At 70.0% G+C, this 46,131-nt stretch carries 39 protein-coding genes, 1 tRNA gene and 1 rRNA gene; 28 read left to right on the top strand and 13 right to left on the bottom strand.

The window, feature by feature from the left end; all coding sequences use genetic code 11:
- Nucleotides 1-88: ribosomal RNA gene (locus IEY33_RS17625) — 16S ribosomal RNA — on the bottom strand; the annotation flags it as partial.
- A gap of 515 nt (nucleotides 89-603) precedes the next feature.
- Here IEY33_RS17625 and IEY33_RS17620 point away from each other — a divergent pair.
- The 5 genes from IEY33_RS17620 to IEY33_RS17600 all read left to right on the top strand — a co-directional run bounded on the left by IEY33_RS17620 (nucleotide 604) and on the right by IEY33_RS17600 (nucleotide 6,763).
- Nucleotides 604-3,222 (top strand): DEAD/DEAH box helicase, encoded by a 2,619-nt coding sequence (locus IEY33_RS17620; RefSeq protein WP_188964609.1) that lies wholly within the window; start codon nucleotides 604-606, stop codon nucleotides 3,220-3,222.
- Between the two features lie 250 nt (nucleotides 3,223-3,472).
- A complete protein-coding gene (dnaB, locus tag IEY33_RS17615; protein ID WP_188964608.1) occupies nucleotides 3,473-4,822 on the top strand; it encodes a replicative DNA helicase in 1,350 nt (449 codons plus the stop codon).
- Nucleotides 4,823-4,844: 22 nt separating this feature from the next.
- Nucleotides 4,845-5,558 carry an NUDIX hydrolase gene (locus IEY33_RS17610; RefSeq protein ID WP_188964607.1) on the top strand — a complete coding sequence of 238 codons (714 nt, stop codon included), beginning with the start codon at nucleotides 4,845-4,847 and terminating at the stop codon, nucleotides 5,556-5,558.
- Between the two features lie 151 nt (nucleotides 5,559-5,709).
- Nucleotides 5,710-5,925, top strand: coding sequence for a hypothetical protein (locus IEY33_RS17605; RefSeq protein WP_188964606.1), 216 nt, complete (start codon nucleotides 5,710-5,712; stop codon nucleotides 5,923-5,925).
- A gap of 64 nt (nucleotides 5,926-5,989) precedes the next feature.
- On the top strand, nucleotides 5,990-6,763 hold the full coding sequence (locus tag IEY33_RS17600; protein WP_188964605.1) for an N-formylglutamate amidohydrolase: 774 nt from the start codon (nucleotides 5,990-5,992) through the stop codon (nucleotides 6,761-6,763).
- Nucleotides 6,764-6,857: 94 nt separating this feature from the next.
- Here the strand turns inward: IEY33_RS17600 and IEY33_RS17595 are convergent, their stop codons facing one another.
- The gene (locus IEY33_RS17595) at nucleotides 6,858-7,814 is read right to left on the bottom strand and encodes a dienelactone hydrolase family protein (protein WP_188964604.1); all 957 of its coding nucleotides are present in this window, start codon (nucleotides 7,812-7,814) and stop codon (nucleotides 6,858-6,860) included.
- 196 nt (nucleotides 7,815-8,010) lie between these two features.
- Between IEY33_RS17595 and lepA the strand changes: the two genes are divergently transcribed.
- The 4 genes from lepA (at nucleotide 8,011) to IEY33_RS17575 (ending at nucleotide 13,898) form a co-directional block, all read left to right on the top strand.
- On the top strand, nucleotides 8,011-9,816 hold the full coding sequence (lepA, locus tag IEY33_RS17590; protein ID WP_188964603.1) for a translation elongation factor 4: 1,806 nt from the start codon (nucleotides 8,011-8,013) through the stop codon (nucleotides 9,814-9,816).
- A gap of 150 nt (nucleotides 9,817-9,966) precedes the next feature.
- On the top strand, nucleotides 9,967-12,021 hold the full coding sequence (locus IEY33_RS17585) for a molybdopterin oxidoreductase family protein (RefSeq protein ID WP_188964602.1): 2,055 nt from the start codon (nucleotides 9,967-9,969) through the stop codon (nucleotides 12,019-12,021).
- A gap of 33 nt (nucleotides 12,022-12,054) precedes the next feature.
- Nucleotides 12,055-12,651: a putative pterin-binding protein gene (locus tag IEY33_RS17580; protein ID WP_188964601.1), complete on the top strand. Its 597-nt coding sequence runs from the start codon at nucleotides 12,055-12,057 to the stop codon at nucleotides 12,649-12,651.
- A 131-nt stretch (nucleotides 12,652-12,782) separates the two neighbouring features.
- Nucleotides 12,783-13,898 (top strand): sensor histidine kinase, encoded by a 1,116-nt coding sequence (locus IEY33_RS17575; protein ID WP_188964600.1) that lies wholly within the window; start codon nucleotides 12,783-12,785, stop codon nucleotides 13,896-13,898.
- Nucleotides 13,899-13,948: 50 nt separating this feature from the next.
- On the opposite strand, the gene IEY33_RS17570 is transcribed toward IEY33_RS17575, so the two are convergent.
- Nucleotides 13,949-14,977, bottom strand: a complete 1,029-nt coding sequence (locus tag IEY33_RS17570; RefSeq protein WP_188964599.1) for a LacI family DNA-binding transcriptional regulator — start codon at nucleotides 14,975-14,977, stop codon at nucleotides 13,949-13,951.
- Nucleotides 14,978-15,363: 386 nt separating this feature from the next.
- Between IEY33_RS17570 and IEY33_RS17565 the strand changes: the two genes are divergently transcribed.
- The 7 genes from IEY33_RS17565 (at nucleotide 15,364) to IEY33_RS17535 (ending at nucleotide 23,108) form a co-directional block, all read left to right on the top strand.
- Nucleotides 15,364-16,710 carry an ABC transporter substrate-binding protein gene (locus tag IEY33_RS17565; RefSeq protein ID WP_188964598.1) on the top strand — a complete coding sequence of 449 codons (1,347 nt, stop codon included), beginning with the start codon at nucleotides 15,364-15,366 and terminating at the stop codon, nucleotides 16,708-16,710.
- A gap of 198 nt (nucleotides 16,711-16,908) precedes the next feature.
- Entirely contained in the window at nucleotides 16,909-17,832 is a 924-nt protein-coding gene (locus IEY33_RS17560) for a carbohydrate ABC transporter permease (RefSeq protein WP_188964597.1), read from the top strand.
- Entirely contained in the window at nucleotides 17,829-18,689 is an 861-nt protein-coding gene (locus tag IEY33_RS17555; RefSeq protein ID WP_188964596.1) for a carbohydrate ABC transporter permease, read from the top strand. The genes IEY33_RS17560 and IEY33_RS17555 overlap by 4 nt, the downstream gene beginning before the upstream one ends.
- A complete protein-coding gene (locus tag IEY33_RS17550) occupies nucleotides 18,686-19,726 on the top strand; it encodes a zinc-dependent alcohol dehydrogenase family protein (RefSeq protein WP_229671129.1) in 1,041 nt (346 codons plus the stop codon). The genes IEY33_RS17555 and IEY33_RS17550 overlap by 4 nt, the downstream gene beginning before the upstream one ends.
- A 91-nt stretch (nucleotides 19,727-19,817) precedes the next feature.
- A complete protein-coding gene (locus tag IEY33_RS17545; RefSeq protein ID WP_188964595.1) occupies nucleotides 19,818-20,564 on the top strand; it encodes an SDR family NAD(P)-dependent oxidoreductase in 747 nt (248 codons plus the stop codon).
- Nucleotides 20,558-21,625, top strand: a complete 1,068-nt coding sequence (locus IEY33_RS17540) for an NAD(P)-dependent alcohol dehydrogenase (RefSeq protein WP_188964594.1) — start codon at nucleotides 20,558-20,560, stop codon at nucleotides 21,623-21,625. The genes IEY33_RS17545 and IEY33_RS17540 overlap by 7 nt, the downstream gene beginning before the upstream one ends.
- Nucleotides 21,615-23,108 carry an FGGY-family carbohydrate kinase gene (locus IEY33_RS17535; protein WP_188964593.1) on the top strand — a complete coding sequence of 498 codons (1,494 nt, stop codon included), beginning with the start codon at nucleotides 21,615-21,617 and terminating at the stop codon, nucleotides 23,106-23,108. The genes IEY33_RS17540 and IEY33_RS17535 overlap by 11 nt, the downstream gene beginning before the upstream one ends.
- Nucleotides 23,109-23,403: 295 nt before the next feature.
- Here the strand turns inward: IEY33_RS17535 and IEY33_RS17530 are convergent, their stop codons facing one another.
- Nucleotides 23,404-23,718, bottom strand: coding sequence for a hypothetical protein (locus IEY33_RS17530; RefSeq protein ID WP_188964592.1), 315 nt, complete (start codon nucleotides 23,716-23,718; stop codon nucleotides 23,404-23,406).
- A gap of 67 nt (nucleotides 23,719-23,785) precedes the next feature.
- Between IEY33_RS17530 and IEY33_RS17525 the strand changes: the two genes are divergently transcribed.
- From IEY33_RS17525 to IEY33_RS17510, 4 genes are all read left to right on the top strand, one after another.
- Nucleotides 23,786-24,103 carry a hypothetical protein gene (locus IEY33_RS17525; RefSeq protein WP_229671128.1) on the top strand — a complete coding sequence of 106 codons (318 nt, stop codon included), beginning with the start codon at nucleotides 23,786-23,788 and terminating at the stop codon, nucleotides 24,101-24,103.
- 30 nt (nucleotides 24,104-24,133) lie between these two features.
- Entirely contained in the window at nucleotides 24,134-24,916 is a 783-nt protein-coding gene (locus tag IEY33_RS17520) for a nitroreductase family protein (RefSeq protein WP_188964591.1), read from the top strand.
- Nucleotides 24,917-24,984: 68 nt separating this feature from the next.
- Nucleotides 24,985-25,134, top strand: coding sequence for a hypothetical protein (locus tag IEY33_RS17515; RefSeq protein WP_188964590.1), 150 nt, complete (start codon nucleotides 24,985-24,987; stop codon nucleotides 25,132-25,134).
- Nucleotides 25,125-27,215, top strand: coding sequence for a S9 family peptidase (locus tag IEY33_RS17510; protein WP_188964589.1), 2,091 nt, complete (start codon nucleotides 25,125-25,127; stop codon nucleotides 27,213-27,215). The genes IEY33_RS17515 and IEY33_RS17510 overlap by 10 nt, the downstream gene beginning before the upstream one ends.
- 310 nt (nucleotides 27,216-27,525) lie before the next feature.
- Here the strand turns inward: IEY33_RS17510 and IEY33_RS17505 are convergent, their stop codons facing one another.
- Nucleotides 27,526-27,810, bottom strand: a complete 285-nt coding sequence (locus IEY33_RS17505) for a hypothetical protein (RefSeq protein ID WP_188964588.1) — start codon at nucleotides 27,808-27,810, stop codon at nucleotides 27,526-27,528.
- 229 nt (nucleotides 27,811-28,039) lie between these two features.
- Here IEY33_RS17505 and IEY33_RS17500 point away from each other — a divergent pair, with 229 nt between their 5' ends.
- The 3 genes from IEY33_RS17500 to IEY33_RS17490 all read left to right on the top strand — a co-directional run bounded on the left by IEY33_RS17500 (nucleotide 28,040) and on the right by IEY33_RS17490 (nucleotide 30,741).
- On the top strand, nucleotides 28,040-28,924 hold the full coding sequence (locus tag IEY33_RS17500) for an aldo/keto reductase (RefSeq protein ID WP_188964587.1): 885 nt from the start codon (nucleotides 28,040-28,042) through the stop codon (nucleotides 28,922-28,924).
- A gap of 147 nt (nucleotides 28,925-29,071) precedes the next feature.
- Complete coding sequence (locus IEY33_RS17495; protein WP_188964586.1) at nucleotides 29,072-30,133, top strand: type III polyketide synthase; 1,062 nt, start codon at nucleotides 29,072-29,074, stop codon at nucleotides 30,131-30,133.
- Nucleotides 30,130-30,741: an isoprenylcysteine carboxyl methyltransferase family protein gene (locus IEY33_RS17490; protein ID WP_188964585.1), complete on the top strand. Its 612-nt coding sequence runs from the start codon at nucleotides 30,130-30,132 to the stop codon at nucleotides 30,739-30,741. Before IEY33_RS17495 ends, IEY33_RS17490 begins: the two co-directional genes overlap by 4 nt.
- Here IEY33_RS17490 and IEY33_RS17485 read toward each other — a convergent pair.
- A complete protein-coding gene (locus tag IEY33_RS17485; protein WP_188964584.1) occupies nucleotides 30,701-31,291 on the bottom strand; it encodes a hypothetical protein in 591 nt (196 codons plus the stop codon). The two genes, IEY33_RS17490 and IEY33_RS17485, sit on opposite strands and share 41 nt — an antisense overlap.
- An 82-nt stretch (nucleotides 31,292-31,373) precedes the next feature.
- Between IEY33_RS17485 and surE the strand changes: the two genes are divergently transcribed.
- Both surE and IEY33_RS17475 read left to right on the top strand, forming a co-directional pair.
- Nucleotides 31,374-32,195: a 5'/3'-nucleotidase SurE gene (gene surE, locus IEY33_RS17480; RefSeq protein WP_188964583.1), complete on the top strand. Its 822-nt coding sequence runs from the start codon at nucleotides 31,374-31,376 to the stop codon at nucleotides 32,193-32,195.
- A gap of 129 nt (nucleotides 32,196-32,324) precedes the next feature.
- On the top strand, nucleotides 32,325-32,753 hold the full coding sequence (locus tag IEY33_RS17475; RefSeq protein WP_188964582.1) for a hypothetical protein: 429 nt from the start codon (nucleotides 32,325-32,327) through the stop codon (nucleotides 32,751-32,753).
- A 255-nt stretch (nucleotides 32,754-33,008) separates the two neighbouring features.
- On the opposite strand, the gene aceF is transcribed toward IEY33_RS17475, so the two are convergent.
- The gene (gene aceF, locus IEY33_RS17470) at nucleotides 33,009-34,796 is read right to left on the bottom strand and encodes a dihydrolipoyllysine-residue acetyltransferase (RefSeq protein ID WP_188964581.1); all 1,788 of its coding nucleotides are present in this window, start codon (nucleotides 34,794-34,796) and stop codon (nucleotides 33,009-33,011) included.
- A gap of 69 nt (nucleotides 34,797-34,865) precedes the next feature.
- Complete coding sequence (gene aceE / locus IEY33_RS17465) at nucleotides 34,866-37,661, bottom strand: pyruvate dehydrogenase (acetyl-transferring), homodimeric type (protein ID WP_188964580.1); 2,796 nt, start codon at nucleotides 37,659-37,661, stop codon at nucleotides 34,866-34,868.
- A gap of 353 nt (nucleotides 37,662-38,014) precedes the next feature.
- Here aceE and IEY33_RS17460 point away from each other — a divergent pair, with 353 nt between their 5' ends.
- Complete coding sequence (locus tag IEY33_RS17460) at nucleotides 38,015-38,920, top strand: LysR family transcriptional regulator (protein WP_188964579.1); 906 nt, start codon at nucleotides 38,015-38,017, stop codon at nucleotides 38,918-38,920.
- A gap of 164 nt (nucleotides 38,921-39,084) precedes the next feature.
- Here the strand turns inward: IEY33_RS17460 and IEY33_RS17455 are convergent.
- Both IEY33_RS17455 and IEY33_RS17450 read right to left on the bottom strand, forming a co-directional pair.
- Nucleotides 39,085-39,169, bottom strand: a tRNA-Leu gene (locus tag IEY33_RS17455).
- Between the two features lie 119 nt (nucleotides 39,170-39,288).
- Nucleotides 39,289-40,122 carry an enoyl-CoA hydratase-related protein gene (locus IEY33_RS17450; protein ID WP_188964578.1) on the bottom strand — a complete coding sequence of 278 codons (834 nt, stop codon included), beginning with the start codon at nucleotides 40,120-40,122 and terminating at the stop codon, nucleotides 39,289-39,291.
- Between the two features lie 388 nt (nucleotides 40,123-40,510).
- Between IEY33_RS17450 and IEY33_RS17445 the strand changes: the two genes are divergently transcribed.
- Complete coding sequence (locus IEY33_RS17445) at nucleotides 40,511-40,963, top strand: hypothetical protein (protein WP_188964577.1); 453 nt, start codon at nucleotides 40,511-40,513, stop codon at nucleotides 40,961-40,963.
- Between the two features lie 99 nt (nucleotides 40,964-41,062).
- Nucleotides 41,063-41,347, top strand: a complete 285-nt coding sequence (locus IEY33_RS17440) for a cupin domain-containing protein (RefSeq protein ID WP_188964576.1) — start codon at nucleotides 41,063-41,065, stop codon at nucleotides 41,345-41,347.
- A gap of 63 nt (nucleotides 41,348-41,410) precedes the next feature.
- Here IEY33_RS17440 and gcvP read toward each other — a convergent pair whose 3' ends face one another.
- The 3 genes from gcvP to gcvT form a co-directional block, all read right to left on the bottom strand.
- A complete protein-coding gene (gcvP, locus tag IEY33_RS17435; protein ID WP_188964575.1) occupies nucleotides 41,411-44,290 on the bottom strand; it encodes an aminomethyl-transferring glycine dehydrogenase in 2,880 nt (959 codons plus the stop codon).
- Between the two features lie 111 nt (nucleotides 44,291-44,401).
- A complete protein-coding gene (gene gcvH, locus IEY33_RS17430) occupies nucleotides 44,402-44,773 on the bottom strand; it encodes a glycine cleavage system protein GcvH (RefSeq protein WP_188964574.1) in 372 nt (123 codons plus the stop codon).
- Between the two features lie 53 nt (nucleotides 44,774-44,826).
- Complete coding sequence (gene gcvT, locus IEY33_RS17425) at nucleotides 44,827-45,900, bottom strand: glycine cleavage system aminomethyltransferase GcvT (protein WP_188964573.1); 1,074 nt, start codon at nucleotides 45,898-45,900, stop codon at nucleotides 44,827-44,829.
- Between the last annotated feature and the right edge of the window lie 231 nt (nucleotides 45,901-46,131).

The following is a 46,131-nucleotide window of genomic DNA, read 5'->3' as shown; positions in this document are numbered from 1 at the left end:
CACTAGAGAGCAAGCTCTCTCGTTCGACTTGCATGTCTTAAGCACGCCGCCAGCGTTCACCCTGAGCCAGGATCAAACTCTCCATAAAATGGTTCAACACAGTCAGAAGACCGGTATTGATAGGTTTGTCCATGCCTTGCATGGTGTTGAACTCCGAAGAGTTCGTGGTCCCGGTGGGACCGTGGTCCGTGAGGACCAGTGTTCGACCCGGTGGCTAAGACCGGATCTGTTCAGCAATCTGGAGATCACTCGGGGGAGTGACCCGCTGCTCACCCCTGTCGGAGTGTCCTGCTCTCACACATCCTCGACTGTCATTCAACCCGCCGTTGACTTCGCCTCTCGGCGCTTTCGCTGGCCTGCCTCGCTCGGAGGCTCAGAAAAGATACAGGACACCCCGCCAACTGTCAAGCACCCCTCCTGAATGGAGCATTGAGGCAAGAGAAGGGCAGAATGCCGAGGGCAGGAAAATCGCCTCCAGAACGTCGTTTCAGTCAAGCTGCCGCCCTGCTCTGCCCACCACCTCTCCCCCGCCCCGGCGGCATGAGCGGCGCAGTGTGACGTGCTGAGCCGTGCGCGGCGCGGCCCCGCTCTACACTTCCCGTGATGCCCAAGTCCGCCGCCCACCTGGACGCCTTCCTGCGGGACGTGCTGGGCGGGGGGGCCGCCACGCTGCACGAGGAGGAGCCGGGCGAGCCGCAACTGGTGCAGGCCGCGTCTCTCGGCTGGTCGGACGCGGTGCGGCGCGGTTTCGGGTTCCCGCAGGTGTACAGCCACCAGGCGGAAACGTACCGGCGCATGCGGTCGGGCGAGCACGTGATCGTGACCACGCCCACCGCGAGCGGCAAGACCGGCGCGTTCTTCCCGGCGGTCTTCGAACGGCTGGAGCAGGACCCGGAGGCGACGGCACTGTTCCTGTACCCGCTCGTGGCGCTCGGGCAGGACCAGCGCGCGAAGCTCGGCGCGTTCCGGGACGCGGGCGGCTTCGACTGGGAGATCGGGGAATTTCACGGGAACGCGCAGGCGGGCGACGTGTTCCGGCCCGGCGTGCGCATGGTGACGGCCACGCCCGACAAGCTGCACTGGGCCCTGACGCAGCCGGGCGTGCAGCGCTTCCTGAGTCGCCTGTCGGTGGTGGTGCTGGACGAGGCGCACACGTACCGGGGCGGGTTCGGCAGCGAGGTGGCGGGCATGCTGCGCCGCCTGCTGGACCTGAGCGCCGCGCTGCTCGCCCGGGACGGACGGCCCGCCCCGCAGGTGCTGCTGAGCACCGCCACCATCGGCAACCCGGCGCAGTTCGCTCGGGAACTGGCGGGCGTGGACGTGCAGGAGGTCAGCGAGTCCGGCGCGGGACGGCACGGGAAACGCTACGTGCTGGCCGACCACGGCGGGCAGCCGCGCCGCTTCTGGGACGGCGTGATGCAGGCCAGCGTGCGCCGCGACCTGAAGGTCCTCGCGTTCTTCCGGGGGCGGTCGCGGGCCGCGCGGCTGTACGGCACGTACCGGGCGAGCGCGCAGTACGCCGGGCACGCGCACCTGTACATGTCCGGCACCAGCGACCGCGAGGGCCGCCTGAACGAGTTCCGGCGGGCGGGCAGCGGCGTGATGTTCGCCACGAACGCCCTGGAGGCCGGCGTGGACATCGGGGACCTGGAGGTCGTGATCCTGGACGGGTATCCCGGCACGCGCATGGCGTTCCGGCAGATGGCGGGCCGCGCGGGCCGCGTGTCGCCCGGCCTGGTGCTGTACCTGCCTGCCCTCGACGACCGGGGCCTGCCGCACCCGGTGGACGCCTTTTACAGCAACGCCGGGAACTTCCGGGAACTGCTGACCGGCCCGACCGAACGGGCCGTGGTGGAAGCCGCGAACCCCTTCCTGGCCCCACGGCACGCCGAACGCGCGGCCTTCGAACGGATGGTGGCAGGCCTGGAAGGGCCGGGGCACGCCTCGCCCCGCCACTGGAACCTGCGCGGCGAGGGCAGCGCCAAATACCACGTGGTGGAGGAAGACGCGTGGCAGAAGTACGGCGCAGCGAGCTTCCACGCGCCGCTGGAAAGCCCCGCGCAGCACTACGCGCTCACCGAGAAGCACGTGGACGCCATGTTCGAGCAGGAAGGACAGGGGTACCGCGTGACGCGCTGGGTGCCGCACCGGGACGGGACCGCGATCCTGGTCGAGAAGACGCAGGCGTCGGGCGTCACCACGCGCGGCCTGTACGGCGCGAGCATCCAGACGCAGCAGATGGGCGAGTGGCAGCACCGCGGACCGCTCGTGTTCCGGCACGGCGAGGTCACGGTACAGCGCCGCTACACCGGGTACACGCTGCTGAAGACGGTGTTCGAACGCGTGTGCACCGGCTGCGACCGCGAACCGACCCTGCACGAACGGCAGTGCCGCGCCTGCGGGGGCCGCATTCAGGACCGCATGCAGGACCACAAGCTGTCCGAGCACCTGTTCGACACGCCGACCGAACTGGAGCCGCTGCACACGCGCGCACTGGAGGTCGGCGTGGACGCGCGCGCCAGCAGCATGCCGGACGCCGTCGCGCACACCCTGAAGCACCTGCTGCAGAAACTCATCCCCGAACGCGTCGCCTGCGACGGGAACGACCTGGCGGGCGCGTTCCGGGACGGGAAACCCACGTACTTCTTCCTGTACGACGACTGGAAGGGCGGGCTGGGCGTCACGCGCCGCGCGTACGAGCAGATGGACGAACTGCTGCGCCGCGCGCTGGACCTGTGCCAGAAGACCTGCTGTCAGGACGGCTGTTACGCGTGCACGTCCGTGAGCCGCTGCGCGTCGCCCTTCTACCCGAGCGGCGAGCGGCGACCGACCAGCAAGGCTGCCACCCGCCAGTACCTGCAGGACCTGCTGGGCCTCACGCCCGCCCCAGGAGAAGACACGCCGGACGCGCCGCCCCCGCCGCCCGTCCCGGACAGCGACTGGCCGCTGCAGGCGCGCGAGTGGCTGGACCTGTACGGCCTGTCCCTGCCGGAAGTGAGCGCGCGGCTGGGCATCCCGAGCCGCGAGATCCAGCGGGCCGTGAGCAGCCTCGGACCGATGCGGCTGCACCACCCGAGCTTCGGGGAGGGGCACTGGGTGGGCGGCAGCGGCAGCGGCGACGCGCGCACCGCCCTGGTGTACTTCCGGGGCGCGGGCCAGAAGAAGCTGCTCGTGAAGGTCGCGGGCCTGCGCGTGCTGCAGGAGCGCACGCAGCCCACCTGACGCCGCCCGCACGGCCGGGCGCGGCGAGGCGGTCCCTCCCCCCTGCTATCATGCCCACAGGTCAGGCCGGGGGCAGCCAGCAGGTTGCGTACCCGGCCCACCGGGACCCGCCCCCACGGCCCTGCCGGGCAGGGGGCACGGTTCCCCAAATCGTTCCCCTCCGCCGGACCTGCCGTCGTCCAGCGTGGCCTGTCGCCGCGCCCGGACCGGGCGGGTCCGTGTGGAGGCGTGAGGAGGCCACGCCGCCGACATGGAAAGTACCCCCCGCATTCCCCCACACAACAACGACGCCGAGATCTCGGTGCTCGGCAGCGTCCTGCTCGACAACGACGCCCTGATCCAGCTGGGTGACAGCGTGGTGTCCGAGATGTTCTACCGCGAGGGCCACCGCAAGATCTTCAGCTGCATGCGCGGCCTGCAGGAACGCGGCGAGCCGGTCGACCTCGTCACGCTCAGCGACGAGCTGCGCCGCCTGAACCAGCTCGACGAGGTGGGCGGCCTGAGCTACCTGATCGGCCTGTCCGAACAGGTGCCGACCGCCGCGTACGCCGAGCACTACGCCCGGATCGTGCAGGAGAAGCACACGCTCCGCACCCTGATCCAGGCGTCGGGCCGCGTGATGCAGCTCGCGTACGAGGCGCAGCTGCCGCTCGAAGACCTGCTCGACCGCAGCGAGAAGCTCATCTTCGAGGTGGCCGAGCAGAAGAAGAGCAGCGAGGCCACCCAGGCGATGGGTGACGTGGTGCACGACACCTTCGAGTACATCACGCTGCTGCACAGCAACAAGGGCATCCCGGACGGCGTGGCGAGCGGCTTCCGCGACCTCGACGAGCAGATCTCCGGCCTGCAGAAGGGCAGCCTGAACGTCCTCGCGGCCCGCCCCAGCATGGGCAAGACGGCCTTCGCGCTGTCCATCGCGCAGAACGTCGCGCTGCGCGGCGAGAAGGTCGTCGCGGTGTTCAGCCTCGAAATGCCCGCCGTGCAGCTCGCGCTGCGCATGCTGTGCAGCGAGGGCCGCGTCGACATGAACCGCATCCGCAGCGGCCAGCTGGGCGAACGGGACTTCGAGCGCCTCGCGCACGCCGCGGGCCGCCTCGCCGAAGCGCCGATGGTGATCGACGACGAGCCAGACCTGACCGTGAACGCGCTGCGCAGCAAACTGCGGCGCATCTCCGCGCAGCACGGCCAGCTCGGCCTGGTGGTCATCGACTACCTGCAGCTGATGAGCGGCAGCAAGAGCGGCAGCGGCGGCAACGAGAACCGCCAGCAGGAGATCAGCCTGATCTCGCGCAGCCTCAAAGGCATCGCGCGCGAGATGGAGGTCCCGATCATCGTGCTGTCGCAGCTGTCCCGCGCGGTTGAGCAGCGGCCCAACCACCGGCCGATGCTGTCGGACCTGCGCGAGTCGGGCGCCATCGAGCAGGACGCGGACATCGTGATGTTCATCTACCGCGACGAGTACTACAACAAGGAGACGGACCAGCAGGGCATCGCGGAGATCATCATCGGCAAGCAGCGCAACGGTCCCGTCGGCACGGTGAAGTTGCAGTTCCACAGTTCACACGTCCGGTTCAACGATCTGGCCCCGGAAGGCGTATGAGCGGCATCAGCAGGGGGGGCGTATGAGCGAGGAACAGAAACAACCGCAGGCGGCGGGCGCCGGACGTCGCCGTCGCCGTCGCCGCAGCAGCACCCCACGCAGCCCGCAGCAGGCACCAGCGGCCCCGGTGCCCGCCGTGCCCGCTCCCGTGCCGAACGGGGGACAGAGTACCGGGCAGGCGGGACGGCGCGGGCGTCAGCCCGGCCCGAAACGCGCGCCGAAGAAGCCGCCGGCCGAGCCGCGCATCGGGGTGGGCTGCATCGTGCTGCGCGGCGACGAGATCCTGATGGTGCGCGAGAAGGGCCGCTGGAGCCTCCCGAAAGGCGGGCTGGACGCGGGCGAGCTCGTGCAGCAGGGCGCGATCCGCGAGACGTACGAGGAGACGGGCCTGCACGTCGAGGTGCGCGAACTGGCGTTCGTGGTGGAGTTCCAGGCGAAGACGTGGGGGCACCACATCCAGTTCTTCTACCTCGGGCGCGAGACGGGCGGCGTGATCGGCCCGCGCGACCCGGACCGGGAGGTGCAGGAGGCGAAGTTCATTCCGCTGCGGCAGCTGCGGGAGTTCCTGCGCTTCCGGCCCCGGCTGGTGGCGCTGGAGACGTGGCTGCGCGAGCGCAAGCCGAGGCATTTCGTGTTCGATCTGGACAAGGAGCCTGCCATGCTGCGCCAGCGGCGCCGGGTGGGCGAGAAGGACGGCGAGAAGGGCACGGAGCGGGAAACCGCCGTCGCCGAATAACGCGCCGAAGAACGTCCAGCCGAGGAGCACTCGGCCGGATCACGCGGGTCCGTTCGCTCCCACGGGGGCGGGTGGGCCCGTCTGCGCGGCGGGGGCGGGATGATGGGGCGGCTCACATGCCACCGCGCCTCCGATCTGCTAGTGTCAGAATATGACCCGCAAGATACGCAAGGGAGCGAGGGAGGCGCCGGAGCCGTACCCGGCCAGCGGACGCGGCCTGATGCACGTCTGCCCCGACTGCCACCGCCCCCTCGACCTGTACGACACCCGCGACGGCGACCAGGCCTACTGGTGCCACGCCTGCCAGAAAGGCCACCGCGCCGGCAGCCCCCCACTCGCCGCCCTGCAACCCCAGCAGGCCAGCTGAAGGGCAAGACCACCCACCCGGAGGGGCCACCTTCCCCGCCCCGCCGCAGCCGGTACAGTGACGCATGACCCTGCCGCTGCTCCTCCTGACGCCCCACAGCTCCGGCCAGCTGCCCGCACCCGTCCTGCACCAGATGATCGGCGACGACATCTTCGACACGCGCAGACGCGAGGCCGCGCAGCGCCGCATCTTCCTGGACGGCGACCCGTACACCGACCTGCTGTTCCTGCTGCCGGAAGCCAGGACCCTCAACGCCCCGTGGAGCCGTTTCGTGGTGGACCTCAACCGCGAACGCGGCGACGACAGCGACAACGGCGTCGTGAAACGCACCGGCTTCGACCGCACGCCCCTCTACCCGCACGGCACGCAGCCCGACACGGACACGCGCCTGCGCCGCTACTGGGACAGCTTCGACGCGCAGGTCCGCGCCGAACTGCCCGGCACGCGCCTGCTGCTCGTCGGGCACAGCATGAGCATGTACGGCCCGCCGCTCGGCCCGGACCACGGCCAGCCGCGCCCCGCCCTCACGCTGATGCTCGGCGAGGGCGAACACCCCACCTTCCCCGCCGCGCTGCACGGCCCGCTGCGCGACCTGGCCGAACGCAGCTTCGCGCCCGTCCTGCAGGACGCCGAGGTGACGCGCGTCGCCGTGGGCGACCCGTGGACCACCGACGACCTCAGCGCCCGCTACGGCCGCCCGGACCTGCCCGCCTTCGGGCTGGAGATCAACGCGGGCCTGTACCTCACCCCGCAGGGCGAACCGCGAGCGGAACGCATCCGGGATCTGAACGCCTGCCTGCGGACCTTCGCGGCGCAGACCCTCGATCTGCTGGACTGACGACCCACGGCAGAGCGCCCCGGCGGGCGGGAGTGTTCCCACCCACCGGGGCACTTCAAATTCGGGAGGGGTTTCCGGCGACCGGGACTGGCGGTTACAGGTTGGCGCGCAGCCAGATCAGGGTGCTGGCCCAGGCGTTCTCGGCGGCCACGCGGTTGTAATTGGCGCCCGTGTCGTTGTGGAAGGCGTGGTTCGCGCCGTCGTACACCTTGAACTCGTGCCGCACACCGGCCGCCGTGAGGGCCTGGTCCGTGGCGGGCGCGTTGCCGGTGATGCGGGCGTCCAGCCCGCCGTAGATGCCGAGCACGGCCGCCCTGATCTTCGGGATGTCCGTGAAGGACGGCGACGGGCCGTAGAAGGGCACGGCGGCCTTGAGGTCCGGCAGGAGGGTACTGAGCGTCCACGTCATCCCGCCGCCCCAGCAGAAGCCCACCATCCCGAAATGCTCCGCCTGCGCGCCCGGCTGCGCCTTCAGGAACTTCGCGGCCTCCACGCCGTGCGCGGCCGAGTCGGTCGGCGCGAGCTTCGCGATGATCGCGGAGATCTGCGCGATGTCGGTGTACTTGCGGCTGCCGCCGTCCCGACTGCCGGGATCGATCGACACGAAGTCCGGCGCGAGCGCGATGTACCCGGCCTTCGCCATGCGGCGCGCGACGTCCTCGATGTGCGGCTGCAGGCCCTTGTTCTCGTGGATGATCATCACGACGGGCGCGCTCGCGATGCCTTTCGGCCGCGCGAGGTACGCGTAGTTCGTGCGGCCGAGCGCCTCGTACGTGACGGGGCCCGCGTCGAGGGCCGTGTCGGCCGGATCGACGTGGTAACTGTTCGTCGCGGCCTCGTTCTGCGGCGCGGCCGTCTGCGCGGCGGCAAGTTCGGCGGCGCTGACGCCCGTGACGCCCAGCGTCGCGAGCAGCAGGCGCGCGCCCGGCACGGAGCCGCCCAGCAGCACGCTGCGGCGCAGGAACTCCCGGCGCGGCAGTTCACCCTGCTCGTAGTCCTCGGCGAACTCCTCGGCGACGTAACGGAAGAGATCCTGCTGGTATTCGCTCATGTGGCCCTCCCAGGCGTGGTGGTGTGCCCACAGCCTGCCGGACCGCCCCACAGCGCAGGTATAGGGCGCGTGAGAGGACAGTCAATGTGAAGACCGGGACCGTCTCACAGTGCGGCGCAGGCCACGAAGTGCCTCACCCCCACCGGGCCGCACACGCTCCTATTCTGTGCCCGCCCCGACCGTTAGACTGCAGGGCGTGAAGTTCAGGAATTTTTCCATCATCGCGCACGTCGACCACGGCAAGAGCACCCTTGCCGACCGCATCCTGGAAAGTCTGGGGGCGATGGGCGAACGTGACAAGCGCGACCAGACGCTCGACACGCTGGAACTCGAACGGGAACGCGGCATCACCATCAAGAGCACCCCGGTGCGCCTGAAGTACACGCGGCCCGAATCGGTCGGCGAGGGCGCAGGTGAGGAATACATCTTCAACCTGATCGACACGCCCGGCCACGTGGACTTCGGGTACGAGGTGAGCCGCTCCCTGGCCGCCTGCGAGGGCGTGCTGCTGCTCGTGGACGCCTCGCAGGGCGTCGAGGCGCAGACCATCGTGAACGCGTACCTCGCCATCGACTCGGGCCTGGAGATCATCCCGGTCGTGAACAAGATCGACCTGCCCGCCGCCGACCCGGAAGGGGCCGCGCAGGAGATGGAGGAAGTGGTCGGCATTCCCGCCGAGGACGCCATCTTCGCGTCCGGCAAGACCGGCGCGGGCATCCCCGAGATTCTCGAAGCGATCGTGCAGCGCATCCCCGCCCCGAGCGGCAGCGCCGACGCGCCCCTCAAGGCCCTGATCTTCGACAGCGTGTACGACGCGTACCAGGGCGTGCTGCTGTTCGTGCGCGTGCTGGAAGGCAAGGTCAGCCCCAAGGACCGCATCAACCTCTTCTCGAACGGCAAGAACTTCGAGGTGGACCGCCTCGGCACCTTCTCGCCCGGCCTGATCGTCGGCCAGAGCCTCGAGGCGGGCGAGGTCGGCTGGATCGCGGCCGGGATCCGCGACATTCAGGACGCGCAGGTGGGCGACACCATCACCCGCACGGACTTCCCGACCACCGAACCGTTCCCCGGCTTCAAACCCGCGCAGCCGGTCGTGTTCTCGGGCCTGTACCCCACCGACACCGAGGATTACCGCAAGCTGCGCGAGGCGCTCGAACGCCTGAAGCTGAACGACGCGGCCTTCAGTTTCGAGCCGGAAACGTCCGAAGCGCTCGGCTTCGGCTTCCGCTGCGGCTTCCTGGGCCTGCTGCACGCCGAGATCGTGCAGGAACGCCTGGAGCGCGAGTTCGACCTCGACCTGATCGCCACGGCGCCCGCCGTCATCTACCGCCTCACCATGACGGACGGCGAGATCATCGAGACGCAGAACCCCGCGCAGTTCCCCACCCGCGACCGCATGGAGAAGGTCGAGGAACCGTACATCAAGATGAGCGTCATGCTGCCCGAGGAGCACGTCGGGGCCGTGATGCAGCTGCTGCAGGAACGCCGGGGCAGCATGGTCACCATGAACTACGTCGGCAAGCGCGTGGAACTGATCTATCAGGTGCCGTTCGCGGAAATCCTGTACGACTTCCACGACCGCCTCAAGAGCATCTCGCGCGGGTACGCCAGCATGGACTACGAGATCATCGACTACCGCGAGGGCGACCTGCGCAAGGTCGACATCTACGTGAACAACGAGATCGTGGACGCGCTGGCCGTGGTGGTGCACGAGGACAAGGCGTACAGCCTGGGCCGCAAGATCGTGGACAAGATGTCGGAAGTCATCCCGCGTCAGATGTGGGCGGTGCCGGTGCAGGCCGCGATCGGCGGGAAGATCATCGCGCGCGCCACCGTCAAGGCGTACCGCAAGGACGTGCTCGCCAAGTGCTACGGCGGCGACATCAGCCGCAAGAAGAAACTGCTGAACAAGCAGAAGAAAGGCAAGGCGCGCATGAAGCAGATCGGCACGGTCGAAGTGCCGCAGGAAGCGTTCCTGGCGGTCCTCAGCACCGAGGACTGACGCCGGGCCGTCCGGCCTCCCCTCCCCCGCCCCGTTCCGGTCCTTCCGGCGCGGGGCGCGTCCATCGGGTGCGCGGCTGGCGTTCGTGGCGCGGCTGGTGTTTGTGGCACGGTTGGCCCGGCGTGCGGCGCGGCACCCTACACTGACCGCATGACCGCGCTGCCCTCCACCCGCGACGTGACCCTCACCTGCCCGCTCGACTGCCCGGACGCCTGCCGCCTGAAGATCACCCTGCAGCGCGCCGAGGACGGCACGGAACGCATGAGCAAAGTGACGGGCGACCCGGACCACGCCACCACCCGAGGCTTCGCGTGCGCGAAAACCGTGCACTATCCGGCCCGCCAGAACCACCCGGAACGGCCGCTGTACCCCCTCAAGCGCGTGGGCGGCAAGGGCGCGGACGGGACGCTGGTGCGCGTCAGCTGGGACACGGCACTGGACGAGATCGCCGAGCGCCTGAAAGGCGTCCTGGCGAACCACGGGCCGAGCGCGGTCCTGCGGTACAACTACGCCGGGACGATGGGCCTGCGCGAAGGGACGCACGTGCACAGCTTCTTCCGCGCGCTGGGTGCCTGCGAGCTGGACGAGACGATCTGCGCGACTGCCGGGACGGCCGCGTGGAGCCTCGGGTACGGCGCGCGGTACGGCGTGGACCCCGGCGACGTGCCGCACGCGCGGACGATCGTGCTGTGGGGCATCAACAGCCTCAGCACCAACAGTCACCTCACGCCGTGGCTGACGCAGGCCCGCCGGAACGGCGCGCGCATCTGGCACGTCGACCCGTACCGCAACCGCACCTCGCGCTTCGCGGACACGCACCTGAAACTGAAGCCCGGCACGGACGCCGCCCTCGCCCTGGGGCTCGCCCGCGAGATCGTGACGCACGGCTGGCACGACGAGACGTACATCGCGGAAGCGACCGAGGGCTTCGCCGAGTTCCGCGAGGCGGCCGAGCCCTACACGCTGGAACGCACGGCCGAACTGACCGGCCTGAGCGTGCACGAGATCGCCGAACTGGCCAGCGCGATGGGTGAGCACGGCCCCACGTACATCCGGGTGGGGTACGGCATGACGCGCCACGAGAACGGCGGGACGGCCCTGCGCGCCGTGACCCTGCTGCCCGCCGTGACGGGCGACTGGCGGCGGCGCGGCGGCGGCTGCACGCTCAGCACGTCCGGTGCCTTCGCCCTGAACCGAGAACGGCTCGGCGCGGCCCACCTCGTGACCCCGGACGCGCGGCACGTCAACATGAACGAACTCGCGGGCGCCCTCGCGCCGGACGCGGGCATCCACGCGCTGTTCGTGTACAACACCAACCCCGCCGTCGTCGCGCCCGACAGCGCCCGCGTGCAGGCCGGCATGCGGCGCGACGACCTGATGATGGTGGTGCTGGAGCAGGCCATGACCGAAACGGCCCGCCTCGCGGACTACGTGCTGCCCGCCACGACCTTCGTGGAGCACGCCGACGTGTACACCAGTTACGGGCACCACTCGCTCGGGTACAACCCCGCCACGCTGCCCGCGCCGGGTGAGGCGCGGCCGAACTCCTGGGTGTTCGCGGAACTCGGGCGGCGACTGGGCCTGCAGACGCCGGAACTGTACTGGAGCATGGACGACCTGCTCGCGGCCCTGCTGGACACGCCACACCCGTACCTGCAGGGCGTCACGCCGGACCGCCTGCGCGCCGAGGGCAGCGTACCCCTGAACCTCCCTGGCCTGCATGCGGAAGGCACGCAGGCGGGATTCCTGCCGTACCGGGACGGGGCGGGCACACCGTCCGGCCGCGTGATGTTCACGCCCGTCCCCGAACACCGCCCCGTGCAGGCCCAGCTCACGCCGCAGTACCCGCTGCGGCTCCTCACGCCGCCCGCGCACCACTTCATGAACAGCACGTACGGCAACGTCCCCCACCTCACGCGCGCCGAGGGGAACGAACCGCACGTCATGGTGCACCCGCACGACGCGCGGGCGGCAGGCGTGCAGGACGCGCAGCTCGCACGCATCCGCAGCGAACAGGGCGAGGTGCAGCGCCGCGTGCGCGTCACGGAAGACGTCCAGCCGGGCGTGGTGGTGGTGGAAGGCACGTGGTGGGGCCTGTCCGCCCCGGACGGCACGAGCATCAACGCCCTCACCGCCCAGACGCTCACCGACCTGGGCGGCGGCAGCACCTTCCACAACACCCGCGTCCGGCTGAGTCCCGCGTAAAGGAACGCACATTCTCATTGATGCAACCTTCACGTGACGCTAAACTCTGGCGTGTTCCCCGACAACCATGGCCCCACCACCCGCCGCTCCCGACCCCTGCCGCTGCTGATCGCCGCTGCCGTGGCCGCCAGCGCCATCGGTGGCGCCCTCTGGTGGAAAGGACAGACGCCGGCCACCCCCGAATTCCAGTACCTGCACGGCCAGCTCACGGCGCCCCCCCCCGCCACGGGTGAAGAGACCGCCTTCGAGATCACCGGCCCCAGCGGCACCCAGCGCTTCACGATGGCGCAGCTGCGCGCCATGCCCGCCGTACGCTACACCGCCACCCAGCCGCAGCTGAAGCGCACCTTCGAGTACACCGGCGTGCCCCTGCGCGACCTCGCGGACCGCGCCGGACTGAACGGCCAGGACCTGAGGATAATCGCGGACGACGACTTCGCCTCCACGGTACCGAAAGGCATGTACATGCCGTACCCGACGATGCTGGCATACGAGGAGGACGGGCACGAGATCAGCACGGCGCACAAGGGGCCACTGATGGTGGTACTGCCGAACGGTGACCATCCTGAACTCAAACAGATTTACGCGCAATGGGTCTGGTTTTCGAGGTCCATGAAAACCGCGCCATGAGCGGTCGAGCCGCCGGACCCGGAACGCGTCTTCGGGCCGGAGAGGTCGTACGTGAATCGGTTTCAAAGTGGCGGAATCCGCCAGACCCGCTGATTGCCTTCATCCCTCTCGTGCTGACTGTCCTGCTGCTCATGAGTGGGTTTACGCCGATCCTGCGTGTGCTGACCGACCCGAACGTCTCATGGACGGGTTTCTCGTACCAGGGCCTCATCAACAAGATCGTGGCGTACACGCTCGCCGATCTGGACTCCGCAACGCCGCCCGCCAAACTGCAGCGCCTGGGGGATCAGGCCCTCTCCAGCCTGGAGAACGCAGCAGAGTTCCCGGACCTGCGGGAAGTGGAGGCGGAAGGAGACGCGCGCCTGGCGACCGTCCTCCGACTGTTTCGGCAGGCGCTGAATGCGGCGGACGCCAGCAGGCGGCATCAGTTCCTCCGCGCGACACTCAACGAGGCGGCGTACCTGAACACGCAGTCGCACGACTGGATTCACGTCATTCAGGCAGCGCACGCCGCTCAACTCGTCCGGCTGAGGGCTGTGCTGCTCTTTGCGGCCCTGCTGAGCGGGGTGCTGAGTGCGGTGCTGATTTTGCGGGCGTTGCGGTTGTGGCGGCAGCAGAAGTCGGCGTTCGACGGGCAGCAGGAGCTGCTGTCGCTCGCGTCGCACGAGTTGCGGCGGCCGTTGCAGGCGCTGCTGATCGCGGCGGATCTGCTGCCGGAGGCGTCGGCGGAGGAGCGCCTGAGGTTGCTGCGGGTGGTGGAGGAGAACGCGCTGCAGGTGGCGAGTCGGGCGGACCTGCAGCGGCTGGACGCGATGTACTCGAAGGTGGAGCTGGAGTGGGAGGCGGTGTGCGTGGGGGCGCTGCTGTTGTCGTTCGCGGGGCCGAGGACGCACGTGGAGGTGCCGGCGGAGGAGGTGCAGGTGAGCGCGGACCCGCGCCGGTTGCGGCAGGTGATCGAGAACCTGCACGAGAACGCGCTGCGGTACTCGTCCGGGCCGGTCACGTTGCGGTGCGTGCCGGGTGACGGGTGGGTGGAGGTGCAGGTGCAGGACGAGGGGGAGGGGATCGATCCGGGGGAGGTGGAGCGGCTGTTCCGTCCGCGTGAGCGGGGGCGTGGGCAGGGTCGTCCGGGTGAGGGTCTGGGGTTGACGGTCGCGCGGCGGCTGGCGGACGCGCACGGGGCGCAGCTGGAGCTGCTGGGCGCGCCGGGCGGGGGGACGCTGGCGGTGCTGCGGCTGCAGCGCTGATCCGGGGGCCGTGCGGGCGGTCTGGCAGGATCCTCTGGCCGAAGTCTGGTTCAGGGGGTGGGGCGGGTGCGGTCGCGGGGTGGGGCGCAGCTGCCGCGCACGACGAGGCGGGCGGGGAACAGCTGCCGGACGGGCTGGGTGGCGTGTCCGGCGAGCGCGTCGAGGACGGTGCGGGCAGCGGCGCGGGCCATGTCCTCGACCGGCTGTTCGAGCACGTCGATGGGCGGGTCCACGAGGCCCGTCCAGGAGTAGTTGTCGAAGCTGAGGAGCGACACGTCGTGCGGGACGCGCAGCCCGAGTTCGCGCAGGGCGCGGTACACGCCGGCGGCGCTGGAGCCGGTGAGGGCGAAGAGCGCGGTGGGCGGTTCGGGGAGGCGCATGACGTCGAGGGTGTAACGGTAGGCGTTGTCCTCGGTGAGGAACATGACGCGCTGGTACTCGGGGCGGACGGTGAGGCCCGCTTCCTGCATGGCGTGCGGGAAGGTCTGGGAGCGCTGTTCGGGGTGCAGGAGGGGGTCGTACTGGCCGGTGATGGCGATGCGGGTATGGCCGAGTCCGGCGAGGTAGCGGACGCCCTCGCGGGTGGCGGCGGCGTTGTCGAGCTGGACGCTGCTGTAGGGACTGCCGGGCGGGGCGTAGTCGATCTGGAGGATGGTGACGCCGCGCGAGTGGAGGCGTTCGAGGTACTCGCGGCTGTGGTCGCCGTAGCCGGGCCTGAGGATGAGCGCTTCGATGCGCTGGCCGTACAGGAGTCTGAGTTCTTCGAGTTCGGTTTCGGACTGGTACTCGTTCTCGCTGATGAGGAGGTTGTAGCCGCCGCGGCGGAGTTCCCTTGCGAGGGTACGGGCGAGCTGCGCGAAGAAGGGTTCGAGGATCGAGCCGATGACGAGGCCGACGGTGCGGCTCTGGCCGCCGCGGAGGGCGCCGGCGCGCAGGTCGGGTTCGTAGTGCAGGGACTGGATGGCGTCCTGGACGCGGCGGAGCGTGTCCGGGTGGAGTTTGTCCGGTTCCTTGAGGGCGCGTTTGGCGGTGGTGGCGGAGACGCCTGCCAGTCGGGCCACATCGGTGATGCTCGTCACGGGTGGCAGTGTAGCGCGCTGCGGGGTGGGGTTCCGGGGGTGGGGTCTGCCCTGCCTGGCGTGTGATACACCTTCCGTTCAATTCCCGGACCGTCGGGACTGCACCGCCTGTCCGTCCATCTCCCGGAACGCGTGGGGTTCCTTCTCGTTCCACTCGGATTGAACCCGCACACACCGCGGGATTCAATCGGAAGCTGTGGGAGGGACTAGACACGGGAGGGCTGGTGTGGTTCACTAATGGACACGTGTCCATTACCTAATGCAGAGCACCAACAGTGCTGTGCTGCTCACCTGCTGCGCTGTCAGCAGGGTGCGCGTTCCCGTGCCGCCGCCCCCCGACCCGCCGATTCGCGCCGCCACGCGGCCCCTTCGTCCCAGGAGGACCCATGAAACGATTCGCCCTGCTCACCGCCGCCCTCGGTCTCGCCCAGGTCGCCCAACTCGGCAACGCCCAGGCGGCCACCATCACCATCGCGACCGTCAACAACCCCGACATGGTCACCATGCAGAAACTCACCCCGGAGTTCAACAAGAAGTACCCGGACATCACCGTCAAATGGGTGACGCTGCCCGAAAACGAACTGCGGCAGAAGGTCACGCTGGACGTCGCGAGCGGCGCGGGCAGCTTCGACGTGGCGACCGTCGGCGCGTACGAAGTGCCGATCTGGGCCAAGAACGGCTGGCTCGACCCCCTCACCCCGATGTTCTCCAAGAACGCCGCCATCGCCAGCAGCTACAAGGTGAACGACATCCTGCCCGGCGTCCGCAACGCCCTGACGGTCGGCGGGAACCTGTACGCCGTGCCGTTCTATGCCGAGAGCAGCATGACGTACTACAACAAGGACCTCTTCAAGAAGGCGGGCCTCACCATGCCCGCCAACCCCACCTGGACGCAGATTCAGGGCTTCGCCGCCAAGATCCACGACCCGTCCGGCGGTGTGTACGGCATCTGCCTGCGCGGCCTGCCCGGCTGGGGTGAGAACATGGCGCTCTTCAGCACCATGGTCAACACCTTCGGCGGCCGCTGGTACGACCCGTCCTGGCAGGCGCAGCTGAACAGCCCCGCCTGGAAGTCCGCCATGAACTTCTACGTCGACACCCTCAAGAAGTACGGCCCCCCCGGCGCGACCAGCAACGGCTTCACCGAGAACCTGACGCTCATGAGCCAGGGCAAGTGCGGCATGTGGGTGGACGCCACCGTCGCCGCAGGCCTGCTCAGCGACCCCGCCAGCAGCAAGATCGTGAACAGCGTCGGCTTCGCGAACGCCCCGGTCGGTCCCGGCACGCCGCGCGGCAGCAACTGGTACTGGAGCTGGAACCTCGCCATTCCCAAGAGCACCAAGCAGGAGGACGCCGCCTTCAAGTTCATCACGTGGGCGACCAGCCAGGAGTACATCGCCCTGGTCGCCAAGACCAAGGGCACGTGGGCCAGCGTGCCCCCCGGCACCCGCACCAGCACGTACAGCAACCCCAGCTACAAGAAGGCCGCCGGCGCCTTCAGCAGCCTGGTGCTGAGCAGCATCAACAAGGCCGACGTCACCAAGGCCACCAAGGACCCCGTGCCGTACACCGGCATCCAGTACGTCGCCATTCCCGAATTCCAGGCGCTCGGCACGCAGGTCGGGCAGTACCTGGCGGGCGCGCTGAGCGGACAGACGACCGTCGATCAGGCGCTCACGCAGGCGCAGGCCGCCGCGCAGAAGGTCGCCAAGGACGGCAAGTACCAGAAGTGACCCAGGCGTGCGGGCGTCCGGGCAGGCCCTGCCGCGCCCGCACGTCCCGCTGAACTGAAGGTCCGTCCGCACTCCCCCCCGTCCGTCCGCGTTCGCCCGCCGTCAGCTCACCCGCTCTGAGCGTCCGCTCACGGCCGGCAGCTGACGGCGTTCCGTTCCCGCCCGGCCAGTTCCCCCGGCCCCACCGAAGGAGACTCCATGACCGCTCAAGCCCAGACGATGACTGCCAGCAGTCCGCCCCGCCAGGGCGGATTCCGGGTCACGCCGGCGGCCCTGATCTGGCCCGCCCTGCTGTACCTGATCCTGACGACGCAGGTGCCGTTCTTCGTGACCGTGTACTACAGCTTCCTGAACTACAACCTCACCATTCCGGGCGACCATCCCTTCGTGGGCCTCGACAACTACGTCGGGCTGCTCAGCGACCCGCAGAACTTCCGGGTGATCCTGAACACCCTGACGCTGACGCTCGGCACGCTCGTCATCACGCTGGTGCTGGGCGGCGCGCTCGCCATGCTGCTCAACCGGCCGTTCTTCGGGCGGGCACTCGTGCGGACGGTGCTCATCAGTTCCTTCCTGGTGATGCCGGTCGTGACGGCCGTCGTGTGGAAGAACATGCTGCTCAACCCGGTGTTCGGGTTCCTCAGCTGGCTCGTCACGCAGCTGGGCGGCGTGCCGGTCGACTGGCTGGCGCAGCACCCGATGGGGAGCATCATCGCGATGGTCAGCTGGGAGTGGACGCCCTTCGCGATGCTGATCCTGCTGACGGGCCTGCAGAGCCTGCCGGACGACCAGATCGAGGCGGCGCGGCTGGACGGCGCGAACCCCTGGCAGGAGTTCCGGCACATCGTGCTGCCGCACTGGACGCAGGCACTGGAAGTGGTCGTGCTGCTCGAAACCATCAGTGTGCTGCAGGTGTACGGCGAGATCTACGCCAGCACGTCCGGCGGGCCGGGCGTGGCCACCACGAACCTGCCGTACTTCATCTACCAGAAGGCGTTCGCGGAGTACAACATCGGCGTGGCGAGCGCGGCGGGCGTGATCGCGGTGGTGCTCACGAACGTCCTCGCGGTCTTCATGCTGCGCCTCATCAGCCGCAACGTCAGCACCGGAGGTCACGCATGACGGCTCTCCCCTCCCCCACCTCCTCGTCCGGCACGCCGGGCCGCGCGGGCCGCAGGCTGCAGGGCGGTCTGCTGACCGTCCTGACGTACCTGCTCGCGTTCGTGTTCTTCTTCCCGATCCTGTGGATGCTGCTCGCGGCCTTCAAGACGGAGGCGCAGGCCTTCGCGACGCCGCCGGTGTTCACGTTCACGCCCATCCTGGACAACTTCCGGACGGCGCTCGTCACGTACTTCCCGGCGCTGGCGCACTCGCTGGTCGCGGCGCTCGGCAGCACGCTGCTCGCGTTCGTGCTGGGCCTGCCTGCCGCGTTCGCGCTGGCCGTGTACCCCACACGGCGGTCGCGGAGCGTGCTGACGTGGATGCTCAGCACGAAGTTCATGCCTGCGGTGGGCGTGATCGTGCCGCTGTTCCTGATCTTCCGGAACCTGCACCTGCTCGACACCCTGCCGGGCCTGGTGATCATGTACACCACCATGAACCTGCCGCTGGTGGTGTGGATGATGCACAGCTACATGACCGAGATTCCCTTCGCGATCTACGAGGCCGCGAAGGTGGACGGCGCGACGGTCGCGCAGGAGTTCTTCGGGATCGCGTTGCCGCTCAGCCTGCCGGGCATCAGTGCCACGGCGCTCCTGGCGATCATCTTCGCGTGGAACGAGGTGTTCTTCGCGCTGAACCTCACGTCCGCGAACGCCGCGCCGCTCAGCGTGTTCATCGGGTCATTCAAGACCTCCGAGGGGCTGTTCTGGGCGCAGATGAGCGCGGCGGCCGTGCTGACGGTCTTCCCGGTCATGCTGTTCGGGTGGGTGGCGCAGCGTCAGCTGGTGCGCGGCCTGAGCTTCGGGGCAGTCAAATGACGGCCCCGGCGCGCACCATGCGGGCCGCCGTCATCACCGCGCCCCGGCAGGTGGAATTGCGGGAGCTGCCGGAACCGCACGCCGGGCCGGGCGAGGTGCGCATCCGGGTGCACGCGACGGGCGTGTGCGGCACGGACCTGCACCTGCTGGACGGGCATTTCGGCGCGCGGTTCCCGCTGACGGCCGGGCACGAGATCAGCGGCTTCGTGGACGAGGTCGGTCCCGGCGTGCTGAACCTGCGCGAGGGGGACCTCGTGGCGCTCGACCCGAACCTGTGGTGCGGGCAGTGCCACTACTGCCAGCGCGGGCAGTTCCAGCACTGCGAGCACCACACGGCGCTCGGCGTGAACCTGCCGGGCGGCTTCGCGGAGTACGTGGTGGCGCCTGCCGTGAGCGTGTACCCGGCCTCCGGGCTCACGCCGGACCAGGCGGCGTTCGCGGAACCGCTCGGCTGCGTCGCGTGGGGCATGCGGCGCCTGCGGCCCGAGATCGGCGCGAGCGCCGTGGTGTTCGGGGCGGGCGCGATCGGGCTGCTGCTCATGCAGGGCCTCCTCGCGAGCGGCTGCGCGGGCGTCACGGTGGTGGACCCGGTCGAGGACCGCCTGCGGCTCGCGCGGGAACTCGGCGCGTCCCGCACCTTCACGCCGCACGCGGACCTGCGCAGCGAACTGCTGGACGCGAACCCCCACGGCTTCGACGTGACGGCCGAAGCGACCGGCGTGCCCGCCGTGGTTCAGGGCCTGCCCGCCCTGACGGCCGTGGGCGGGCAGGTGCTGGTGTTCGGCGTGGCTCCGGAGGACGCGCACGTGCAGCTGCGCCCCTACGACCTGTTCCAGCGGGACCTGACGGTCCTCGGGTCCTTCGCGCTGAACGCGACCGTGCCGCTCGCCCTCGACTGGCTGCGCGCGGGCCGCGTGCGCGTCGAGCCGCTCATCACGCACCGCCTGCCGCTCTCGGGCGTGCCGGACGCGCTCGACATGAAAGCCAACCCCGGCTTCCAGGGCGCGCAGAAGGTCCTGATCGTGCCGGGTCTGTGAGGCAGGCACGGCCCGCTGCACGCCCCCATCCGCATTCACCCCGGAGGGGCCGGACGCGCCGTCCGGCGGCCCTCCCGAAGGAGACGCAAGCATGACCATTCTTGACCTGTTCCGGCTGGACGGACAGACGGCCCTCGTGACGGGCGCCGCGCAGGGCATCGGGTACGAGATCGCGCGCGGGCTGCGCGAGGCGGGCGCGAACGTCGTCATCGCGGACATGAACCCCGAGGTGGGCGAGACGGCGGCCAGCGCGCTCGGCGGGCGGTTCGAGCGGCTGAACGTCACGGACCCCGGCGCGGTCCGTGACCTGGCCGCGCGCCTGGACGGCGTCAGCATCCTCGTGAACAATGCCGGGATCGTGCGCAACACGCCCGCCGAGGACACGCCCGACGAGGACTGGCGCGCCGTGACGGGCGTGAACCTCGACGGGGTGTTCTGGTGCTGCCGCGAGTTCGGTCGGAAGATGCTGGACGCCGGGACGGGCAGCATCGTCAGCACGGCCAGCATGAGCGGCCTGATCAGCAACCACCCGCAGCCGCAGGCGGCGTACAACGCCAGCAAGGCCGCCGTGATCCACCTGACGCGCAGCCTCGCGGGCGAGTGGGCGGGGCGGGGCGTGCGCGTGAACGCCGTCGCGCCCGGCTACACGGCCACGCCCCTCACCAAGCGCGGCCTGGAGACGCCCGAGTGGCGCGAGACGTGGCTGAAGGAAACCCCGATGGGTCGCCTGGCGGAACCGGCGGAGATCGCGCCCGCCGTGGTGTACCTCGCGTCGCGCGCCGCGAGTTTCGTGACGGGCCACACGCTGGTGGTGGACGGCGGGTACACGGCATGGTGAGCAGCCGCACGGCCGTACTGGACCGCGTGCGCGAGATGCACTGGGAGGAGCGTGCCGTGCCGGACCCCGGCCCGCTGGAGGTGCGGGTGCGGGTGCGGCGGGTGGGCGTGTGCGGCAGCGACGTGCACTACTACACGCACGGCCGGATCGGGAAGTTCGTGGTGGAGGCCCCGCTCGTGCTGGGGCACGAGGTGAGCGGCGTGGTGGACGCCGTCGGGGCGGGCGTGACGCGCGTGGCCCCCGGCGACCGCGTGGCGCTGGAGCCGGGCGTGCCGTGCCGCCGCTGCCTGTACTGCCGTTCCGGGCAGTACAACCTCTGCCCGGACATGCACTTCATGGCGACGCCGCCGGTGGACGGCGCGCTCAGCGAGTACGTGGTGTGGCCCGAAGACTACGTGTTCCCGGTACCAGGCAGCGTGTCGGACGACGCGGCCGCGCTGCTCGAACCGCTCGCGGTGGGCGTGTGGGCCGTGCGGCGCGGCGAGGTGAAGCCGGGCGACACGGTCGCCGTGATCGGCGCCGGGCCGATCGGATGCACCACCATCCAGGCGGCGCGCGCGGCGGGCGCCACCACCATCGTCGCCATCGACCTGGAGGACTTCCGGCTGGACGTGGCGCGCCGCGTGGGCGCCACGCACACCCTGAACGCGGGCAGGGTGGACGCCGTGCAGGAACTGCGGCGAATCACGGCCGCCCTGACGGGCCTGCCGCTCTCACACGCGGGCGTGGACGTGGCCTTCGAGACGGCGGGCAGCGTTCCCACCTGCCGCATGAGCCTGGAAGCGCCCCATCCGGGTGGCGTGACGGTCCTGGTGGGCCTGCCGCCCGTCCCGGAGGTGAGCGTGGACCTCGTGAGCGCCGCGAGCCGCGAGACGGACATCCGGGGCCTGTTCCGCTACGCGAACTGCTACCCGGCCGCCATCGCGCTCGTCGCGTCGGGCGCGGTGGACCTCGACGCGCTCGTCACGCACCGGTACGCCTTCGCGGACGCGCAGGCCGCGCTGGACTTCGCGGACAGCGGCAAGCGCAGCAGCATGAAGGTCATGATCGATGTCGGGTGACGCCCTGCTGCTCGGCCTGGACGTCGGCACGGCCAGCAGCAAGGGCGTCCTGACCACCCTGACGGGCGAGGTGGTCCGCACGCACGTCGTCCCGCACGGCGTCAGCAACCCGCACCCCGGCCAGTACGAGCAGGACGCGGACACGGTGTGGTGGGCGGACGTGGTGACGCTCTGCAGGGAACTGCTGCAGGGCGCGGCCGAACGCGTGGCGGGCGTCGCCGTGAGCGCCATCGGCCCGTGCCTGCTGCCGCTGGACGCGGATGGCCGCCCCCTGCGGCCCGGCATCCTGTACGGCCTGGATACGCGCGCCACCCGGCAGATCACGGCCCTGGAACGCGAGATTCCGCCCGAGGACCTGCTCGCGTTCAGCGGCATGACGCTCAGCAGTCAGGCGGTCGGCCCGAAAATCCGCTGGCTGCGCGAGCAGGAACCGGACGTGTGGGCACGCACCCGCACCCTCACCACCGCCAGCAGTTACCTCGTGTACCGCCTGACGGGACAGCACGTCATGAACCGCCACGAGGCGAGCCACTACATGCCGCTGTACGATCCCGCCACCGGCGACTGGGACGCGCGCTACGAGGCGCACGTCGGCCCCGTCCGGCTGCTGCCCCGCACCGCGTGGAGTGACGAACGGGCCGGGCACGTCACGCCGGAAGCGGCCGCCCTGACCGGCCTGAAGCCCGGCACGCCCGTCGGTGCGGGCGCCGTCGACGCGCTCAGCGAGGCCGTCAGCGTGAACGTCGCCCGGCCCGGCGACCTGATGATCATGTACGGCAGCACCACCTTCTTCATCCTCGTGCAGGACGCGCCCACGCCCGCCCGGACGCTCTGGACGGTGGGCGGCGCGTTCGCCGGGCAGGTGAACCTCGCGGGCGGCATGAGCACCACCGGCAGCCTCACGCAGTGGTTCCGCGACACGCTCACGGACGGACAGACGTACGACACGCTGTTCACGCAGGCCAGAGACGTGCCGCCCGGCGCGCGCGGCCTGCTGATGCTGCCGTACCTGAGCGGTGAACGCACCCCCATCTACGACCCGCAGGCGCGCGGCGTGATCGCGGGCCTCACGCTGTCGCACACGCGGCCCGACCTGTTCCGCGCCGCGCTCGAAGGGGTGGGGTTCGGCGTGCGGCACGTGCTGGACACCTTCGCGCAGCTCGGCGCGGACGTGCGGCGCGTCGTCGCGGTCGGCGGCGGCGCGCAGAGCGACACGTGGCTGCAGATCGTGACGGACATCAGCGGCGTGCCGCAACAGGTGCCCGCCACCACCATCGGCGCGAGCTACGGCAACGCCTTCCTCGCCGGACGCGTGGCGGGCCTCCTGACGCCCGCAGACCTGCAGGACTGGGTGAAGTCCGGCCGGACCGTCACCCCGGACGCACAGCACCGCCCGCTGTACGACGAGCTGTACCGCGACTACCTGCAGCTGTACACCGCCACGCGGGACACCGTCCATCGGCTCGCCGCCCGCCAGCACTGATCCCCGGCACAGGCGTGCGCCCTCCCCCACCCGGCGGGACGGCGCACGCTTCCCTATCCGTGCCGGGTCATACGGTGTTGATCCGATTCCAGGGATGCCGGGAACAGCACCGACATCCCTTCTTGGGCAGAACGGACGCCCTACAGGACGCCTGCCCGCTTCTTGGGCAACACAGCGCCCATGACTGGGACAGCTCCGCAGGAGAGGACGCTTGCCCGCTTCCATCTCCTCAACACCGTACCTGTTGGTGCCCTTGTCGCTCGGCTGAACTCTACAAGTTCAGCTCAAAACCGTATCACATCACGATGTCGAGTCCGCTCAGGCACTCCTCCGCGATGGCGCGCGCCAGCGGGTCGCGGGTGCTGCGCGCGTAACTGATGCCCAGGTGCAGGTGCTGCTGCGCGTCCGGACGGCCCGCCAGGGACAGCGTCTGGTACGCCGCGAGGTGCGCGTGCGCGAGCAGCGTGTCGCGGGTGCGTTCGGGCGGCAGGGTCCGCAGCAGGTCCAGGGCGTCCTGGTACTCCAGTTCGGCCTGCCGGTGATCTCCCAGCAGCGCCGCCTCGCGCCCCAGTTGCAGGGCGCGGGCAGCCGTCAGGTAAGCGGGACGCATGACGGTCAGTGTAGAGCATGCCCCAGGCCGTCCGCGCCCTTCCGGGACGGGCCCGTATCATCTTGACGTGACGGTCTTTCATGCGGCGGTGTCGGGGACGCTGGTGGTGCTGGCGCTGCTGATGACGCTGGGGTTCAGCCTGCAGCGGCGGTGGTGGGCGGGCGTGGGGCGCTGGCCGCACCACGCGCTGTACCTGCTGACCTGCCTGGGGACGCTGGCGTGCGCGGCGCTGGCGGGCGGGGCGGGGCGGGCGTGGTGGCCCTTCGTGACGCTGCTGGCGCTGCTGCTCGGCATGAGCCGGACACGGCCCGGCCGTCCCGGGCACTGGCGGCTGGCCGTGCTGGTCGCGGCGGCGTGGGCGGGCGTGGCGTGCTGGGTGTGGTGAGGGCGTACGCGCGTGATCTACCCTGACGGTATGGAACTCACTGCCGCCCTCCTGTCCCGCCGCACCACCAACGGGGCGTTCCTGCCGCGCCCGGTCAGCCGCGAGCATCAGCGCGTCCTGATGTCGGTGGCGGCGGCCGCGCCGAGTCACTTCAACTCGCAGCCGTGGCGGTACGTGCTGGTGGAGGACCGCCGCACCATCGAGGCGGTGGCGGACATCTCTGGGCGCAGCATGACGGCCCTGATCGAGCAGGGCGTGTTCTTCGAACGGTACCGGCGGTACTTCCGGTTCTCGCACGCGGAGATGGAGGAGCGGCGCGACGGGATCTTCATCGACCACCTGCCGGGGCCGCTGCGGCCGTTCACGCGGCAGGTGTTCAGCGACGCGGGCCTGAAGCTCATGCGGCAGCTGGGCGTGCCCGCCAAGCTGGGCGAGGACAACCGCAAGCTGGTGGCGGGCAGTCCGCTGCTGATGGCGGCGCTGCTGGACCGCGCGGAGTACCGGCCGGGCGAGCTGAGCGGCTTCTACAGCGTGTTCGGGCTGGGCGCGTCTGTCGGGAACGTGTGGAACACCGTGGCGAGCCTGGGGATGGGTATTCAGTTCGTGAGCACGCCGATGGAGTTGCCGGACCGCTGGCGGGAACTGGGGGAGCTGCTGCGCGTGCCGCCGGAACTGGAGTTGATGGCGGTGTACCGCCTGGGGTACGTGCCGCCGGAGGAGCGCCGGCCGAGCATCGACTGGAGCAGCCGTCACCGCAAGCGCCCGAGTCAGTACGTGTTCCGGGAGGACTGCACGCACCCCGAAACGGACTGATCCGGAACGGGCGGGGGCGGCCCTGCACAGGTGGATGCGGGGGAGGGCCGCGTCCGGTACGCTGAGGCATGAGCGAACTGATCCGCATTCCGATGAACTCCCGCGGTGTTTGCGGGTTTCATCCGACCGACGGGAGAAGGAACGGGGACGTGTTCCGGGAAATGGACGTGCAGGCGGCGCTTTCCCGACTGTACGGGAATTGGACGGAATGCGTATGATTCCGCCGCGCGCGCCGCGGGAGGCGACCGTGCACCGTGAACACGGCCTGGAACGACCGGACGCGTACCACTGGCTGAAGACCGACGGGCGGAGCAGTGAGCGGGTGCTGTCGTACCTGCAGGCCGAGAACGCGTACCTGGACGCGGTGCTGGCCCCGCACGCGGCGCTGGTGGACGAGCTGACGCGGGAGCTGCGGTCGCACATTCAGGAGCGGGACGAGGTGCCGCCCGTGCAGGAGGGCGCGTGGCTGTACGGCACGCGGACCGAGGAGGGGCAGGAGTACCCGGTGTACCTGCGTCGCCCGGCGGCGGGCGGGCCGGAGGAGGTGCTGCTGGACCTGAACGCGCTGCGGGTGCGGGAGGGGCACGCGAACGTGTGGGTGTCGGGCACGCGGCCCAGTCCGGACGGGCGGTACTGGGCGTACCTGCTGGACACGACGGGGCAGGAGGTGTTCGAGCTGCGCGTGCTGGACACGCACTCCGGGCAGCTGGCGGAGGTGCCGCTGCCGGGCGTGTCTGGCTGGACGCTCGCCTGGGGAGCGGACGGGCGGCACCTGTTCTACGGGACGGAGGACGACACGCAGCGCCCGGACCGGGTGTGGCGGCACGAGGTGGGGGCGGGCATGGCGGGGGACGCGCTGCTGCTGCACGAGCCGGACCCGACCTTCCGGGTGACGTTGAGCGGCGCGGCGAACGGCGAGTCCGTCCTGATCGGCTGCGCGGCGAGCCTCAGTACGGAGTGGTTCTGGCTGGACGCGCGGGACGTGTCGGCCGTGCCGCAGGTGGTGGTGCCGCGTGAGGCGGGCGTGGAGTACGTGCTGGAGGACGGCGGGGATCACTGGCTGGCCCTGACGAACGCGGGGGGCCGCCGGGAGTTCGGGCTGGTGCGCCTCCCGAAGCGTGCGGGGCTCTCGTGGGGGGACGCGCGGGACGTGCTGCCATACGGCGAGGGGCGGCACCTGACGGACCTGCGGCCCTTCGCGGGCCATCTGGTGCTGCTGGGGCGCGAGGAGGGCTTCACGCAGGTGTGGGTGCTGCCGCGCACACCGGACGCGGAAGGCGGGGACGAAGGGTACGGGGCGGCGCGGCGCGTGCCGTTCGCGGAGGAGAGCCACACGGTCATGCTGGGCGGCAACCGCGTGTTCGGGGCACGGCAGGCGCGGCTGCGCTTCACGAGCCTCACGCGGCCCGTGGAGCACCTGGACCTCGACCTGGACACGCTGGACCTGACGCTCCTCAAGACGACGCCCGTGCCCGGGTACGACGCCTCGCAGTACGTCGCGGAGCGCGTGTGGGTCGAGGCGCAGGACGGGGAGCGCGTCCCGGTGAGCGTCGTGCGTCGCCGGGACACGCCGCTGCCCGCCCCGACCCTGCTGTACGGGTACGGCAGTTACGGCATCTCCATCGATCCGGCGTTCAGCGCGTCGCGCCTGCCGCTGCTGGACCGCGGCTGGGTGTGGGCGACAGCGCACATCCGGGGCGGCAGCGAACTCGGCCGCCGCTGGTACGACGCCGGACGCCTCACGCACAAGATGAACACCTTCACGGACTTCGTCGCGGCGGGCGAGGGCCTGATCCGGGCGGGCGTCGCGCGGGCCGGGCACCTGGCCGCCATGGGGCGCAGCGCGGGCGGCCTGCTGATGGGCGCCGTGCTGAACCTCCGGCCGGACCTGTTCCGGACGGCGTTCGTGGGCGTGCCGTTCGTGGACGTGCTGAGCACCATGCTGGACGCCTCGCTGCCCCTCACGACCGGCGAGTACGACGAGTGGGGCAACCCGGAGCGGCGCGAGTGGTACGACGTGATGGCCGCGTACAGCCCCTACGACAACCTGCGCGGCGGGACGTACCCGAACGTGTTCGTGTCGGGCGGCCTGAACGACCCGCGCGTCGCGTACTGGGAACCCGCGAAGTACGCGGCGCGCCTGCGGGACGTGATGCAGGACGGAAGCGGCACGGTGGTCCTCAGGACGCACATGGGGGCCGGGCACGGCGGGAGCAGCGGACGCTTCGACGCGCTGCGCGAGGTGGCCGAGGAGTACGCGTTCCTGCTGGCCGTCGCGGAGGGCGAACCCACCCCCTGACGGCAGCGGGGCCGGGGAGCGGGGTCCTGCCCGTTGCAGTCTGGTCATCCGGTGTTGATCCGATTCCAGGGATGCCGGAAACAGCAAAGGCATCCCTTTTTGGGCAGAACGGGAGGAGTGGCGTGGCCAGCCGCGTCCGTTCACGACGATACGCCCTGCAGGACGCCTGCCCGCTTCTTGGGCAGAACAGCGCCCATGACTGGGACAGCTCCGCAGGAGAGGACGCCTGCCCGCTTCCACCTCCTCCAAACCGTACTTGTTGGTGCCCTTGTCGCTCGGCTGAACTCCAAAAGTTCAGCTCAAAACCGGATCAGTCCTCGGTGGGCCAGTCGGGCGTCCAGTCGCCCGCGTCGTCCTGCGCGGCCCGGCGGGCGACGGCGTCGAGCAGCGCGTCGTACAGGGGTTGCGGCAGGCCGGACAGGGCCGCGCCGATCAGGGCGTCCTGCAGCGTGGCGTGCTGCGCGTCGAGCAGGAGTTCCTCGCCGCGCTGCGCGCGCAGGTTCACGCCGCCGCCCGGCACGAGGTACAGGGTGGCGTGCGCGGTTCCCGTCTGCACGGTTCCGGTCTGGGCGGTCGCGTAGATCTGCCAGGGCACGCCCGCAGCATACGCGGCGCGGCCTGCCCACACCGTGCCGCGCCGCGGCTTGAGATTCCCTTCATTCGGCGCCTGACCACAGTCGGGCGGGTGGGCGGGCGGTACAACGTCAGCGATTGCCGGGGGTCATCGTGCCGCCGGGTGTCGGCCGCCTTCCGGGGCCGGGCGCGTGAGGGGTGACGGCACGTCACGTTCCGCGCGGGCCGGGCGGGAGGCGCAGGGGGAAACCATGACGCAGAACAGCATCACGGCCGCGCAGAGCGGCACCTTCAAGATCGGCGGGGACCTGCAGGTGAACCGCCTGGGCTTCGGGGCCATGCGCATCACCGGCAAGGGCATCTGGGGCGAGCCGGACGACCGGGACGAGGCGATCCGCGTGCTGAAGCGCCTGCCGGAACTGGACGTGGACTTCATCGACACGGCCGACAGCTACGGGCCGTTCGTGTCGGAGGACCTGATCGCGGAGGCGCTCGCGCCGTACGCCAGCTCGGTCATCGCCACCAAGGGCGGCCTGACGCGGCACGGTCCGGACGTGTGGCCGCCCGTGGGTCGCCCCGAGTACCTGCGGCAGTGCGTGCTGATGAGCCTGCGCCGCCTGAAGCTCGACCAGATCCCACTGTGGCAGCTGCACCGCATTGACAGCAAGGTCCCGCGCGACGAGCAGTTCGGCGTGATGAAGCAGATGCAGGACGAGGGCCTGATCCGTCACCTGGGGCTGTCCGAGGTGAGCGTGGAGGACATCAGGGCGGCGCAGGAGGTGTTCACGGTCGCGACCGTGCAGAACCTGTACAACCTCGTGACGCGTCAGTCGGAGGACGTGCTGGAGTACTGCGACGCGCAGGGCATCGGGTTCATCCCGTGGTTCCCGCTGGCCGCCGGGAACCTCGCGAAGCCCGGCAGCATCCTCGACACCCTGAGTCACAAGTACGAAGCGACGCCGTCGCAGCTGGCGCTGGCGTGGGTCCTCAAGCGCAGCGCCGTGATGCTGCCCATCCCCGGCACCAGCAAGGTCAAGCACCTGGAGGAGAACGTCGCGGCGGCCGCCATCACGCTGTCCGACGAGGACTTCACGGCGCTGAGCGAGCAGGGCAAGGCGGAAGCCGCCAAGGGCTGATCCGGGGTCGGCTGACGCCGACATGAGGGCCGCCTGACGCGGTCTTCGGAAGCATGGGAAAGACGTGGCGTTCGGCCAAGTCTTTCCCAACTTTTTTGGGCGTGAGGTTCACGGTGATGCCCGGCCCGGCACGGCAGACTGGACGGCATGTCCTCCAGCGCTTCCGTTCCCGTCCTGCGTTCCATCGCGACCGGCATTCCCCCTCACCTCGTGCCGCAGTCGGAGATTCAGGCGGCGGCGGCGACGCTGTTCCCGCGCCTGAGTCAGCGGCCCAAGCTGATGGAGGTGTTCTCGAACGCGCAGATCGACCGGCGGGCGCTGGCGATGCCGCTGGAGTGGTACATGGAGCCGCGCAGCTTCGCGGAGAAGAACGCCGTTTACGTGGAGACGACGCTGGAGCTGTGTCAGCGGCTGACGCTGGAGGCGCTGGCGCAGGCGGACTGCCCGGCGGCCGAGGTGGACGCGGTGGTGTTCGTGACCAGCACGGGCATCAGCACGCCGAGCCTGGAGAGCGTGATCATGGAGCGGCTCGGCATCAACCGTCAGGCGGTGCGCCTGCCGCTGTGGGGGCTGGGCTGCGCGGGCGGCGCGCAGGGCCTGGCGCGCGCGGCGGACCTCGTGCGGGCCGGGTACCGGAACGTGCTGCTGATCGCGGCGGAGATGTGCAGCCTGACGCTCGTGGCGGGCGATCAGAGCAGCAGCAACTTCGTGGGGACGGCCCTGTTCTCGGACGGGGCGGCGGCCCTGCTGCTGGGGCCGGACACGGGCGCGGCGTGCCTCGCGCGGGTGCGGGGCGCGCACAGCACCTTGATTCCCGCGTCGGAGGACGTGATGGGCTGGGACGTGGACGACGGCGGCCTGAAGGTGCGCTTCAGTCAGGACATCCCGACGCTCGTGGCGAGCATGATGAAGGGCGACGTGGACGAGGCCCTGCAGGGCAGCGGGTGGCAGCCGGAGGACCTCGACGAGTACATCGTGCATCCGGGCGGCGCGAAGGTCGTCGCGGCGTACGAGGCGGCGCTCGGTCTGCCGGAAGGGCGGCTGGTGTGCTCCCGCAAGGTGCTGCGCGACTACGGCAACATGAGCAGCGCGACGGTGCTGTTCGTGCTGGCGTACACGCTGCGGCGAGGCGCGAAGGGTCGCGGGCTGCTGAGCGCGATGGGGCCCGGCTTCTGCGCGGAGCACGTGCTGCTGGAGTTCCCGGCATGAAGCTGCGGGCACGGACGGTCACGCCGTACCTGATCGGGGCGCTGGCAGTGCAGCGGGTGCTGGAGTTGCGGGTCGCGCGGCGCAACGAGGCGTGGTCGCTCGCCGAGGGCGGGCAGGAGTACGGGCGGGAGCACTACCCGCTGTTCTTCCTGCTGCATTCCGGGTGGCTGCTCGGCACGCTGCTGGAGGGCCGCCGGTCGCGCGGCGGGGTGCGGTGGGGCTGGCTGGCGCTGCTGCTCGTGGCGCAACCGCTGCGGTACTGGGTGATCCGCACGCTGGGACGGCAGTGGAACACCCGCATCCTGATCGTGCCGGGGCGGGGGCGCGTCACAGGCGGCCCGTTCCGGTACCTGAACCACCCGAACTACGCGGTGGTGGCGCTGGAGATGGCGAGCCTGCCGCTCGCGCTGGGCGCGTGGCGGACCGCGCTGATCGGCAGCGTGCTGAACGGGGCACTGCTGAGATTCATCCGCATTCCGGCGGAGGAGCGCGCGCTCGCCCAGTACAGGGAGGCCCAGGAGCGGGACGCCCGGCAGCGCAGCAGCGCGCCGGACGGGGCCGCGCCCGTCAGCGTTCCGGCCGTTCCTGCCCGCGACGACGCTCGATGACCCACCCGGCCCGCGTCTCCGGGGACGCCGGAACGTGCGCGAGGCACACGGCCGCGACCGTCTGAACGCCGAGCAGCAGCACCCGGTGCCGTCCGGGCGCGGTGCTGCGCTCCAGCACGCACGCGAGCGTCTTGACCTCGCAGGCGTACTTGTTCGCGAGGACGCTGGCCTCCATCTCTGCGCGGCCCGTCGTGAGTTCCCGGCTCACCATCAGGGCGCGCGGGCGGTTGCGGAGCAGCACCGGGTCGATCTTCCAGTGGCCCGGCTGTCCCTGCACGCGCGCCAGCGGGAGCCGCAGGCGGTCCGCGATCTGCTCGGCCAGCCGGACACCTTCCGGCAGGGCCAGCACCACGTCGAACGGCCCGCGCTCCTCGGCCCGCAGGCGCACGCTCAGGTACTCGCCCAGCTCGGCGTACATGGTGGACGGGAGCTGCGCCAGGAGCCGCTCGATGCCGCTGTCGTCCGGCATCGGAGCCGGTGAGAGCGGCTCCTGCACGACCGCCGCCTGGAGCGCCGTCAGGAATTGGGTCAGCAGAGGATGGTTGCTCACGCGCTCAGGCTAGCGGATCGCGCGCCCGACATGCACGGGCACGCCCCGAAGTGCCGGACCGGGCAGGCGGTACAGTGACGGCATGCCGTCCAGCGACCACCCCCTCCCCTATTCCGACCTGCACGACCGCCCCCGCATCCTGATCGCGAACGACGACGGGATCTTCTCACCCGGCATCAAGGCGCTCGCCGTGGCACTCGCCGAGGTGGGCGACGTGCGCGTCGTCGCGCCCGACGTGGAGCAGTCCGCGGTGGGGCACGGCATCACCATCCGCCGCCCCCTGCGCTTCCGGCACACCGCGGCCGCCGGGTTCGGCGACATTCCCGCGTACCGTGTGGACGGCACGCCCGCCGACTGCGTGGTGCTGGGCGTGCACCTGCTCGGCACGCCCGACATCGTGGTGAGCGGCATCAACATCGGCCCGAACATGGGGCACGACCTCACGCACTCCGGCACCGTCGCCGCCGCCATCGAGGGCCTCGCGTTCGGCGTGCCGTCCATCGCCACGTCGCAGGTCAGCAGCGAGAACGGCGAGTACAGCTTCGAGGCGGGCGCCCGATACACCGCGCAGCTCGTGCGGCACGTCCTGCAGACGGGCCTGCCGCCCCGCACGCTGCTGAACGTGAACTTCCCGGCGGGCGAGCCGCGCGGCGCGCGCGTGACGCGCCTCTCCGACCACCGCTACGAGGACCACCTGCTGCACCGCCAGGACCCGGAAGGCAAGGCGTACTACTGGGTGGCGGGCACCATCCGCGCCGAGGACGTCGGTGACGACACCGACAACGGCGCCGTCCTCTCCGGGCACGTCAGCGTCACGCCCGTCCGGCTCGACCTGACGGCCCGCGACCTGCTCGGCCCGCTCGCGCAGGACCTGCCCGGCGTGGAGCGCGGCACGCCCGCCTGAGCCGCCGCCGGAGCGGCAGGGACGGTGTGCCCGGCCCACAGTACACAGAAAGATGAACAGTACCCGGACGGATGAACGGTCCCCGGACGGGTGACGGTCCGGGCGGCAGGGCCGCGCTATCCTGAGGGCATGTCCAGTCCTGCTCCCGCCCGCCCCCAATCCGACGGTTCCGGCTCCCGCGTCCTGCTGTGGGTGGCGATCGTGCTGACCCTGGCCCTGCTCGTCTGGATGAGCGTCTTCACCGTGCAGCGCAACCCGTACGTCAGCGACGTGAGCCGCAACAAGATCAGCAAGTCGCGCTTCATCGAGGAGTGCAAGACGAAGTTCGACGAGTTCGCCACGACGGTCGGCAAGTCGCAGAACGCCACCTTCGACACCGAGTACGACCCCATCTCGCTCGTCAAGGGCACCGTCGCGAACCCGCAGACGCCCGGCTGGCTGCTCAGCAGTCAGGTGACCGTGAGCCGCGCGGGCCTCGGCAGCCAGCCGGTGCCGTTCGCGTGCCAGTCGGACGCCAAGGGCGTCGTGTCGCTCGTGCAGGGCGCGCAGGGCCAGTAATACGGTTTTGATCCGATTCCAGGGAAGCCGGGAACTGCGCCGACATCCCTTCCATCTCCTCCAAACCGTACTTGTTGATACTCGCTCCGCTCGGCTGAACTCTAAAAGTTCAGCTCAAAATCGTATAAGACCAGAGAAGCGTCTCCACAGGAAGTGAGGCAGGGCCGGAAGCGTAAACTTCCGGCCCTGCCTTTTTCCTTCTCCCTGCGCCCTCCGGCCCGGTCAGGCCGTGACACCACCTGACCGGACGCCTTATTACAGGCTGATCAGGAAGGGGTCTTCGAGCATCTCGCAGATCTGCCGCACGAAACGGGCAGCGTCCGCACCGTCGATGAGGCGGTGATCGTAGCTGAGGCTCAGGGGCAGCATGTTGCGCGGCTCGAAGGTGGACGTCTCGCGGTTCCAGACGGGCTCGAAGCCGCCCCTGGACACGCCGAGGATCGCCACTTCGGGCGGGTTCACGATGGGCGTGAAGGCGTAACCGCCGATCCCGCCGAGGTTGCTGATGGTGAAGGTCGCGCCGGACATCTCGTCGGGCTTGAGTTTGCGGTCGCGGGCCTTGGCGGCCAGTTCGTTGAGTTCGAGGACGATCTCGGTGATGCTCTTGCGGTCGGCGTCCTTGAGGACGGGGACGAGCAGGCCGTTGGGGGTGTCGACGGCCACGCCGAGGTTGACGTAATCCTTGTAGATGACCTGCTGGTTTTCCAGGTCGAGGCTCGCGCCGAACTTGGGGTTCCTGCGGACGACGTTGGCGACGACCTTGAGAAGAATGGCGGTCATGGTGAGCTTGCCGCCCGCCTTCTCGACGCGGGCCGCGAAGGCCTTGCGGGTCTCCTCCATGCGGGTCACGTCGGCCTTGTCGAAGTGCGTGACCATGGGGACGCTGCTCCAGGCGTTGGTCATGCTGCGGACGGTGGCCTTGCGGATGCCGTTCATGTCCTCGCGGCGCACGCGGCCCCACTTCTCGAAGTCGGGGAGTTTCTGCGCGGCCTGCTGGACGGGCGCGGCCTGAACCGGGGCGAGCTGGGCAGCGGCGGCCTGCACGGCGGGAGCGGTGGGGGCCTGAGCGGCAGGGGCCTGCGCCTGAGGGGCCTGGGGGACGGGCTGGGTGCCGCCCTGCAGGCCGCGCACGTCCCCTTCGCTGATGCGTCCGGCGGGGCCGCTGCCCTGCACGCCCGCGAGGTTGATGCCCAGTTCGCGCGCGAGACGGCGGACGCTGGGCGCGGCGTGGATGACGGGGCGACCGTCGAAGGTCTGCGCGGCCTGCGCGGCGGGGTTGTAGGTCTGCGGGTTCTGCGTGCCCTGCGCCTGTGCCTGCGGGTTCTGCCCGGCGGGCTGTTCGCCGCCCGTCACGGCGGGAGCGGCGGCCGGGGCAGCGGGCGCCTCGGTGGCCGGGGCGGCAGGAGCGGCGGGGGCGGCGCCATCGGCGAGGGTCAGGATCACGCCGCCGACCTTCACGGTGTCTCCTTCCTTCACCTGCACGCTCTCCACCACGCCCGACGCGTTCGCCGGAACTTCCACCACGGCCTTGTCCGTCTCGATCTCGATGACGGCCTGACCTTCGCTCACCGTGTCACCGGCCTTCACCAGCACCGTGACTACCGTGCCCTGCTCGACGTTGTCCCCCACTTCCGGGAGCGTGACCGTCTGAGCGGCCGACGGAGCCTGTGCAGCGGGGGCAGCCTGGGCCACAGCCTGGGCGGGTGCGGCCTGCTGTTCCTGGCTCGCCTGCTGCGCCTGCGCGGCCGCTGCCGACGCGGCAGGCGCGGGCGCTTCCGCCTCGGGGGCTGCAGCGGCGGGGGCGGCGCCACCGGCGAGGGTCAGGATCACGCCGCCGACCTTCACGGTGTCCCCCTCCTTCACCTGCACGCTCTCCACCACGCCTGACGCGTTCGCCGGAACTTCCACCACGGCCTTGTCCGTCTCGATCTCGATGACGGCCTGACCTTCGCTCACCGTGTCACCGGCCTTCACCAGCACCGTGACCACCGTGCCCTGCTCGACGTTGTCCCCCACTTCCGGGAGCGTGACCTGATTCGACATATTCATCCTCCTACTGGACGGGCGTTGCGGACGCGCGGCCCGCCCCTGTGGACGTGGCCGCGCGGTGATTCAGCGGAAGACGGGCGCGAGGCGTTCCGGGTCGATGCCGTGCTCCGCGATGGCGCGGGCGACCACCTCGCCGTCCAGCTGACCGTCACGCATCAGGGCGTACAGCGTGGCGACCACGATGTGCTTGGCGTCCACCTCGAAGAAGTCGCGGAGTTCCTCGCGGGCCTCGCTGCGGCCGAAGCCGTCCGTGCCGAGCGTCCAGATCTTGCGGTCGAGGTGGCCGTTCAGGCCGTCCGCGCCGAGCTTGACGTAGTCGGAGACGCTCACGATCACGCCGGGCGCGTTGGTCCGCGACAGCTGGTGCGCCACGAAGCTCTCCTGCGGGGCCTGCGTGGGGTGCAGCATGTTGTGCCGCTGCGTGAGAACCGCGTCCTGGTGCAGGGCCTTGTAGCTGGTGACGCTCCACAGGTCCGCGATCACGCCGTAGCCTTTCAGCAGTTCCAGCGCTTCCTGCGCGGCCACCATGCTCGGGCCGCTCGCGAGGAGCTGCGCGCGCAGCGGGGCGGCCGCCTTCTTGCCCTTGACGGCGGGCGCGGCGGTCACGTCGCCGTGCACGAGGCGGTACATGCCCTTCATGATGCCGGCCACGACGGCGGCGCGCTTCTCGGGGTCTTCCGGGTGCGGCATGGCGGGCTGCGCGTAGTTCTCGTTCTCGACCGTGACGTAGTAGAAGACGTCCTGATCCTCGGTGTACATCTCGCGGATGCCTTCCTCGACGATCACGGCGATCTCGTACGCGAAGGCCGGGTCGTACACCTTGAGGTTCGGCACGACGTACGCCTGGAGCATGCTGTTGCCGTCCTGGTGCTGCAGGCCCTCGCCGGCCAGGGTGGTGCGCCCGGCGGTCGCGCCGACCAGGAAGCCCTTGGTGCGCTGGTCAGCGGCGGCCCACACGAGGTCACCGATGCGCTGCATGCCGAACATGCTGTAGTACACGTAGAAGGGAATGGTGGGCACGCCGTGGTTGGCGTACGCGGTCCCGGCGGCGATGAAGCTCGCCATGGCGCCGTCCTCGGTGATGCCCTCTTCGAGCATCTGGCCGTCCTTGGCTTCCTTGTAGGCCATCAGGCTGCCGGAGTCGACGGGCGTGTACGTCTGGCCGCGCGGGCTGTAGATGCCGATGCGTGGCACGAGGGCGTCCATGCCGAAGGTGCGGGCCTCGTCGGGCACGATGGGCACGATGAGCTTCCCGAGTTCCTTGTCGCGCAGGAGCTTGCTGAGGACCTGCACCATCGCCATGGTGGTGCTGACGGCGCGCTCGCCGCTGCCGCGCGCGAACTCCTCGTAGAATTCCGCGCCGGGCACGGTGGGGCGCACGTAGTCCACGATGCGGGCGGGCACGGCGCCGCCGAGGGCCGCGCGGCGCTCCAGCGCGTACTTGACTTCCTCGGTGTCGGGGCCGGGGTGGTAGTACTCGAGGTGCTCGACCTGCTCGTCCGTGAGCGGCAGGCGCAGCGCGTCGCGCAGGTCCTTCAGGGCGCCGAAGTCGAGCTTCTTGACCTGGTGCGCCACGTTGCGGGCCTGGGCGCTCTCGCCGAGGCCGTAGCCTTTGATGGTGCGGGCGATGATGACGGTCGGGCTGCCCTGGTGCTCCACGGCCGACTTGTACGCGGCGTAGACCTTGTTCACGTCGTGCCCGCCGCGGTTCAGCAGTTCGAGGTCCGCGTCGCTCCACCCTTCGATCAGGGCCTGCAGTTCGGGCGTGTTGAAGAACTTCTCGCGGAGTTCCTTCCCGCCGAAGGCCGCGTAGCGCTGCGATTCGCCGTCCACGAGCAGCTCGAAGCGCTTGACGATGGTGCCGTTGTAGTCCTTGCTGAGCAGTTCGTCCCACTTGCCGTCCCAGACGACCTTGATGACGTTCCAGCCCGCACCGCGGAACAGCGCCTCGAACTCCTGAATGACCTTGCTGTTGGCGCGCACGGGACCGTCGAGGCGCTGCAGGTTGGCGTTGAGCACGAACACGATGTTGTCGAGGTTCTCGTACGCCGCGAAGCGGAGCGCGCCGATGCTCTGCGGTTCGTCCATCTCGCCGTCACCCAGGAACGCCCAGACCTTGCTGTCCCCCTTGGGTTTCAGGCCGCGGTTCTCGAGGTACTTGATGAAGCGCGCCTGGTAGATCGCCTGGAGCGGCCCGAGGCCCATGCTGACGGTCGGAAATTCCCAGTAGTCGGGCATCAGCCAGGGGTGCGGGTAGCTGGAGAGGCCCTCGCCGTCCTTGCTGAGTTCGCGCCGGAAGCGGTTCATGCGGCCCTCGTCGATGCGGCCTTCCAGGAAGCTGCGGGCGTACACGCCGGGGCTGGCGTGCCCCTGGAAGAAGATCAGGTCGCGGCTGGCACCCGCGCCGTGCCCGCGGAAGAAGTGGTTGAAGCCCACTTCGAGCAGTTCGGCGGAGGACGCGTACGTGGCGAGGTGCCCGCCGATGCCGTCCGACGCCTTGTTGGCGCGGATGACCATCGCGACGGCGTTCCAGCGGATCGCGTTGCGGATCTTGAGTTCCAGTTCGATGTCGCCGGGGTACACGGGCTGGTGGTCGAGGTCGATGGTGTTGATGTACGGCGTGTTCTGCTTGAACTGGATGGGCGCGCCGTTGAAGTACGCGTAGTGGTCGAGGTCCTCGAGGAGGCGCGCGGCGCGTTCGGTGCCCGCGTCGCTCAGCACGAAGGCGAGCGAGTCGAGCCACTCCTGCGTCTCCAGCTCGTTGAGCTTCTGACGTTCCGTGATGGGCAGGCGGGTGCGGGGGTGCGGTCCCGTGCTGCTGGTGGGTGCGGTGCTGCCGGGCTTCTCTGGTGTGGTCATGGCTCTCCCCTGAACGCCGACGCGCGGCGGGTCGTGGTTGGGTGTACGGTTGCCGGAACGGTGGGCCGGTGTCCCGTGTCGCTGCGTGTGCCGGAATTCATCCTGAGTCACCGGGGTCAGGTTCGTGTGTGACGTGGCTCAAGGTGCGGCACTGGACGGGCTGACGTTCAGTCTAGACCCCTGATTCCCCACATCCAACAAGGTAAACTGCGGGCACTGACCAGCTTGAGTGGTGAATGCGGCGGGCAGCGGCCCTGCAGGACGGCCGGACGAAGGAGCGTGCAACGTGACGCGGTTCAGGAACACGAACACAGGACGGCCCCACGCCCCCCACCCCACCCGCGAGGCCGCGCGTGGCCGTTGAACTGCGGCACCTGCGGCACTTCATCGCGCTGGCCGAGGAAGGGCACTTCGGGCGCGCCGCCGAACGCGTGTTCGTGGTGCAGCAGGCCCTGAGCAGCAGCATCCGCAGCCTGGAGGAGGAACTTGGCGTGGCGCTCGTGCAGCGCACCACGCGCCGCGTGCAGCTCACGCCCGCCGGGGAGGTGTTCCTGGAGTCGGCCCGCGCGACCCTCAGCACGCTCGCGCAGGGCAGCGAACGCGCCCGCCAGGCCGCGCGCGGCGAGGTGGGCCGACTCGGGGTGGGCTTCGTGAGCGGCCTCGCGTTCGGCGGCCTGCCCGAAATCGTGCGCCGCTTCCGGGAGACGCACCCGAGCGTCGCGGTGGACCTGCGCGAACTGACCGCGCAGGAACAGGAGGCCGCCCTGCGCAGCGGCGACATCGACGTGGGCCTGATGCTGCTCCCCGTCCGCGACCCGTCCTTCGCGACGCTCGCCCTGTGGAGGCAGGAACTCGTCGCGGCGCTGCCCAGCACGCACCCGCTCGCCCGGAAGCGCCGCCTGCACATTCAGGACCTGGCGGGCGAACCGTTCGTGTTCTTCCCGCGCGCCGTGCGCGCCACGTACTTCGACCAGGTGATGCGCTGGTGCGCCGCGGCCGGGTTCACGCCGCGCATCGTGCAGGAGGCGATCGAGGTGCCGACCCTGCTGTCGCTCGTCGCGGCGGGCCTGGGCGTGTTCCTGCCCATCCGGTTCTTCTCGCAGGTGAGCCTGCCGGGCGTGGTGTACCGGCCCGTCGTGGACGCGCCCACCGTGGACATCGTGGCGACGTGGCCGCGCGCGCAGCAGGACGGCGTGGTCGCCGCGTTCCTGCAGGTCGCGCAGGCCGTCCTGAACGCCCCCGCCCCGCCCGGCCCCTGAACAGGCGCGCGCCGACCCACAGCCGGGCGAGCTCCAGTCCGGCTCCGATCCGATGAGACGGATGCCGGAACCAGCACAGGCATCCCTTCCAGCTGGTCCGGGAAGGTCACGGGCTGACCCGCGTGCCCAATAGGAAACTCCCCGACCGGAGTCGGGGAGTTTGATGGTGCCGAAGATGGGACTTGAACCCACACGCCTCGCGGCGCTAGTCCCTGAAACTAGTGCGTCTACCGATTCCGCCACCTCGGCTCCCAGGGCTCAGATAGACTATAAGAGGCCCCCCATCTTGTCAAGCACTGCCCGCACGTTCCCCGCGCGGCCCGCAGCGCCCCACCACGCCACGGCAGGGCACGCGCGGGCCGGACTGGTCAGGCGTCGCGGCGCTTCAGGAAGTCCGGCGCGCGCTTCTGCAGGAACGCCGTCACGCCCTCACGGTGCTCCCAGCTGGCGCCCGCACGGTCCTGCGCGGCCGCCTCCGCCAGCAGCGACTCGTCCAGCGTGCCGCTCAGGCCGCCCTGCACCAGCGCCTTCGTGAGCGCCAGCGCCGCCGCAGGCCGCGCCGCCAGCCGCTCCGCGTACGCCTGCACCGCCTCCCCGAACCCGTCCGCCGGGAACACGTGCTCGCACAACCCCAGCCGCAGCGCGTCCTCCGCGCCCACCCGCTCCGCGAACGCCATCAGTTCGAAGGCGCGCGGGCCGCCCACCAGGCGCGGCAGCAGCCAGCTCGACCCGGCATCCGGGATCAGGCCGATGTTCGAGAACACCTGCACCGCACTCGCCGACGACGACCACAGGCGCACGTCACCCACCAGCGCCAGGCTCGCGCCCGCCCCGGCCGCCACGCCGTTCACCGCCGACACGAACGGCTTCGGCAGCGCCCGGATGGCGCGCACCAGCGGATTGAACGTGTGCTCCAGATGCTCGCTGAAACGCGTGGCGCTCGCCTCGCCGCCCGCCGCCGCGCCCGCCATCATGCCCAGGTCCGCGCCCGCGCAGAAGCCGCGCCCCGCGCCCGTCAGCACCACCACGCGCACCGCGTCGTCCGACGCCGCGCCCCGCACCGCGTCCAGCAGCGACAGCAGCAGGTCGTCGTTCGCGCTGTTCAGGGACTCCGGACGGTTCATGGTGAGGGTCAGCACGCCATTCGTGACGGACGACAGCAGCACCGCGCCAGCATTGGGGACAGAAGCAGGTTGTGACATGCCCCCAGCGTAAAGCACGCCCCGCCGGAATGTTGGACTGCCGCCCCCACCCGCCCGGACGCGCACCGCGCCCCGCACTACGGTCCCGCCCGCACCAGGGACGTCATACGGTTTTGATCCGATTCCAGGGATGCCGGAAACAGCACCGTCATCCCCTCCATCTCCTCCAAACCGTACCTGTTGATGCTCGCTTCGCTCGGCTGAACTCCAGGAGTTCAGCTCAAAACCGTATACCCTGAACGCATGCCCGACAAGGATTCCCGTTGAATCCCGCGACGACCGCCGCTGCAGTCCAGCCGGGGGCAGCAGGCGCACGGACGCGCCCCGGCCCAGGCACGAAACGGCACACGTCCAGCCCGCCCGCCGCCCCGCACCCCCGGGCCACACCATGACGCCGCCCGACGCCGCCCGGCCCGACCCGTCCGGCCCACCCCTCGGCGCGCCGCCCAGCTACAGCACGCGCCACACCCTCACCCTCGCGCTCCTCACCATCCCCACCGCCCTCCTGCACGGCGGGCTCGGCGCGACCGACTACACCACCAGCCGCGCCCTCGGCACCGGGTACATGCTGCTCGCCGGACTGATCCTCGTGCACGGCATCCTGCTCCTCATCCGGTACGCCGAAGCGCACGACGCCATGCACGACCCCCTCCCCCGCACCCCCATGTACGCCACGCGCCACGAACGCCTCAACCACCACACCGGCCTCGCCCTGCACGCCACCGCCGCCACCACCGCCACCCTCATGGCCGCCACGCACCACACGGCCGCCGTGCACGCCATCGCCGCTGCCCTCAGCGTCCTGGCCGCCACCCTCCACCACCGCACCCGCCCCACCTGACGCCACACCCGCACACTCATGAACCTGACGCCACCCTGAACGCAACGCCCCTGAAGCTTCCGCACACGCTCACCCCACCCCCACACGCCAGCATCAGGCATGAGCAAAACCAACCCCAACGCCAACGGCAAAACCCTCGCCACCGGCGAGAACGTCGCCCTGCGCCTCTGGAGCGGCGAAGTGCCCGGCACGCACAAAGACGTCCACGCCAGCCCCTACGAAATCGTCGGCTACGTCCTCCAGGGCCGCGCCGAAATCGACGTGAACGGCACCACCCACGACGTCCACGTCGGCGACACCTACCTCATCCCCCGCGACACCCTCCACACCTACCGCTTCATGGAAACCTTCAGCGCCGTAGAAGCCATCAGCCCCAAAGAATAAGTCCCTGCCAGACGAGAGCGCCCAGCCTGTGGAAATGGCTGGGCGCTCTCGTCTTCCCTTCGTTTACTCGGCGAATTCGAAGTCGGCGTACTCCTGCGTGGGTGGGCACGAGCACACGAAGTTGCGGTCCCCGAACACGTTGTCCACGCGGTTCACGCTGGGCCAGTACTTCCACTGCTTCTGCGTGCGGGTGGGGTACGCGGCCGTCTCGCGGCTGTACGCGCGGTCCCAGGTGTCGGTCATGAGGTCGTCCTGCGTGTGGGGTGCGTGGCGCAGGGGGCTGTCGGTGGCGGTCAGGAGGCCGTCCTGCACTTCCTGAATCTCGCGGCGGATGCCGAGCATGGCGGTGACGAAGCGGTCGAGTTCCGCTTTGGGTTCGCTCTCGGTCGGTTCGATCATGAGGGTGCCGGGGACGGGGAAGCTCATGGTGGGGGCGTGGAAGCCGTAGTCCATGAGGCGTTTGGCGATGTCTTCCTCGGTGATGCCGGTCGCCTGCTTGAGGGGGCGGATGTCGAGGATGCATTCGTGTGCGACGCGTCCGCCGGGGCCGGTGTACAGGACGGGGTACGCGTGCTGCAGGTGGTGCGCGACGTAGTTCGCGCTGAGGATGGCGACCTGCGTGGCGGCCTTCATGCCGGCCGGGCCGAGCAGGCGGATGTACAGGTAGCTGATGGGGAGGATGCTGGCGCTGCCGTACGGTGCGGCGCTGACGGCCCCGGTGCGGCTGCCGGAGGTGGGGCGCACGGCGTGGTTGGGGAGGTACGGTGCGAGGTGCGCTTTGACGCCGATGGGTCCCATGCCGGGGCCGCCGCCGCCGTGCGGGATGGCGAAGGTCTTGTGGAGGTTCAGGTGCGAGACGTCGCTGCCGATCATGCCGGGGCTGGTCACGCCGACCTGGGCGTTCATGTTCGCGCCGTCCATGTACACCTGCCCGCCGTGCCGGTGGATGAGGTCGCACACTTCGCGGACGTTCTCCTCGAACACACCGTGCGTGCTGGGGTACGTGATCATGAGGGCGGCGAGGTTCGCGCTGTGCTTCTCGGCGAGTGCTTTCAGGTCGGCCATGTCGATGTTGCCGCCTTGGTCGGTCTTCACGACCACGACCGTCATGCCCATCATGGCGGCACTGGCGGGGTTCGTGCCGTGCGCGCTGGCCGGGATGAGACAGATGTTGCGGTGCGCTTCGCCGCGCGCCTCGTGGTACTTGCGGATGGTCAGCAGGCCCGCGTACTCGCCCTGCGCGCCGCTGTTCGGCTGCATGGACACGGCGTCGTACCCGGTGATGTCGGCCAGCCACGCTTCCAGTTCGGTGAGCATCTCGGCGTACCCTTCGGTCTGATCGAGGGGCGCGAAGGGGTGGATGGTCCCGAATTCCGGCCACGTGACGGGGATCATCTCGGTGGTGGCGTTCAGCTTCATGGTGCAGCTGCCGAGCGGGATCATGCCGTGCGTGAGAGAGTAGTCCTTGTTCTCCAGGCCCTTCAGGTAGCGGAGCATGCCGTGCTCGCTGTGGTGCGCGGAGAAGACCGGGTGCGTGAGGTAGGACGTGGTGCGCTGCAGGTCGGCGGGGATGCCGTGGGCGGCTACCGTTTCCAATGCCGCGAGGTCAGCCTGTTCACCCGTGATGACTTCGATGATGTCGGCCAGATCGGCCAGCGTGACGGTCTCGTCGAGACTGATGGAGATTCGCCCGTCATTCTGGTAGCGGCAGTTGATGCCCTTGGCCTCGGCACGGGCACGGACGAGGTCAACGTCGCCCGCGAAGGTCAGGGTGTCGAAGAACGTCTCCTGCGTACGGAACCCGTCCGGGCTGTGCCCGCTCTGATGCAGCGCCGTGTACAGCATTCCCGTCATCAGGTGCACGCGCTCGGCAATCGTGCGGATGCCTTCGGGGCCGTGCCAGACGGCGTAGGCGGCGGCCATGTTGGCCAGCAGGGCCTGCGCGGTGCAGATGTTGCTGGTGGCCTTCTCGCGGCGGATGTGCTGCTCGCGCGTCTGCATCGCCATGCGCAGGGCGGTCTTGCCGCGCGCGTCCCGGCTCACGCCGATCACGCGGCCCGGCATGCTGCGCTTGTACTCGTCCTTGCAGGCGAGGAAGGCGGCGTGCGGCCCGCCGAAGCCCATCGGCACGCCGAACCGCTGGGCGCTGCCCACCACGATGTCCGCGCCGCACTCGCCGGGGGGCTTGATGAGGGCGCCCGCGAGCAGGTCGGTCGCGACGATCAGTTCCGCGCCTGCCGCGTGCACGCGCTCGGCGATGGGGGTCAGGTCGTGCAGGTCGCCGTGCGTGCCGGGCGTCTGGATGAGGGCGGCGAAGGTGCCGTCCGGCAGGGCGCCGTCGGCAGGCCCGGTCTGGATGTTGTATCCAAAATATTCGGCGCGCGTGCGGATCACGTCCAGCGTCTGCGGGTGAACGTCGTCCGCCACGTACAGCACGTCGCCCTTGCTCCTGCCGCTGCGCTTGGCGAGCGTCATGGCCTCGGCGGCGGCGGTGGCCTCGTCCAGCAGCGACGCGTTTGCGACGTCCATGCCGGTCATGTCCATCACGACCTGCTGGAAGTTGAGCAGCATCTCCAGCCGCCCCTGCGCAATCTCGGCCTGGTACGGCGTGTACGCGGTGTACCAGCCGGGATTCTCCAGAATGTTGCGCAGGATCACGGGCGGCGTGTGCGTGCCGCTGTACCCCATGCCGATGTAACTGCGGAACACCTTGTTCTTCTGCGCGACGCGTTTCAGGTCGGCGATCGCCTGCGCTTCCGTCACCGGGCCGCCCGACTGGATGGGGTCGTGGCGCAGGATGGCGGCAGGCACGGTGGCTTCGGTCAGGGCGTTCAGGGTCGCGTACCCCAGTTCGCTCAGCATGGCGGCCTGCTCTTCGGGAGTGGGGCCGATGTGGCGGCGGGTGAAATCGTCGGTCTGAAGCAGTTCAGATAGGGGACGCATGGTTCCTCCTGCGTGCCGGGCCGGGCGGGCCGGGCGGGGTGAGCGGTTCACTTCGCGGCAAGGGTGGGGGCGGGGCGGGCCAGGGTGGCCTCACGCGCCCGCCCCGGCGGGTCAGTTGTTGGCGGCGTCGTAGCTGGCGGCGTCCATCAGGTCGGCGCTCAGGCTGTCCACGCGGATCTTGAAGAGCCAGCCGCCCTCCAGCGCGCCCTCGTTGATGAGTTCCGGGCTGCCGCTGAGCGCGTCGTTCACTTCGACGATCTCGCCGGTGGCGGGACTGTAGATGTCGCTGGCGGTCTTGACGCTCTCGACCACCGCGACCGTCTCGCCCGCCGTGACCTGGCGGCCCACTTCGGGCAGTTCGACGTACACCACGTCGCCCAGCTGGTCCTGCGCGAAGTCGGTGATGCCGACGACGCTCACGTCGCCGTCTTCCTTGATCCATTCGTGGCTGCTCATGTACTGGCGGTCAGTCGGGGTGGTCATATCGTGCTCCATTGTGCCGGAATCGGGAGGGGGAATTTGTAGGGCCGGGCGGGTCAGGCGCGTCTGTAGAAGGGCATGGGGGTGGGGGTGGCGTCGTGGTCCTTGCCGCGCACCTCGACCGTGAAGTGCCCGGCGGCGGCGGCGTGCGCGTCCACGAGGGCGGCCGCGATGGGGTGGCCGAGGGTGGGGCTGGTGGTGCCGCTGGTGACGTGGCCGACCACGACGCCGTCCAGCTTGACGGGGTAGCCCTCGCGGACCGGCACGCGGTCGAGGCGCAGGCCGATCAGGCGTTGCGGGCTGGGCGTCTGGAGGGCGTCGCGGCCGTGGTGGGCTTTGTCTTTCACGACCCAGCCGTACCCGCTGGAGAGCGGGTGGATGGTGTCCGTGAACTCGTGCCCGTACAGCGGGAAGCCCGCCTCCAGGCGCAGCGTGTCGCGCGCGCCGAGTCCGGCGGGCGTGATCCCCAGGCCGAGCAGGCCGTCCCAGAGCCGTTCGGCGTGCTCGCTCGCGGCGAACACCTCGAAGCCGTCCTCGCCGGTGTAGCCGGTGCGGGCGAGCCGGACGGGCACGCCGAGCAGGGTCGCGTGGAAGTACGCGTTCTTTTTCGCGCCGCTCAGGTCGGTGTCCGTGACCGGCTGCAGGAGCGTTTCGGCGTGCGGTCCCTGCACGGCGAGCAGGGCGGTGCGGTCAGATTCGTCGGTGAGGGTGACGCCGTGGCCGGGCAGCAGGGCCTGCAGGTGCGTCCAGTCTTTCTGGATGTTGCTGGCGTTCACGACGAGCAGGAAGTCCTCGCTGGCCTCGCGGTACACGTAGATGTCGTCCACGAGGCCGCCCGTGGCGTTGGGGAGCCAGTTGTACTGCGCGCGGCCGGGTTTCAGTTTGCTGACGTCGTTGGTGGTGACGTGCTGCAGGAAGTCGAGCGCGCCGGGGCCCTGCACGCGGAATTCGCCCATGTGCGACACGTCGAACATGCCTGCGCGTTCGCGGACGGCGGTGTGTTCGGCCTTGACGCCCGCGTACTGGACGGGCATGTCCCACCCGCCGAAGGGCACCATGCGGGCTCCGGCGCGCAGGTGGGCGGCGTGCAGCGGCGTGCGTTTCAGTTCCTGGGTCCCGGCGTTGTCCATGTCCCGAATGTAGAGCATGTGGGGCGGTGCGCCCCCCGGCCCGGCCGGGCGGGGGCGTGCGGGCATGCCGGACGCGTGCCCCCTGCCCTGCCGGAAGGCGGTTCTCAGAAAAGGTCAGCTTCAGGCCCTATTGATACCGGTTTAAATTGAGGTTACCTCCATGAGACGTTGTGGCAACTTGATGTACCGAATCCTCTGCCATCCCGCACGCAGCCGAGCCCTCAGCTCTTT

This window comes from Deinococcus aquiradiocola (assembly GCF_014646915.1).
In the GTDB taxonomy this organism is placed as follows: domain Bacteria; phylum Deinococcota; class Deinococci; order Deinococcales; family Deinococcaceae; genus Deinococcus; species Deinococcus aquiradiocola.
Note: the sequence above shows the minus strand (reverse complement) of the source record. Positions and strands in the feature narration are given on the sequence as shown.

Coding starts and splice junctions, on each gene's coding strand:
- IEY33_RS17620 (WP_188964609.1), top strand. CDS start 604: ATGCCCAAGTCCGCCGCCCACCTGGACGCCTTCCTGCGGGACGTGCTG.
- dnaB (WP_188964608.1), top strand. CDS start 3,473: ATGGAAAGTACCCCCCGCATTCCCCCACACAACAACGACGCCGAGATC.
- IEY33_RS17610 (WP_188964607.1), top strand. CDS start 4,845: ATGAGCGAGGAACAGAAACAACCGCAGGCGGCGGGCGCCGGACGTCGC.
- IEY33_RS17605 (WP_188964606.1), top strand. CDS start 5,710: ATGACCCGCAAGATACGCAAGGGAGCGAGGGAGGCGCCGGAGCCGTAC.
- IEY33_RS17600 (WP_188964605.1), top strand. CDS start 5,990: ATGACCCTGCCGCTGCTCCTCCTGACGCCCCACAGCTCCGGCCAGCTG.
- IEY33_RS17595 (WP_188964604.1), bottom strand. CDS start 7,814: ATGAGCGAATACCAGCAGGATCTCTTCCGTTACGTCGCCGAGGAGTTC.
- IEY33_RS17585 (WP_188964602.1), top strand. CDS start 9,967: ATGACCGCGCTGCCCTCCACCCGCGACGTGACCCTCACCTGCCCGCTC.
- IEY33_RS17575 (WP_188964600.1), top strand. CDS start 12,783: ATGAGTGGGTTTACGCCGATCCTGCGTGTGCTGACCGACCCGAACGTC.
- IEY33_RS17565 (WP_188964598.1), top strand. CDS start 15,364: ATGAAACGATTCGCCCTGCTCACCGCCGCCCTCGGTCTCGCCCAGGTC.
- IEY33_RS17560 (WP_188964597.1), top strand. CDS start 16,909: ATGACCGCTCAAGCCCAGACGATGACTGCCAGCAGTCCGCCCCGCCAG.
- IEY33_RS17555 (WP_188964596.1), top strand. CDS start 17,829: ATGACGGCTCTCCCCTCCCCCACCTCCTCGTCCGGCACGCCGGGCCGC.
- IEY33_RS17550 (WP_229671129.1), top strand. CDS start 18,686: ATGACGGCCCCGGCGCGCACCATGCGGGCCGCCGTCATCACCGCGCCC.
- IEY33_RS17545 (WP_188964595.1), top strand. CDS start 19,818: ATGACCATTCTTGACCTGTTCCGGCTGGACGGACAGACGGCCCTCGTG.
- IEY33_RS17540 (WP_188964594.1), top strand. CDS start 20,558: ATGGTGAGCAGCCGCACGGCCGTACTGGACCGCGTGCGCGAGATGCAC.
- IEY33_RS17535 (WP_188964593.1), top strand. CDS start 21,615: ATGTCGGGTGACGCCCTGCTGCTCGGCCTGGACGTCGGCACGGCCAGC.
- IEY33_RS17530 (WP_188964592.1), bottom strand. CDS start 23,718: ATGCGTCCCGCTTACCTGACGGCTGCCCGCGCCCTGCAACTGGGGCGC.
- IEY33_RS17520 (WP_188964591.1), top strand. CDS start 24,134: ATGGAACTCACTGCCGCCCTCCTGTCCCGCCGCACCACCAACGGGGCG.
- IEY33_RS17515 (WP_188964590.1), top strand. CDS start 24,985: ATGAGCGAACTGATCCGCATTCCGATGAACTCCCGCGGTGTTTGCGGG.
- IEY33_RS17510 (WP_188964589.1), top strand. CDS start 25,125: ATGCGTATGATTCCGCCGCGCGCGCCGCGGGAGGCGACCGTGCACCGT.
- IEY33_RS17500 (WP_188964587.1), top strand. CDS start 28,040: ATGACGCAGAACAGCATCACGGCCGCGCAGAGCGGCACCTTCAAGATC.
- IEY33_RS17495 (WP_188964586.1), top strand. CDS start 29,072: ATGTCCTCCAGCGCTTCCGTTCCCGTCCTGCGTTCCATCGCGACCGGC.
- IEY33_RS17490 (WP_188964585.1), top strand. CDS start 30,130: ATGAAGCTGCGGGCACGGACGGTCACGCCGTACCTGATCGGGGCGCTG.
- surE (WP_188964583.1), top strand. CDS start 31,374: ATGCCGTCCAGCGACCACCCCCTCCCCTATTCCGACCTGCACGACCGC.
- IEY33_RS17475 (WP_188964582.1), top strand. CDS start 32,325: ATGTCCAGTCCTGCTCCCGCCCGCCCCCAATCCGACGGTTCCGGCTCC.
- aceF (WP_188964581.1), bottom strand. CDS start 34,796: ATGTCGAATCAGGTCACGCTCCCGGAAGTGGGGGACAACGTCGAGCAG.
- aceE (WP_188964580.1), bottom strand. CDS start 37,661: ATGACCACACCAGAGAAGCCCGGCAGCACCGCACCCACCAGCAGCACG.
- IEY33_RS17450 (WP_188964578.1), bottom strand. CDS start 40,122: ATGTCACAACCTGCTTCTGTCCCCAATGCTGGCGCGGTGCTGCTGTCG.
- IEY33_RS17445 (WP_188964577.1), top strand. CDS start 40,511: ATGACGCCGCCCGACGCCGCCCGGCCCGACCCGTCCGGCCCACCCCTC.
- IEY33_RS17440 (WP_188964576.1), top strand. CDS start 41,063: ATGAGCAAAACCAACCCCAACGCCAACGGCAAAACCCTCGCCACCGGC.
- gcvP (WP_188964575.1), bottom strand. CDS start 44,290: ATGCGTCCCCTATCTGAACTGCTTCAGACCGACGATTTCACCCGCCGC.
- gcvH (WP_188964574.1), bottom strand. CDS start 44,773: ATGACCACCCCGACTGACCGCCAGTACATGAGCAGCCACGAATGGATC.
- gcvT (WP_188964573.1), bottom strand. CDS start 45,900: ATGGACAACGCCGGGACCCAGGAACTGAAACGCACGCCGCTGCACGCC.